Origin of the sequence: Citrobacter sp. Cpo109 (genome assembly GCF_030332565.1) — a bacterium.
GTDB lineage: Bacteria > Pseudomonadota > Gammaproteobacteria > Enterobacterales > Enterobacteriaceae > Citrobacter > Citrobacter portucalensis.
Map to the genome: position 1 here is coordinate 1 of NZ_JAOWHQ010000048.1, position 52025 is coordinate 52025.

Annotated in this window: 45 protein-coding genes, 2 rRNA genes and 1 pseudogene; 25 read left to right on the forward strand and 23 right to left on the reverse strand. The window is 52.7% G+C overall.

Annotated elements, in window-relative coordinates:
• Positions 1 to 32 precede the first annotated feature (32 nt).
• The 6 genes from OGY71_RS05940 to malK form a co-directional block, all read right to left on the reverse strand.
• A protein-coding gene (locus OGY71_RS05940) for an IS3 family transposase (RefSeq protein ID WP_286612912.1) occupies positions 33 to 1390 on the reverse strand; the annotation gives its coding sequence in 2 pieces (ribosomal slippage) (positions 33 to 928 and positions 928 to 1390; 1359 coding nt in all).
• 90 nt (positions 1391 to 1480) lie between these two features.
• The gene (gene ubiA / locus OGY71_RS05945) at positions 1481 to 2353 is read right to left on the reverse strand and encodes a 4-hydroxybenzoate octaprenyltransferase (RefSeq protein WP_003826589.1); all 873 of its coding nucleotides are present in this window, start codon (positions 2351 to 2353) and stop codon (positions 1481 to 1483) included.
• 13 nt (positions 2354 to 2366) lie between these two features.
• Complete coding sequence (gene ubiC, locus OGY71_RS05950; protein WP_003826587.1) at positions 2367 to 2864, reverse strand: chorismate lyase; 498 nt, start codon at positions 2862 to 2864, stop codon at positions 2367 to 2369.
• A gap of 180 nt (positions 2865 to 3044) precedes the next feature.
• On the reverse strand, positions 3045 to 3992 hold the full coding sequence (malM, locus tag OGY71_RS05955; RefSeq protein ID WP_286612981.1) for a maltose operon protein MalM: 948 nt from the start codon (positions 3990 to 3992) through the stop codon (positions 3045 to 3047).
• A 113-nt stretch (positions 3993 to 4105) separates the two neighbouring features.
• The gene (locus OGY71_RS05960) at positions 4106 to 5446 is read right to left on the reverse strand and encodes a maltoporin (protein WP_079938960.1); all 1341 of its coding nucleotides are present in this window, start codon (positions 5444 to 5446) and stop codon (positions 4106 to 4108) included.
• Between the two features lie 91 nt (positions 5447 to 5537).
• A complete protein-coding gene (gene malK / locus OGY71_RS05965) occupies positions 5538 to 6647 on the reverse strand; it encodes a maltose/maltodextrin ABC transporter ATP-binding protein MalK (RefSeq protein ID WP_003826581.1) in 1110 nt (369 codons plus the stop codon).
• A 360-nt stretch (positions 6648 to 7007) separates the two neighbouring features.
• Between malK and malE the strand changes: the two genes are divergently transcribed.
• On the forward strand, positions 7008 to 8198 hold the full coding sequence (malE, locus tag OGY71_RS05970; RefSeq protein WP_003031680.1) for a maltose/maltodextrin ABC transporter substrate-binding protein MalE: 1191 nt from the start codon (positions 7008 to 7010) through the stop codon (positions 8196 to 8198).
• 15 nt (positions 8199 to 8213) lie between these two features.
• Here malE and OGY71_RS23275 read toward each other — a convergent pair.
• Positions 8214 to 8288: pseudogene (locus OGY71_RS23275) on the reverse strand (hypothetical protein); the annotation flags it as partial.
• A gap of 40 nt (positions 8289 to 8328) precedes the next feature.
• Between OGY71_RS23275 and malF the strand changes: the two are divergent.
• The 3 genes from malF to xylE all read left to right on the forward strand — a co-directional run bounded on the left by malF (position 8329) and on the right by xylE (position 12578).
• The gene (gene malF, locus OGY71_RS05975) at positions 8329 to 9873 is read left to right on the forward strand and encodes a maltose ABC transporter permease MalF (protein ID WP_003826577.1); all 1545 of its coding nucleotides are present in this window, start codon (positions 8329 to 8331) and stop codon (positions 9871 to 9873) included.
• A 14-nt stretch (positions 9874 to 9887) separates the two neighbouring features.
• Positions 9888 to 10778 carry a maltose ABC transporter permease MalG gene (malG, locus tag OGY71_RS05980; protein ID WP_003826575.1) on the forward strand — a complete coding sequence of 297 codons (891 nt, stop codon included), beginning with the start codon at positions 9888 to 9890 and terminating at the stop codon, positions 10776 to 10778.
• 324 nt (positions 10779 to 11102) lie between these two features.
• Positions 11103 to 12578: a D-xylose transporter XylE gene (gene xylE, locus OGY71_RS05985; protein WP_003826574.1), complete on the forward strand. Its 1476-nt coding sequence runs from the start codon at positions 11103 to 11105 to the stop codon at positions 12576 to 12578.
• A 45-nt stretch (positions 12579 to 12623) separates the two neighbouring features.
• On the opposite strand, the gene psiE is transcribed toward xylE, so the two are convergent.
• The 6 genes from psiE to pgi form a co-directional block, all read right to left on the reverse strand.
• Positions 12624 to 13034 carry a phosphate-starvation-inducible protein PsiE gene (psiE, locus tag OGY71_RS05990; protein WP_063941223.1) on the reverse strand — a complete coding sequence of 137 codons (411 nt, stop codon included), beginning with the start codon at positions 13032 to 13034 and terminating at the stop codon, positions 12624 to 12626.
• A gap of 165 nt (positions 13035 to 13199) precedes the next feature.
• Entirely contained in the window at positions 13200 to 15296 is a 2097-nt protein-coding gene (locus OGY71_RS05995; protein WP_286612983.1) for a YjbH domain-containing protein, read from the reverse strand.
• A complete protein-coding gene (locus OGY71_RS06000) occupies positions 15296 to 16033 on the reverse strand; it encodes a capsule biosynthesis GfcC family protein (RefSeq protein ID WP_286612985.1) in 738 nt (245 codons plus the stop codon). Before OGY71_RS06000 ends, OGY71_RS05995 begins: the two co-directional genes overlap by 1 nt.
• Complete coding sequence (locus OGY71_RS06005; RefSeq protein WP_286612988.1) at positions 16030 to 16668, reverse strand: YjbF family lipoprotein; 639 nt, start codon at positions 16666 to 16668, stop codon at positions 16030 to 16032. The genes OGY71_RS06000 and OGY71_RS06005 overlap by 4 nt, the downstream gene beginning before the upstream one ends.
• 118 nt (positions 16669 to 16786) lie before the next feature.
• Positions 16787 to 17029: an exopolysaccharide production protein YjbE gene (yjbE, locus tag OGY71_RS06010; RefSeq protein ID WP_003826562.1), complete on the reverse strand. Its 243-nt coding sequence runs from the start codon at positions 17027 to 17029 to the stop codon at positions 16787 to 16789.
• Positions 17030 to 17419: 390 nt separating this feature from the next.
• Positions 17420 to 19069: a glucose-6-phosphate isomerase gene (pgi, locus tag OGY71_RS06015; RefSeq protein WP_003826559.1), complete on the reverse strand. Its 1650-nt coding sequence runs from the start codon at positions 19067 to 19069 to the stop codon at positions 17420 to 17422.
• A 314-nt stretch (positions 19070 to 19383) separates the two neighbouring features.
• On the opposite strand from pgi, the gene lysC reads away from it, so the two are divergent.
• The 7 genes from lysC to OGY71_RS06050 all read left to right on the forward strand — a co-directional run bounded on the left by lysC (position 19384) and on the right by OGY71_RS06050 (position 26428).
• The gene (lysC, locus tag OGY71_RS06020) at positions 19384 to 20733 is read left to right on the forward strand and encodes a lysine-sensitive aspartokinase 3 (RefSeq protein WP_043018060.1); all 1350 of its coding nucleotides are present in this window, start codon (positions 19384 to 19386) and stop codon (positions 20731 to 20733) included.
• Positions 20734 to 20820: 87 nt separating this feature from the next.
• Entirely contained in the window at positions 20821 to 21759 is a 939-nt protein-coding gene (gene panS / locus OGY71_RS06025; RefSeq protein WP_164563244.1) for a ketopantoate/pantoate/pantothenate transporter PanS, read from the forward strand.
• Positions 21760 to 22002: 243 nt separating this feature from the next.
• Positions 22003 to 23589: a PTS sugar transporter gene (locus OGY71_RS06030; protein ID WP_079225674.1), complete on the forward strand. Its 1587-nt coding sequence runs from the start codon at positions 22003 to 22005 to the stop codon at positions 23587 to 23589.
• Between the two features lie 27 nt (positions 23590 to 23616).
• Positions 23617 to 24456, forward strand: a complete 840-nt coding sequence (locus OGY71_RS06035; RefSeq protein WP_149335856.1) for a beta/alpha barrel domain-containing protein — start codon at positions 23617 to 23619, stop codon at positions 24454 to 24456.
• A 17-nt stretch (positions 24457 to 24473) separates the two neighbouring features.
• Complete coding sequence (locus OGY71_RS06040) at positions 24474 to 25337, forward strand: Cof-type HAD-IIB family hydrolase (protein WP_149335855.1); 864 nt, start codon at positions 24474 to 24476, stop codon at positions 25335 to 25337.
• Positions 25324 to 26082, forward strand: coding sequence for a DeoR/GlpR family DNA-binding transcription regulator (locus tag OGY71_RS06045; protein WP_032942078.1), 759 nt, complete (start codon positions 25324 to 25326; stop codon positions 26080 to 26082). The genes OGY71_RS06040 and OGY71_RS06045 overlap by 14 nt, the downstream gene beginning before the upstream one ends.
• A gap of 73 nt (positions 26083 to 26155) precedes the next feature.
• Positions 26156 to 26428, forward strand: coding sequence for a YjbD family protein (locus OGY71_RS06050; protein WP_003826541.1), 273 nt, complete (start codon positions 26156 to 26158; stop codon positions 26426 to 26428).
• Here OGY71_RS06050 and rluF read toward each other — a convergent pair.
• Entirely contained in the window at positions 26425 to 27300 is an 876-nt protein-coding gene (gene rluF / locus OGY71_RS06055) for a 23S rRNA pseudouridine(2604) synthase RluF (RefSeq protein ID WP_008786901.1), read from the reverse strand. The two genes, OGY71_RS06050 and rluF, sit on opposite strands and share 4 nt — an antisense overlap.
• Positions 27301 to 27769: 469 nt before the next feature.
• Here rluF and OGY71_RS06060 point away from each other — a divergent pair, with 469 nt between their 5' ends.
• The 8 genes from OGY71_RS06060 to OGY71_RS06095 all read left to right on the forward strand — a co-directional run bounded on the left by OGY71_RS06060 (position 27770) and on the right by OGY71_RS06095 (position 34316).
• Complete coding sequence (locus tag OGY71_RS06060) at positions 27770 to 28723, forward strand: sugar-binding transcriptional regulator (RefSeq protein ID WP_003826536.1); 954 nt, start codon at positions 27770 to 27772, stop codon at positions 28721 to 28723.
• A gap of 70 nt (positions 28724 to 28793) precedes the next feature.
• Positions 28794 to 29600: an SDR family oxidoreductase gene (locus OGY71_RS06065; RefSeq protein ID WP_008786899.1), complete on the forward strand. Its 807-nt coding sequence runs from the start codon at positions 28794 to 28796 to the stop codon at positions 29598 to 29600.
• 9 nt (positions 29601 to 29609) lie between these two features.
• Complete coding sequence (locus OGY71_RS06070) at positions 29610 to 30017, forward strand: mannose/fructose/sorbose PTS transporter subunit IIA (protein WP_063941214.1); 408 nt, start codon at positions 29610 to 29612, stop codon at positions 30015 to 30017.
• Positions 30017 to 30511 carry a PTS sugar transporter subunit IIB gene (locus OGY71_RS06075; RefSeq protein ID WP_003826529.1) on the forward strand — a complete coding sequence of 165 codons (495 nt, stop codon included), beginning with the start codon at positions 30017 to 30019 and terminating at the stop codon, positions 30509 to 30511. Before OGY71_RS06070 ends, OGY71_RS06075 begins: the two co-directional genes overlap by 1 nt.
• A 65-nt stretch (positions 30512 to 30576) precedes the next feature.
• Positions 30577 to 31374 (forward strand): PTS mannose/fructose/sorbose transporter subunit IIC, encoded by a 798-nt coding sequence (locus OGY71_RS06080; RefSeq protein ID WP_003826527.1) that lies wholly within the window; start codon positions 30577 to 30579, stop codon positions 31372 to 31374.
• A gap of 11 nt (positions 31375 to 31385) precedes the next feature.
• Entirely contained in the window at positions 31386 to 32210 is an 825-nt protein-coding gene (locus OGY71_RS06085; protein WP_003031641.1) for a PTS system mannose/fructose/sorbose family transporter subunit IID, read from the forward strand.
• A 68-nt stretch (positions 32211 to 32278) separates the two neighbouring features.
• Positions 32279 to 33502: an L-sorbose 1-phosphate reductase gene (gene sorE, locus OGY71_RS06090; RefSeq protein ID WP_286612993.1), complete on the forward strand. Its 1224-nt coding sequence runs from the start codon at positions 32279 to 32281 to the stop codon at positions 33500 to 33502.
• A gap of 1 nt (position 33503) precedes the next feature.
• Positions 33504 to 34316: a shikimate 5-dehydrogenase gene (locus tag OGY71_RS06095; RefSeq protein ID WP_063941212.1), complete on the forward strand. Its 813-nt coding sequence runs from the start codon at positions 33504 to 33506 to the stop codon at positions 34314 to 34316.
• A gap of 49 nt (positions 34317 to 34365) precedes the next feature.
• On the opposite strand, the gene OGY71_RS06100 is transcribed toward OGY71_RS06095, so the two are convergent.
• A complete protein-coding gene (locus OGY71_RS06100; protein ID WP_226804268.1) occupies positions 34366 to 34548 on the reverse strand; it encodes a hypothetical protein in 183 nt (60 codons plus the stop codon).
• 254 nt (positions 34549 to 34802) lie between these two features.
• On the opposite strand from OGY71_RS06100, the gene OGY71_RS06105 reads away from it, so the two are divergent.
• From OGY71_RS06105 to pepE, 4 genes are all read left to right on the forward strand, one after another.
• Positions 34803 to 35354 carry an AAA family ATPase gene (locus tag OGY71_RS06105; RefSeq protein WP_008786891.1) on the forward strand — a complete coding sequence of 184 codons (552 nt, stop codon included), beginning with the start codon at positions 34803 to 34805 and terminating at the stop codon, positions 35352 to 35354.
• 263 nt (positions 35355 to 35617) lie between these two features.
• A complete protein-coding gene (locus OGY71_RS06110) occupies positions 35618 to 35935 on the forward strand; it encodes a type II toxin-antitoxin system RelE/ParE family toxin (protein ID WP_063941209.1) in 318 nt (105 codons plus the stop codon).
• Complete coding sequence (locus OGY71_RS06115) at positions 35928 to 36206, forward strand: addiction module antidote protein (protein ID WP_032942057.1); 279 nt, start codon at positions 35928 to 35930, stop codon at positions 36204 to 36206. Before OGY71_RS06110 ends, OGY71_RS06115 begins: the two co-directional genes overlap by 8 nt.
• 110 nt (positions 36207 to 36316) lie before the next feature.
• On the forward strand, positions 36317 to 37006 hold the full coding sequence (gene pepE / locus OGY71_RS06120; protein WP_032942056.1) for a dipeptidase PepE: 690 nt from the start codon (positions 36317 to 36319) through the stop codon (positions 37004 to 37006).
• 61 nt (positions 37007 to 37067) lie between these two features.
• Here the strand turns inward: pepE and OGY71_RS06125 are convergent, their stop codons facing one another.
• Positions 37068 to 38699: a Na/Pi cotransporter family protein gene (locus OGY71_RS06125; protein WP_003826514.1), complete on the reverse strand. Its 1632-nt coding sequence runs from the start codon at positions 38697 to 38699 to the stop codon at positions 37068 to 37070.
• A 220-nt stretch (positions 38700 to 38919) separates the two neighbouring features.
• The gene (gene metH, locus OGY71_RS06130; protein WP_003826511.1) at positions 38920 to 42603 is read right to left on the reverse strand and encodes a methionine synthase; all 3684 of its coding nucleotides are present in this window, start codon (positions 42601 to 42603) and stop codon (positions 38920 to 38922) included.
• A gap of 195 nt (positions 42604 to 42798) precedes the next feature.
• Here metH and iclR point away from each other — a divergent pair, with 195 nt between their 5' ends.
• Positions 42799 to 43623 (forward strand): glyoxylate bypass operon transcriptional repressor IclR, encoded by an 825-nt coding sequence (gene iclR, locus OGY71_RS06135; protein WP_003826510.1) that lies wholly within the window; start codon positions 42799 to 42801, stop codon positions 43621 to 43623.
• Between the two features lie 86 nt (positions 43624 to 43709).
• Here iclR and aceK read toward each other — a convergent pair whose 3' ends face one another.
• The 4 genes from aceK to metA all read right to left on the reverse strand — a co-directional run bounded on the left by aceK (position 43710) and on the right by metA (position 49729).
• Positions 43710 to 45491: a bifunctional isocitrate dehydrogenase kinase/phosphatase gene (gene aceK / locus OGY71_RS06140; RefSeq protein ID WP_063941205.1), complete on the reverse strand. Its 1782-nt coding sequence runs from the start codon at positions 45489 to 45491 to the stop codon at positions 43710 to 43712.
• Positions 45492 to 45593: 102 nt separating this feature from the next.
• Positions 45594 to 46898 (reverse strand): isocitrate lyase, encoded by a 1305-nt coding sequence (gene aceA, locus OGY71_RS06145; protein WP_003826506.1) that lies wholly within the window; start codon positions 46896 to 46898, stop codon positions 45594 to 45596.
• Positions 46899 to 46929: 31 nt separating this feature from the next.
• Complete coding sequence (aceB, locus tag OGY71_RS06150; RefSeq protein ID WP_032942053.1) at positions 46930 to 48531, reverse strand: malate synthase A; 1602 nt, start codon at positions 48529 to 48531, stop codon at positions 46930 to 46932.
• 268 nt (positions 48532 to 48799) lie between these two features.
• On the reverse strand, positions 48800 to 49729 hold the full coding sequence (gene metA, locus OGY71_RS06155; RefSeq protein ID WP_003826503.1) for a homoserine O-acetyltransferase MetA: 930 nt from the start codon (positions 49727 to 49729) through the stop codon (positions 48800 to 48802).
• 157 nt (positions 49730 to 49886) lie between these two features.
• On the opposite strand from metA, the gene OGY71_RS06160 reads away from it, so the two are divergent.
• Positions 49887 to 50324: an acetyltransferase gene (locus tag OGY71_RS06160; RefSeq protein ID WP_003826501.1), complete on the forward strand. Its 438-nt coding sequence runs from the start codon at positions 49887 to 49889 to the stop codon at positions 50322 to 50324.
• A gap of 114 nt (positions 50325 to 50438) precedes the next feature.
• Here the strand turns inward: OGY71_RS06160 and rrf are convergent.
• Together rrf and OGY71_RS06170 are read right to left on the reverse strand one after the other, a co-directional pair.
• Positions 50439 to 50554: ribosomal RNA gene (rrf, locus tag OGY71_RS06165) — 5S ribosomal RNA — on the reverse strand.
• Between the two features lie 96 nt (positions 50555 to 50650).
• Positions 50651 to 52025, reverse strand: a 23S ribosomal RNA gene (locus OGY71_RS06170); the annotation flags it as partial.

A 52025-nucleotide genomic window follows, 5' to 3' on the forward strand; every position in this document is an offset into this window, starting at 1 on the left:
TGAACTGACCCCATAATGTTGGACAGTTTATTTTAAGCGGTTATCTGGGCCTGGGTTCGGTACTCTACCGGACTCAGGCCTTTCAGTTTCTGTTTTATTCTTTCATGGTTGTAATAGTGGATGTAGTCATCGATAGCCATGCGCAACTCGCTGATATTCTTGTGTTCCGTGAGGTAAAAACACTCAGATTTCAGTGTGCCGAAGAAGCTCTCCATCACTGCATTGTCATGACAGTTTCCCTTTCTTGACATGCTCTGTTTTAGACCCGCCTCCTTTAGCCGGTTCTGATAATGCGCCATCTGATATTGCCAGCCCTGATCTGAGTGGAGCAGCGGGTATTCGTTTTTGCCCAGTACAGATATAGCCTTCGACAGCATGTTATCCACCATCGACAGAAGAGGACGGGACTCCATCTGATACGCTACTATTTCTCCGTTATACAGATCCAGAACCGGGGACAGATACAGCTTTTCTCCGCTTATTTTAAATTCCGTGACATCTGTTACCCACTTCTGGTTGGGTTTATCCACACTGAACTGCCGGTTCAGTACATTACCCGCAACTTTCCCATGCCGGCCTTTGTAAGAGTTATATTTCTTCCTTCTGATACAACAGGTTAAATCTAACACCTTCATTAACCTCTGAACCGTTTTATGGTTCAGTAAGCTTCCTTCCCGGCGGCCAGCCAGCGTGATTCGCCTGTATCCATACCGTCCTTTATGTTTATGGAACAGCGTTAAAATATGCTGCTTATCATCGGCATATTTGTCTGGTTTTTTACCGTTGGCCAGTTGCCAGTAGAACGTGCTTCTTGCCAGCCCTGCAGCTTTTAATAAGCGTGCAAGAGGGAACTTCAGCCTTAACTCATTCACGACCTGCGCTTTATCCCGCGTCCTGACGTGCTTCTTTCCCTGAGTAAGGCCTGCAGCTTTTTTAGATATGCCACTTCAGCACGCAGTTGTTCAAGTTCCTCACGTTCATCCGGAGCAAGAGGGGTCTGCAAAGGAGGGACGGGGTGATTCTCAGGGCGTTCTGGCATCGTTTTTTTCCTGCGTCGACTGTCTGTAAGGGCTTCTAATCCCCCTTCATCATACAGTCGTTCCCACTGACTAACAGTGGAAAAGGCAGGGATAGTGAATTTTGCACAGACTTCGCGAACAGACAGCTGGTGTTCACGCATATGCAGGATAACGGACTCTTTAAAAGCAGGAGAATAGGTGAAATGCCGGGTTGTAAGCCCGGCTTCGCCATGGAGCTTCCAGGTAGCAGACCATTTACGAACGGCACTGTGATCGATACCAAAACGTTTTGCAGTCGCCTCCTGTCCTTCCAGCCCGGAAAGATAGTGCTGCACAACCTCAAGCTTGAAGCTGAGAGAATACTTGCTCATAAAAAACTGCACCTTACTTCGTTGGGTGTCCAACTTTTTGGGTGCAGTTCAGAAATGACCGGTTTTTTTATTTTGCAGGCTAAGCCAAAATCAAAAATGCCAGTAGCTCATTGCCAGGCCTAAGAACAGCACCAGACCGACGTAGTTATTGTTCATAAACGCTTTAAAGCAGGCATCACGTTCACGGTTGACGATCAGTTTCTGCTGATAGACAAACAGCGCGCCCGCCACCAGCAGAGACCAGTAATAGCCCAGTCCTAACCCGTTTAACCAGCCCACCAGCGCCATCAGCACCAGCACGCCTACCTGCAAAATACCAATAATCAGCTTGTCGTTCTGACCGAACAGGATCGCGGTCGATTTAATGCCGATCTTCAGGTCATCATCCCGGTCAACCATGGCGTACTGCGTATCATAAGCCACCGCCCAGAGAATATTCGCAAGGAACATCAGCCAGCAGCTCAGCGGTACGGACTCACTCACGGCGGCGAACGCCATCGGGATCGACCAGCCAAACGCCGCCCCCAGCACCACCTGCGGCAGATGCGTATAGCGCTTCATAAACGGGTAAACCCACGCTAATGCTAATGCCGCAACGGATAACAAAATGGTCATCGTGTTGAGGGTCAAAACCAGCAGGAAGGCCAGCAGCACCAGTACCACAAACAGCGTTCGGGCTTCTTTCTCGGTGACAGCCCCGCTCGGCAGCGGTCTATTCGCGGTGCGTTTGACGTGCCCGTCAAATTTCCTGTCGGCATAATCATTCACCACGCATCCGGCGGCGCGCATTAACCAAACGCCAGCGACAAAAACCGCCAGGATCCACAGTTGCGGCATGCCTGGGGTCGCCACCCACAGTGCCCACAGCGTAGGCCAGAGCAGCAGTAAGGCGCCGATTGGCTTATCCGTACGCATCAAGCGGTGAAACGCCAGCAGCTTATTCTGCGTCAGACTCCACTCCATCTTTATCTTCCTCTCAGTACAACGGCGACGCAGGCAGAAAAAGCTCGGTAAGCATCAGTGGCTTACCGCTCAGCCGCAGGCGGGAACGACGCCCCCACAGCGCTGCATCGCGGCCAATCTCAATAAAATCTCGGGTCAATGTCGATGACGTAAACAGGTAGCGTCCGAGCGGGGTTTTCCCAAGGTTCTGTAAGGCCAGTTCAGGGCCGCACAAGGTTGATTCAGGCACCACAGTCCGTCCGGCAAGCCAGGGTTCACCATCCGCGCATAACAGGATTTCACGTAACCAATAACGAGACTCTTTAGGCAGCAGCGTCAGTTCTTCAGCCACCTCATTTTGCCCAACGAATTCTTCGCGAATCAACGTTACGGTGACCTTTTTCCCCTGCTGCTCAAAACGTTTGGTCATGGAATCTTCCAGTAACAACCAGTCGAGCAGTTGGGCGTCCAGCGCTGGGATCGCATCAAAATAACGCAGCGCACGCAGTTGCGTTAACGCAGGGTGTGGCATGCCTTACTCTCCGATTTATAACCTGAAGGCATTGTATCGCAGAAAAGGCATTACGGGGTGAGCAAACACGATTAAGTGATCGGTAGGGCAACATAAGTGTAACAATTAGCACCGAAGGATAAAAAAAGGTGCGCCAGGAGACGCACCAGTTGTTGCAAAATCAACAATGTGGGGAGATGTTTACCCCTTGCCTTTTACACTGCTGATAAAGGTGGATCGGGCAGATTTGGATCCCAGACGTTCCGCTTCATCAAGCAGCTTCAGCGCTTTATCAACATCGCCTTTTGCAACTGCATCCTTAATCGCCTGATTAAAATAGCTTTCCGTGTCGTTCAACATTGGCTCGCTTTTCTTCACGGGTTGTGGTGCCGGAGCAGCAACGGCTGCCGCCGGAGCCGCGTAGGCCACCGCAGGTGCTGCGGTATTGCCAACCGTAACAGGACCTGGGCCGGAAGAACCAAACAGCGGCCCGACCAGCACGCTGGAGGAGGAGCTGGTTTTAACTTTCAGATGCAGCAGACCGTCGGTGGTGTGGCGGGCAATCGGGTCCGGAATATCCGGAACAGCGTTACCTACCCCCTTGGCATAGGCTTTTGCCGGGTCAAGCAGGGTTGTGGTCTGCTGGAGATCTTTATCAGTAGTAAAGACCAGAACATACAGTTTTTGCTGTCCCAGCGCTGGCGTCAGGCGCATCACCCCTTCCAGACGATCGGCACTCATCACACCCGGTGCCTGGTAGATAAAGTAACTGCTAGGGAAGAACGCAGATGGCGTCATGTTCTGATCAAGAATTAAGACGTTTGGCGCGAATACGCTGGTTTGTTTGTTAACTTCACTGCTCAGTGTCAGGGTCAGTTCACCAATGTTGGCCGGTACGCTGTAGGCGGCAACCGGGCCGCTAATACCGGCAATGTCCAGACGCTGTCCCGCTGTCGCCAACGAGGTTGATTGGGTTTTCGATTGATCAACTGGCGTCCAGGTTAACTGTTGCAACGCTGCAGTGGGAATAGCAGGCGCCGCGGTGGTGTTCTGCGGAACAATATTTACATCGGCCAGGCTGATGCCAGGCGCGCTGGCAAATAACCCTGCAGATAAACAAAGGGCAACGAGACTTTTCTTCATTTTCATTGTTATCACCTCAGATAGCATGGGTTCAGCGGTGGCCAGGCAATAGCGCGCTAAACCGTAATCAAGAGGGGCTCGCGCCCCTCTTTCGGTCTTTACGTCAGGTTAGTGCTGGATTACCACCAGATTTCCATCTGGGCACCGAAGGTCCATTCATCGCTGTCGCCACGGCCAAAGGAGCCGCCGTTAAAGCCGTCTTTAACTGCTTTACCGAAGTTCGCGTTATTAGATGGGTTACCGTTGTAGTCGTAGCCCCACTTCTCATCCCACTTAGCATAGGTTGCGAAGACGCGGATAGCCGGACGAGACCAGATGCTGTCGCCAGCCTGCCACTGTTGTGCCAGAGTAATTTTATACTGGTTGTTGGTATCGCCAGTTTCCTGGGATTTGACGTTGTCGTAGCCCACTTCCAACAAGGTGCTCATGATTGGCGTCCATTTGAACATTGGACGAACGCCCACGGTCCACCACTTAGTGCCGTTGTTGTTATCCCAGTCGATATCCTGGTACATACCGACGTACATCAGGTCCCAACGATCGCCCAGAGAGATTGCGCCGTGGTCGAGGATACGCAGCAGGCTGCCGTTGTTGTTAATGTCGTAAGCAAAGTTGGAGTTGCTATCAATGCCCACGCCAGAGCCCTGAGACAAACCTTTACCCTGAGAGGTCATGGAGTCGGTAGCGTACTGAACCACAAACTTGTTGTAGCCTTTCAGCATGCTTTGGGTGTGTTCAGCGGTGAACATCCAGCCATCTTTAGATGCGCCGTCAACCAGGCGATAATCATCGCGCGGGTTTGCACGACCGTAGTCAACGCCCAGTTCCAGCGTACCGCCTGGGTTAATTTCCATCTGCGCTAAACGAACGTCAAATACGTCGTTCGCGGTACGGGTGGTGTAATCATAAATGCTGTTGCTGGCGAAGGAGGAAGAACCGCCCGCTTCAGAAGAACGGGTTGCAGCCAGAGACAGTTTACCGAAGCCTACATCGATGTTTTCCAGACCCGCACCAGGACCTGAAATATCCCAGTAGTAGAAGTCGATCATGTGGACGTCATGACGCTGATAGAAACGTTTACCGGCCCAGATGGTGGAACCCGGCAGCCATTCAATCAGGTTTTTACCCTGCACGTTGGCTTCGCGGAAAGCAGGATCGGTCGCTTCCCAGTCATTCTGCTGTGCAACGGAGTAGGCAACGTTGGTGTCGAAGTAGAAGCTCTTATCGCCCTCTTTCCACACTTCCTGACCTAATTTGATTTCCGCATAGGTTTCACATTCGTTACCAAGACGGTATTTACTTTGGGCACCAGTTGCCTGGAAACACTGTTGTTCACCGCCGCTACCTGTCCAGCCAATGCCGGAACGAGCATAACCATGGAAATCCACAGCCATTGCCTGAACAGACATAATGCCTGCTGCTACAGCAACCGCCAGAGGGAGTTTGCGCAGAGTAATCATCGTTCTATCTCCTGAGATCATTGCTTTTCTTTAAACGCTGCCACCTTCTAAAACTGCGAATGGTTTTGCGTTTCGTTTTTTTATGGGGACCTTAAACGCCCGGCTCTTTGTGCAACCGACGACATGCAGTGCCATCCTCACGGAACAGATGGCAACGCTCTGGCGGCAGGCCGATAGCGAATGTGGCACCCTCTTCTACCAACACCACGTCGTTCTGGCGGTAAACCAGGTTTTGACGGATGGCGGGGATCTGGATATGAATTTGTGTTTCGTGACCAAGCTGCTCGACCACCTGCACTTCACCTTCGAGGGTGACATCGGCGATATCGCTGGGCAGCAGATGTTCCGGGCGGATACCTAAAGACATGTTGGCGCCAACCTGTACCGCATGGCTGTCTACCGGGAGCCATATTTGCTGGCGGTTGGGCAGTTCAACCTGCACCTGATCGATAGCCGTTGCCGTGACTTTCACCGGCAGGAAGTTCATCTTCGGTGAACCAATGAAGCCCGCCACAAAGCGGTCAGCCGGGTAGTGATACAGTTCCAGAGGCTTACCAACCTGCGCTACGCGACCGGCATCCAGCACCACAATTTTGTCGGCCAGCGTCATCGCTTCGACCTGATCGTGGGTAACGTAAATCATCGTGCGGCCAAGACGTTTATGCAGGCGGGAGATTTCAATACGCATCTGCACGCGCAGAGCGGCATCGAGGTTCGACAGTGGTTCGTCCAGCAGGAATACGCGCGGTTCGGCGACCAGCGTACGGCCAATCGCCACACGCTGACGTTGTCCGCCGGAAAGCGCTTTTGGTTTACGCTCCAGCAGGTGTGCCAGTTGCAGAACTTCCGCAACCTGGTTCACGCGCTGGTTCATCACCTCTTTTTTCGCTCCGGCCAGTTTGAGGCCGAACGACATGTTTTCCGCGACGGACAAATGGGGATACAACGCGTAGGACTGAAAGACCATGCCTACACCACGTTCGGCGGGCGGAATGTCGTTCATCCGGGTCTCCCCGATAAACAGGTCACCACTGGTGATGGTTTCAAGTCCGGCGATCATACGCAGCAAGGTCGACTTACCGCAGCCTGACGGTCCGACAAACACCACGAATTCCCCTTCGTGAATGTCGAGATTGATATCTTTCGATACCACCACGTCACCCCAGGCTTTCGTTACATTTCGTAGCTGTACGCTCGCCATGCCCTTCTCCCTTCGTTACAACCTGTCATCGACAGCAACATTCATGATGGGCTGACTATGCGCGATCCCTTGACTGCGTGAATCCTCCACCCCCCGGCTTTTTTATGGGGGAGGAGGCGGGAGGATGAGAGAGCAGCGTCTGAGACCCGGGCCACCAGCCTCAGAGGAATTTCGTGATGCAGCCTGCAAAAATCGGTGGGTTTTTATGTGCGCCAGTACGCAATACTCACATTTATGTAACACAGATCACATAAAGAGCGGGTGGGGCGTAGGGGTAAGGAGGATGGAAAGAGGTTGTCGTATAAAGAAACTAGTAACCGTTAAGCCACCTCTGCAAAATCACCAAACAGGATGGGAACTATGAAAATCAAAACTGGCGCACGCATCCTCGCATTGTCTGCATTAACGACGATGATGTTTTCCGCCTCGGCTCTCGCCAAGATTGAAGAAGGTAAGCTGGTTATCTGGATTAACGGCGACAAAGGCTATAACGGCCTCGCTGAAGTGGGCAAAAAATTCGAGAAAGACACCGGGATCAAAGTCACTATTGAGCACCCTGACAAACTGGAAGAGAAATTCCCGCAGGTTGCCGCGACCGGCGACGGTCCGGACATCATCTTCTGGGCACATGACCGTTTTGGCGGCTACGCTCAGTCTGGCCTGCTGGCTGAAATCACACCTGACAAAGCCTTCCAGGACAAGCTCTATCCGTTCACCTGGGATGCCGTACGCTATAACGGCAAACTGATTGCCTACCCGATCGCGGTTGAAGCGCTGTCGCTGATTTACAACAAAGACCTCGTTCCAAATCCACCGAAAACCTGGGAAGAAATTCCTGCACTGGATAAAGAGCTGAAGGCGAAAGGTAAATCCGCGCTGATGTTTAACCTGCAAGAACCGTACTTCACCTGGCCGCTGATTGCCGCCGACGGTGGTTACGCGTTCAAGTTTGAGAACGGTAAGTACGATGTGAAAGACGTGGGCGTGGATAACGCTGGCGCGAAAGCGGGTCTGACCTTCCTGGTTGATCTGATCAAGAACAAACACATGAACGCGGATACTGATTACTCCATCGCCGAAGCGGCCTTTAACAAAGGCGATACCGCGATGACCATCAACGGTCCGTGGGCGTGGTCCAACATCGATAAGAGTAAAATCAACTACGGCGTCACGCTGCTGCCAACCTTCAAAGGCAAAGCGTCTAAACCGTTTGTTGGCGTTCTGAGCGCCGGTATCAACGCCGCCAGCCCGAACAAAGAACTGGCGAAAGAGTTCCTCGAAAACTACCTGCTGACCGATCAGGGTCTGGATGAAGTGAACAAGGACAAACCGCTGGGCGCCGTTGCGCTGAAATCCTTCCAGGATCAGTTAGCGAAAGACCCACGTATCGCCGCCACTATGGATAACGCCCAGAAAGGCGAAATCATGCCGAACATCCCACAGATGTCCGCATTCTGGTATGCCGTTCGTACCGCAGTGATCAATGCAGCCAGCGGCCGTCAGACCGTCGATGCCGCACTGAAAGACGCGCAGGGTCGTATCACCAAGTAGTGCTGTAGCACACGTGCCGGATGGCGGCATAAATGCCTTATCCGGCCTACAACTCACCGTAGGCCTGATAAGCGCAGCGCCATCAGGCACTTTTGCCGACAGATGTTCAATGTTGTAGAGGAAGATCCCCATGGATGTCATTAAAAAGAAACACTGGTGGCAAAGCGACACGCTGAAATGGTCAGTGATGGGTCTGCTTGGGCTGCTGGTCGGTTACCTTGTTGTTTTGATGTACGCTCAGGGGGAGTACCTGTTTGCCATCATGACGCTGATTTTAAGCTCTGCTGGCCTGTATATTTTCGCTAACCGTAAAGCCTATGCCTGGCGCTATGTTTACCCGGGCGTTGCCGGTATGGGGCTGTTTGTCCTGTTTCCGCTGATTTGTACGATCGCCATTGCCTTTACCAACTACAGCAGTACCAACCAGCTGACCTTTGAACGCGCTCAGGAAGTCCTGATGGATCGTTCGTATCAGGCTGGGAAAACCTACAACTTTGGCCTGTATCCGGCGGGTGATGAGTGGCAACTGGCCCTCACCGACGGTGAAACCGGCAAGAATTACCTTTCTGACGCTTTTAAATTTGGCGGCGAGCAGAAACTGCAACTGAAAGAAGCCGAGGCGCTGCCGGCAGGCGAACGTGCAACACTGCGTATCATCACGCAGAATCGCCAGGCGCTTACCCAATTGACCGCCATCCTGCCGGATGAAAGCAAAGTTACCATGAGTTCGCTGCGCCAGTTTTCCGGCACGCAGCCACTTTATACGCTCGCTGAAGACGGCACACTCACCAACAGCCAGAGCGGCGTAAAATACCGCGCCAACAACGATATTGGTTATTATCAGGCGATTAACGCTGACGGTAGCTGGGGTAGCGAAAAACTCAGCCCGGGCTACACCGTTGCCATCGGCTGGGATAACTTCACCCGCGTGTTTACCGACGAAGGCATCCAGAAACCGTTCTTCGCCATCTTCGTCTGGACGGTGGTCTTCTCGGTACTGACCGTTATTTTGACCGTTGCCGTGGGCATGGTGCTGGCCTGTCTCGTACAGTGGGAGTCTCTCAAAGGCAAAGCGATTTACCGCGTCCTGCTGATTCTTCCGTATGCCGTACCGTCGTTTATCTCGATTCTGATTTTCAAGGGCTTATTCAACCAGAGCTTTGGTGAAATCAACATGATGCTGAGCGCGCTGTTTGGCATCAAACCGGCCTGGTTCAGCGATCCAACCACCGCGCGTTCGATGATTATTATCGTCAACACCTGGCTCGGTTATCCATACATGATGATCCTGTGCATGGGTCTGCTGAAAGCGATTCCTGACGACCTGTATGAAGCCTCAGCGATGGATGGCGCAGGTCCGTTCCAGAACTTCTTTAAGATAACGCTACCGCTGTTGATTAAGCCGCTGACGCCGCTGATGATCGCCAGCTTCGCCTTTAACTTTAACAACTTCGTGCTGATTCAGCTGTTGACCAACGGTGGTCCGGACCGTCTTGGTACCACCACACCAGCCGGTTATACCGACCTGCTGGTGAGCTACACCTACCGTATCGCCTTTGAAGGCGGCGGTGGTCAGGACTTCGGTCTGGCGGCGGCGATTGCCACGCTGATCTTCCTGCTGGTTGGTGCGCTGGCGATTGTGAACCTGAAAGCCACACGTATGAAGTTTGATTAGGGGAGATAACGACAATGGCTATGGTCCAACCGAAATCACAAAAGTTACGTTTATTCGCAACGCACTTAGGGCTGCTGATTTTTATCGCGGCGATCATGTTCCCGCTGCTGATGGTTATCGCTATCTCGCTGCGCGAAGGTAACTTTGCCACCGGCAGCCTGATCCCGGAAAACATCTCCTGGGAACACTGGAAACTGGCGCTGGGCTTTAGCGTTGAACACGCGGATGGCCGTGTGACGCCACCGCCGTTCCCGGTACTGTTATGGCTGTGGAACTCGGTGAAAGTGGCCAGCATTACCGCGATCGGTATCGTGACGCTTTCCACTACCTGTGCTTACGCCTTTGCTCGTATGCGTTTCCCGGGCAAAGCAACCCTGCTGAAAGGGATGCTGATTTTCCAGATGTTCCCGGCGGTGCTGTCTCTGGTCGCGTTGTATGCTTTGTTTGATCGCCTGGGCCAGTACATTCCGTTTATCGGCCTGAACACGCACGGCGGCGTGATCTTCGCCTACCTCGGCGGTATTGCGCTGCATGTTTGGACGATAAAGGGCTATTTCGAAACTATAGACGGTTCACTGGAAGAAGCGGCCGCGCTGGATGGCGCTACGCCGTGGCAGGCATTCCGCCTGGTGCTACTGCCGCTTTCCGTTCCGATTCTGGCGGTCGTGTTTATTCTGTCTTTCATTGCCGCTATTACCGAAGTACCGGTCGCGTCACTGCTGCTGCGTGATGTGAACAGCTATACCCTTGCGGTAGGTATGCAGCAGTACCTCAACCCACAGAACTATTTGTGGGGCGACTTTGCCGCCGCGGCTGTACTTTCAGCCATTCCGATCACTCTGGTGTTCTTGCTGGCGCAGCGCTGGCTAGTCAACGGTCTGACCGCGGGTGGTGTGAAAGGTTAAGTTTTACCGAAGTACCTGCCCGGCAACGGGCAATGCCACTGCAACCCTCAACTTATGTTATCCCAACCTGTGACTGTTATTCGGCGCTCTACGGAGCGCCCTTTTTTTATGTTATTTTGCATCACTGTTACGATTATTTCCTTTCGTGCTCTCCATCACTGCAATTCTATTTCCTGTCTGAATATAGATAAATCAAACAGAATTAAGATCACAGAAAAGACAAAACGTAATTGCAATGTAAAAAATGATAATTGTCTTCCCTGCCTGTTAAATTCAACATCACAGCACTGATCAAAAGAGCTGTATCCTCTAAGGCAGGTCTGAATGAACTCTCAATATAATTCCAGTTATATTTTTTCGATTACATTAGTGGCAACGTTAGGAGGGCTATTATTCGGCTACGACACTGCGGTCATATCCGGAACGGTAGAATCCCTGAATACCGTGTTTGTCGCCCCACAACATTTAAGTGAATCCGCCGCCAACTCGCTGTTGGGCTTTTGCGTCGCCAGTGCGTTGATAGGCTGCATCATCGGCGGTGCCCTGGGCGGCTATTGTAGTAACCGGTTTGGCCGCCGGGACTCGCTGAAAATCGCGGCTCTGCTGTTCTTTATTTCCGGTATTGGTTCCGCCTGGCCAGAATTAGGTTTTACGACTATTAACCCAGATAACGCCGTACCCGTTTATTTAGCCGGATACGTTCCCGAATTTGTTATTTATCGTATCATTGGGGGTATTGGCGTAGGTTTAGCTTCAATGCTCTCACCAATGTATATTGCAGAACTGGCGCCCGCACACATTCGCGGGAAACTGGTGTCATTTAACCAGTTCGCCATTATTTTTGGTCAACTGTTAGTGTATTGCGTTAACTATTTTATCGCACGTTCAGGCGACGCCAACTGGCTGAATACCGATGGCTGGCGCTATATGTTTGCGTCCGAAAGTATTCCCGCCCTGCTGTTTTTACTGCTGCTGTACACCGTACCAGAAAGCCCGCGCTGGCTGATGGCACGTGGCAGACACGAGCAGGCGGAAGGTATTCTGCGCAAAATTATGGGCAGCGCCCTCGCCACCCAGGCCATGCAGGAGATCAATCAGTCTCTGGAACATGGTCGTAAAACCGGCGGCCGCCTGCTGATGTTTGGCGCAGGCGTTATCGTCATCGGCGTAATGCTGTCCATCTTCCAGCAATTCGTCGGTATTAACGTCGTGCTCTACTACGCCCCGGAGGTGTTTAAAACGCTGGGAGCCAGCACCGATGTGGCGCTGTTACAGACCATCATTGTTGGCGTGATCAACCTGAGCTTCACCGTGCTGGCGATCATGACGGTGGATAAATTTGGTCGAAAACCGCTGCAGATTATTGGCGCTCTGGGCATGGCCATCGGTATGTTCAGCCTCGGTACCGCGTTTTATACCCAGGCTTCCGGGCTGGTTGCTCTGCTGTCGATGCTGTTTTACGTCGCCGCATTCGCCATGTCCTGGGGACCGGTTTGCTGGGTGTTGCTGGCAGAAATCTTCCCCAATGCGATTCGTGGCAAAGCGCTCGCCATTGCCGTTGCCGCTCAATGGCTGGCGAACTACTTCGTCTCCTGGACCTTCCCGATGATGGACAAAAATTCGTGGCTGGTTTCCCATTTCCACAACGGTTTCTCCTACTGGATTTACGGTTGTATGGGTATTCTGGCGGCGCTGTTTATGTGGAAGTTTGTACCGGAAACCAAAGGCAAAACGCTGGAAGAACTTGAAGAACTGTGGGAACCCGCCGCAGAGAAAACCCAGCCTGCCTCTGCGCAGTAATCCTGACCTGCAACACGCCGCGGTCCGATTGCGGCGTGTTGTCTTTTACTCTCGCTTCAGCCGTTTGGAATTACACAGCCACAGGGTGATCACCAGCAGCAGGATCGCCGCGGAATAGATCAGTACATCCATCGGTGCTTTATGATCGACGATGATCAACCGCACAATCGCGGTGATCCCAATATAGACAAAATAGCGCAACGGAAAGTGAAACCCTGACTGAAAGTACTTCACAATCAGCGCGATAAATTCAAAGTAGAGGAAGTAAACCACCAGCCCTTCCACCAGCTCATACTTGCTTGTTTGTTCCGGCGCGAACAGCACATCCGCCAGATGCAGCGTTTCTTTCCCGAGGAATACAACCAGGATCAGGCCCAGAGTCAGCAGCCCCAGATTCAACACGGTCTGTAAGATGGTGGAGATAAACTCCACGCGCGGACGAGATAGCGACGTCATAACAGCACCTCTTACTCAGTGGCGAGGTTCCTGTATAACGCAAAAATGTGACAGAGATCTACATTTTTTGTTTATTTTTTGTTCTCCAGAAGGTCCTTGCCGGATGGCGGCTTTGCCTTATCCGGCCTACGGCCCGGTAAGCTCTGCGCACCAGGCGATCGCGTATTACCGGAAGTTCTCACTTCTGTCGCTGGTCATGTCGTACAGACCAAACTTACGTCCAAGCTGCTGGCCGCCATCACGCGTTAACGGCGTCCAGCCAATCGCCGCACGGCTGCGGGTCGGGCCAGACGAGAACAGATCCAGCGGCACGGATACGTACACCCCTTTGGTAAAATCACCCTCTCCGTACTCATCCGGCGAGGCGTCGGTGATGGTCGCATAGCCGCCGACCACAACGCCGCTGTCAAAGCGCTTCGCCACTTCCAGCGTTCCGCCCTTATCTCCCGCCAGATACTGGCCCACGCTGGCTTTTACCAGTACATCCTGAGCGAATGACGGATTCCAGTACGCCGTCAAATGCCCGGTCTTCACGCTGTAGTCGGTGAATTTCATCATATCCTGCGCGCTACGCCAGTCACGCTGTTTCACGTAGTTGGCATCAACACCCAACGCCCAGTTGCTGTCCAGCGGACGATACAGCACTTCCGCCCCCGCTCCGCCGTACATGGTTTCCAGATAGCCACCGTAAACCTGTCCGTAGAACCCGTTTCCGAGTGACTGGAAGTAGTTGGCCTGCAGGTTATTCACGTAGACATCGTTTTGCACATACTCGCGCACATGGGTACGCACTCGTGGCAAATGCGAATCCTGCGGCGGGTTGGTGTAGTTAAATTTGTCATAGTTATTGGCGAGGTTGGCGAACAAACTTCCGGTGGTCAGCAGGTGATCGGTAACCCACCAATCCGCCGTTCCCATCACGCCCAACTGATACATATAGAAGTTTTCCGGGCCGCCCACTGACTGGTTAAGCACCGGATCGATGTGGAAATCGAAGCGTGACTTATCGATATACCAGCCCTGCTCGGTCGTTTTCGGCACCACAGGCTCAACGCGTTTTTGCGCCAGCTGGGTTTCATGGCCCAACGGTTCGCCTTCCAGATGACGCTTGAGGCTGGAAACCTCCGTTTCGGTCGTCACCTGCGGTAAGTTAAGACGTTTTTCCGTAATACGGATCGTGCGGATCCCGTCGGGAAGATCGTTCATCACGATCCGGTTGGCACGTTCGATCCCTTCGCGCGAATCACGATATTTCACCTGTTCACCGGTCACATACAGCGTATCGCCCTGCACCTGAATTTTAGGATCGGCCAGTCCGGCGTTATATTTCAGCAGCGTTAACTGATTCGCCACCACCGAGTGTTGCAGGATGGCATCCTGCGGCTGTGGCTGATATTTCGGGCGGGCGTTGTCGTTATAGTTTGGCCGCAGATCGTTGAAGTTAGTCCGCAGCGTGACCCCAAACATAAAGGTGTTCCCGCGCTCATAGCTGAGGTTAACGTCGGCCCAATCGGTGGCGCGATAAATAGCGCCGACGTTAAACTTGCTCTTCTGATCCAGCTTGCCCGCAAAATCCTGCTGGTAATTGTTTCCCTCATACTCCAGTTTCAGACGCAACGGCTGCCAGGGTGTCTGATACTCGACGCCGCCAAACAGCGATGCCGGGCCGTGGAACATCTGGCTGCCGTCAATAGAACCGGCCTGCTTGTAGCTGTTATCGCGATAGCAGAATTTATCGCTGTATGAGCAAAACGGATTGCTGACGTTGCCGCTGGTCCCGAGATATCCCCAACCCAGACCAAGCGAGAAATCAAACGGCCCCCAGGCTTTATTCGCCACAATATACTCCGCATCGAACAGGCCAGTTCCGCCAATATCTCGTGCGCCAACCGCCACCTGTGGCATCCAGTAACTCTCTTCCCACAGCCGCAGTTTGAGATCAAAAGCTTTATCCTTGTAAGTCTGATCGCCAGAAAACGACTCCACGCTACTGTATTTTTTGGTACGCACATCGGTATAGCGCAGCGTGGTTTCCAGCCACGGGAAGAGCTGCACCGACGCAGAGTAGTAGCGGTACTGATCGTTATCGCGGTAATTGAGGCTCATTTCGCCCTCGCGCGCCATGCGTGCGGTTGGGGTTTGCAGCAGCCCCACGCCGCCAAAATCGGACTGCGAAGGTCCAATGGGCGCGGGCCAGGTTTCACCATGGCAGGCAACGCTTACGCCCAGCGCCAATACGCTGAGCAGGTAAGTTTTTCTCATTATTCGGGTATCCGCTGGGTCAGGGTGCGAAGAATGTCGGCATTAATTTCATCCGGGGTGCTGCTCCAGACAGCATCAGAGAGTCCGACATAAATGATGCTGCCGGGCATCGGCTCAACGTGACGTTTGTTCCAGTAAGCGACCGGTACTTTTTGCGTGCGCCCGTCGGGATAGATAACCCAGGCGAAGCTACGATCCGCGCCGCTGAGCCGACTTTGCCCATCGAGATAACTGGCAACATCACGCCCGGGCATAAACGGTTGTTTACCCGGATGGCTTAGCAGGCCAAACAGCGTGATATGCGTTGGCTGCGCTCCGACCCACAGCGTGTAATTGCCCTGCAACGGCGGGTTGCCTCGCTCGCTGACGCGCACAACATCCGGGTCAAGATTAATCATCTGCCTGCCGGTCACCTTCAACGCCTGAATTTGCTGGCGTAATGCGTTGATAGCGGCAGCATCGTCACCGCTTTCTTCAGCGACCAGCGTCGCCAGGCGAGCCAGTAATGCCTGCTGCTGACGTCCCGCCTCCGTCGTTGCCCGCTCTTCGCTGATAACCGCACCTGGCCACCAGCTATTGCTCAACAGCGGCTGTCCGACCAGGTCGAGCAGATGTTCGGCCCCGGTCAGCGTTTTTGGCTCTTCGCTGGCGGAGGTAAAGACCTTAACGCTGCCCGCAGCAAAAACAGACGCTGCGCTCAGGCTCAACAGCAGCGCCATAACGGCTCGTTTGATCATGATTTTGCCGCCTTAATCAGCGTGGTTTTCACCGGGAAGTAATGCGCGCCAAGATACTGTTCCGACTGGCGAATCTGCCCTTCACTGTCGATCCAGTAGCGGTTATGCCAGCGCGTTTGATCGGTGGTTACCTCTTCATCGAGGATCCGTACCGGCGTGTCATCGCTGCCGACCTTGATGGTGTCTGCGCCATCCCATTTGAAAACCGAGCGCGCGGTGGCATAGCGTACCTGCTGATGTGCAGTCCAGCCCATTGTGCGGGTCCACGTTACGCCATCGACTATCTGATTGGGTTTGATGAGTGGGTCTGCCGCCAGATTATTCACCTCGATTAGGTTGTCCCCACCGAGATGCGTTTTCACAATGCGCCCATGCTGCGTGACGAGAATAGCCCGATCCTGAGTCACCCATTTCTGCTGTCCGTTTTCCGCAAACGCGAGTACCACAAACAGCTGGGGGCCGCCGTTTAGCTGCATATACTGGCTGGCGTAGGGCATATTTTGGATTTCATCGTCCGTCATCTGTACGCCGGGAGTACCAAACACGCTATCCCACAGCGAATGCCCCAACCCTTCGGTGGTGGCTGAGCACGCCTGCAGTAACAGGCAAACCATTATGAGCGCTGGTCGCTTCACGACGTTTCTCCGCATTATTGCCGGGTGGCGCAACGCTTACCCGGCCTACAAATCCCACAGACTTTTGGCAATTCAAAATAACCACACCGAAGTGTGGTTAGAATTAAACGTACCTTTATTACTGGGTACTGGTGGTTGTGGTGGTTGTGGTTCCGGTATTAGAACCATCGCCACCACCGGTCGCCGCCAGGGCGACCCCCACTGCAGAACTTACGGTGCTCACGCTGGTTGCGGAGGAACTTCCTGCCGAAACCGACGCGGCAGCCGACCCTGCCGCCTCACCCACCTGAACGGGGGCAGCATAGACAGAAGTCGCCGCAAGCGCAGATATAGCCCACAGGCCATACAGAACTTTTTTCATTAAAAATTCCCTTCATTGTATGAATGGAGATTTACCCAAAAGAATTTCGGGCGAGATCGAGTATACACAAACCAAAGTGTGCAAATTACGCCACGCGGGAATTTAGGATAATTAGATAACGAAAGGAAAAATGATTAAAAATACAATAAAGACAACTAAATCAATAAATTAAAATATAAAAATTAAAATGCAATATCCGGTAAATCCGAAAAAATAAGAAATTGAATAACATTAAGAAAATTATTTTAGGATTAAGCTCAATTAAGGTATGAAGTTAAAACGTAGATATCCTGGAGCATTCTTACAAAAAAGCCGATATTAATATCGGCTTTTTATTTCATTAATGCCGGATGCGGCTAAACGCCTTATCCGGCCTACAAGTGTGTGCTATCAGGCACGCCAGGACTTATAACGGTTAATCAAACCGTTGGTAGAACTGTCGTGGCTGCTCACTTCTGAACCATCTTTCAGCTCTGGCAGAATGCGGTTCGCCAGCTGTTTGCCCAGCTCAACGCCCCACTGGTCAAAGGTGAAGATATTCAGGATAGCGCCCTGAGTGAAGATTTTATGTTCGTACAGTGCAATCAGCGCACCCAGGCTGAACGGCGTGATTTCGCGCAGCAGGATGGAGTTCGTTGGGCGGTTACCTTCGAACACTTTGAACGGCACAACGTGGTCCAACGTTGCCGGATCTTTACCCTGGTCGCGGTATTCCTGCTCAACCACTTCACGAGATTTACCGAATGCCAGCGCTTCGGTTTGCGCGAAGAAGTTAGACAGCAGTTTCGGATGGTGATCCGACAGCGGGTTGTGGGTGATGGCCGGCGCGATGAAATCGCATGGAACCATTTTGGTGCCCTGGTGGATCAGCTGGTAGAACGCATGCTGGCCGTTAGTACCCGGCTCACCCCAGATGATTGGGCCAGTCTGGTAATCCACCGCATTGCCGTTACGGTCAACGTATTTACCGTTGGATTCCATGTTGCCCTGCTGGAAGTAAGCCGCGAAACGGTGCATATACTGGTCATACGGCAGAATCGCTTCGGTTTCGGCACCGAAGAAGTTGTTGTACCAGATACCGATCAGCGCCAGCAGCACCGGCAGGTTTTTCTCAGCCGGAGTGGTGGAGAAGTGTTTGTCCATCGCATGCGCGCCGGAGAGCAGCTCAACAAAGTTGTCGAAGCCTACGGACAGGATGATGGACAGACCGATTGCAGACCACAGGGAGTAACGACCGCCTACCCAGTCCCAGAACTCGAACATATTGGCAGTATCAATACCGAACTCGCCAACCGCTTTACCGTTAGTGGAGAGCGCAGCGAAGTGTTTGGCAACGTGCTTGTTGTCGCCTGCGGTCGCCAGGAACCAGTCGCGCGCGCTGTGGGCGTTGGTCATGGTTTCCTGGGTGGTGAAGGTTTTGGAAGCGACCAGGAACAGCGTGGTTTCCGGGTTCACTTTCTTCAGCACTTCGGCAATGTGCGTACCATCGACGTTAGACACAAAGTGCATGTTCAGGTGATTTTTGTACGGACGCAGCGCTTCGGTCACCATGAACGGGCCGAGGTCAGAACCGCCGATACCGATGTTTACTACATCAGTGATGGCTTTACCGGTATAGCCTTTCCAGCTTCCGGAGATGATCGCTTCAGAGAAGGATTTCATCTTCTCCAGCACAGCATTCACTTCCGGCATGACATCTTTGCCGTCAACGATGATAGGCGTATTGCTACGGTTGCGCAGCGCCACGTGCAGCACGGCACGGTCTTCAGTGCGGTTGATTTTCTCACCGGAGAACATGGACTTGATGGCGCCCGCCAAATCGGTTTCTTTCGCCAGATCCTGCAGTTTAGCCAGCGTCTCTTCAGTGATGCGGTTTTTGGAGAAATCCACCAGCATCAAATCGTCAAACGTCGCGGAAAACTTAGTGAAACGATCGCTATCTTTCGCGAAAAGATCCGCGATAGTAACGTCTTTCATTTCTTCAAAGTGTTTTTGTAGTGCCTGCCAGGCTGAGGTCTGCGTTGGATTGATGTTTTTCATTAGCAATACTCTTCTGATTTTGAGAATTGTGACTGAGATCGATTGTAACGCCAGTCACAGAAAAGTGTGATTGTTTTAATGCCATTGCCAGGGCATCCGCCAAACGTGGCTAAAAAGTATAGCGGTTATCAGCGTTGTTATTAGTACCGTTACTCAACGCAGTTGCAGCATGAAAAATCCGCATAATCCCAGCGTTGACAGTGCAAGCTACACATTTTATTTATAAATACGGTATTTGCATTTGCGCCTGCACCGGTTTCTGTTCTGCCTTATGTGCCATGGTCGCTCTATTCATTCCCTGACACGAGGTAGTTATGACTGATGTAGTTGTCTCCAAGTTTGGCGGTACCAGCGTGGCGGATTTTGATGCCATGAATCGCAGCGCTGATGTAGTGCTTTCTGATGCTAACGTCCGTGTAGTGGTACTTTCCGCTTCTGCGGGGATCACCAACCTGCTGGTCGCACTGGCTGAAGGGCTGGAGCCAACCGCGCGCTTCGAAAAACTCGATGCCATTCGTCAAATTCAGTTCAATATTCTGGAGCGCCTGCGTTATCCAAACGTGATCCGTGAAGAGATCGAACGTCTGCTGGAAAACATCACCACGCTGGCAGAAGCGGCGTCACTGGCGACCTCAACCGCGCTGACCGACGAACTGGTCAGCCACGGTGAACTGATGTCTACCCTGCTGTTCGTCGAGATTCTGCGTGAGCGCAACGTGCAGGCGCAGTGGTTTGACGTACGTAAAGTGATGCGCACCAACGATCGTTTTGGCCGCGCAGAGCCTGACGTCGCGGCGCTAGCCGAACTGGCAACGCTCCAGTTGGCCCCGCGTCTGAGCGAAGGTCTGGTGATTACTCAGGGCTTTATCGGCAGTGAAGGTAAAGGCCGCACCACCACGTTGGGGCGCGGCGGGAGCGATTATACGGCTGCCCTGCTGGCCGAAGCGCTGCACGCCACGCGCGTCGATATCTGGACCGATGTTCCTGGCATTTACACGACCGATCCACGCGTTGTTCCGGCGGCGCAGCGTATTGATGAAATCGCCTTTGAAGAGGCCGCGGAAATGGCGACCTTTGGCGCGAAAGTGCTGCACCCGGCAACCCTGTTGCCAGCCGTACGTAGCGATATCCCGGTGTTTGTGGGATCCAGTAAGGATCCAAAAGCAGGCGGTACGCTGGTCTGCAATAAAACCGCGAATCCACCTCTGTTCCGGGCGCTGGCGCTGCGCCGTAAGCAAACGCTGGTAACGCTGCATAGCCTGAATATGCTGCACTCTCGTGGCTTTTTAGCGGAAGTTTTCGGTATTCTGGCACGCCATAACATCTCAGTAGATTTAATTACCACATCCGAAGTCAGCGTGGCGCTGACGCTGGATACCACCGGTTCGACCTCCACCGGGGATACACTGTTAACACAGTCTCTGCTGATGGAACTGTCTGCCCTGTGTCGGGTTGAAGTGGAAGAAGGCCTGGCGCTGGTGGCGCTGATTGGCAACGACCTGTCCAAAGCCTGTGGCGTGGGTAAAGAGGTGTTCGGCGTACTGGAACCGTTCAACATCCGCATGATTTGCTACGGCGCATCCAGCCATAACCTGTGCTTCCTGGTGCCCGGTACTGAAGCCGAACAAGTGGTACAGAAGCTGCACCATAATTTGTTTGAATAAAATTTCATCACGCAATAAACAATAACTATAGCCGGGCTCGAACCCGGCTTTTTTATAACAACACATTTCAATCGCAAGGAATATAACATGCTCGCTACTCTCACGCGGCTGTTCCCGTTATGGGCACTGCTGCTCTCTGTTGTTGCATATTACACGCCCACCACCTTTACGCCTGTCGGGCCATTCGTGCCGTCGTTACTGATGCTGATCATGTTCGGTATGGGCGTTCACCTGAAGGTAGACGACTTTAAACGCGTACTCTCACGTCCTGCACCAGTCGCGGCGGGTATTTTCCTGCACTATCTGGTGATGCCGCTCGCCGCATGGATTTTAGCGCTGGCATTTAATATGCCGCCGGAATTGTCCGCAGGGATGGTGCTGGTCGGTAGCGTCGCCAGCGGAACGGCATCAAACGTCATGATCTATCTGGCAAAAGGCGATGTGGCACTCTCTGTGACTATTTCATCGGTTTCAACGCTGGTGGGCGTTGTCGCCACACCGCTGCTTACACGGCTGTATGTCGACGCGCATATCCAGGTAGATGTGATGGGTATGCTGCTGAGTATCCTGCAGATCGTGGTCATTCCGATTGCGTTGGGGTTGGTCATTCACCACCTGTTCCCACGCGTCGTAAAAACCGTGGAACCGTATCTGCCCGCATTTTCAATGGTGTGCATTCTGGCGATCATCAGCGCCGTCGTAGCGGGTTCTGCCTCGCACATTGCATCTGTCGGCTTTGTGGTGATTATCGCCGTAATCCTGCATAACACCATTGGCCTGCTCGGCGGCTACTGGGGCGGAAAACTGTTTGGTTTCGACGAGTCAACCTGCCGTACGTTGGCAATCGAAGTGGGCATGCAGAATTCAGGGCTTGCCGCTGCGCTGGGCAAGATCTACTTTGGCCCGCTTGCCGCCCTGCCTGGCGCGCTGTTCTCCGTCTGGCACAACCTTTCCGGTTCGCTGCTGGCAGGCTACTGGTCCGGTAAGCCGATTGAAGATAAACCACACGCAGTAAAACAACACTAATCTTCATAAATGGAGGAGGCATCCTCCATTTCCCCCTGCCCGCATTTGAACTTCATCACAAAACAACAAATATCAACACAAAACAAAATAATAATTTAATTATTAAATTTCAATACAATACATAAACAAGCCTGTTTTAATCTCAAATTTAATCATTTCTCAAATGTTGATTTAGTTTGTTTTAATTGGGAATATGATTTCACTACAACACAGATAAACCCTTACCCTATCTTCGAGGCCGCTATGAAAAAAATTGCGATTATTGGAAGCAGTGGAGGCAACCTCTACAACCTGGGTGGTGCTGAACCGGAAAAGCTACTCCAGGAAATTTACCAGCAGTGCGAAGCCGCAGGAGTTGAAGTTGCCGCTGTGCAGTTCATTGCGGCAGAAGCCTCAATGGACGTTGCCAAAGCTCACACGCCAGCGTCGGTATTTGCACTAACCACAGAAAACCAACAAAAACCACAAAGGATATTTCAGGGCAAACTTTCAGAAGTGAACGACTCGGTAGTTGAGAGCGATTTCAGGATTGCTGAGATGATCCGTAACGGTGAGATCGACGGGATCATCGTGATGAGTGCCGATCCGGTGAAGGCCAACCAGGCTGTCTTTGCCGCAGCTGTTGAAATGAAAACACCGATTGTTGGCACCGGCGGGACCTCAATGGCGCTAGTGGCGGCAAAGGGGGCAAATGTCGTCGCAACCTCGGGCACGACGGGTACCACCAGCCGAACCCGCGCAGTTTCCTTTATCGCATCACTGTGTAAGCACTGGGGCGTTAAATACAAACCACAGTTGGGCAGTGCTTCTCCTTCACAGGGCGGTTCTGGAAAAAGTCTGCTTAAGCGCTTCAATATTCGCAGCATAATGATCCCTGCGCTGCCGGGCTTTATCGCCATGGCAATCGTGCTCGCACTCAGTCACATTCCTGGCCTGGAAAAACTCAACGATATCTTTGAAATTCTACTGAAGGGCCTGCCGGTTTTAGTTGCGGTTCTCGCAGCAAAACAGATTTCGGAACTGGATGAAGTCTCAATTGTTGCCGGGGTGGTCGCCGGAGTACTTTCCGTCGAAGGCGGTCTGATTGGAGGGATCATCGGTGGTTTGATGGCCGGGATTTTCGTTCGTTGGCTGTTCGAATTATGCCTGAATTGGCGCTTTCCGATGACCACCGTCAACATTGTAGCGGGTGGGATCTCAGGCCTGGCCGCTGGGTTAATCATGCACTATCTGCTGAGCCCGCTGGCGCTGTCAGCAGGTAATTACATCAAACTGGCTATCGAAACCACGCTGGCCTTCAGCCCTATTCTTGCCGGCCTGCTGGCTGGTTTGGTTATCTGGCCAGCTATTCTGGGGGGCGTCTATCACGCGGTCATTCTGCCGCTGGTGCTCCTGGAAATGGAAAAATCCGGAGTCAGCTTCCTCGGCGCTGTCGATATGGTAGGCCTGGTAATGGTTGCTGCAGGAATCAACCTGGCTAACGTCATCGCACCACGAGAAAAAAGCGAAGCCGCCGTCGCGACACCCGGCCTGCTTATCAACCTCGGCTTTGGGACCTTCGTTGAATCGGCCTATCCGTTCATGTTTGCCAACAAAATTGTCTTTGGTTCAGCGATCGTTTGGGCCGGTCTGGGCGGCATGATGCTGGGTTTCTTTAACGTTAAAGGCGTGGCTTATGTCCCCGCATTTGCCTCTCCGTTCTTATCCAGCAATGCGCTGCAAATGGCGATTGTGATGGTTACCGTCATGGGCCTGACCTGTATTTCCACCATTATTGCCAACCGTTTTAAGGCTGTCGCACAGAAAGAATCTACCGCGTCAGCCCATTAATTAATGCACCAACACCAGAGGTACACCATGTTTAAAGGCGATATGAATAAAAAACGCGCTAAAGCGTTACAGAAAGTGAAAGATGCCATCACGCTGCACGGCGGGCAGACCATCCTCAGCACAGGGATAACCGGCGACGATGCGCGTCTGGCAAAAGCAGTATGTGAGGCGGGCGTTAAGCTGCTCGAACCGAACCATCCCGCACTGGCGCTGGCGCGTGGGCATAAGGGGGTGAGCAACATGCACGCGGCGGAACAAATCCGCCACGAAATCACCAACAGCCAGATGGCCGAAGCAGTACATGGCGTACGTAATGTGGTCCCTGACGATATCTTCATTACCGTCGGTATCGCAGGTGGCTTTACCGAAACGTTACCAGTCCCGCTCACGGAAACAGAGATACTGGAGATTGCCCGTGCTGGTGCCGATGGCTTACACACCCATAAATCCGACTGGGACGATCTACAGGGCATCGTTAATCTCGCCCATCAGTATGGCCTGACCGTTGATGCTTATATTGGTCACCCGGATGACCTGCATACCTTCGGTATTCCTGCGCGCACTCCGGAAGAGGTCGCCAGCGTAGCAAAACGGATGCAGGAGATTGGCGTCGACATGATTGGTTTAATGACCGGTATGAGCTACGAAGGCGTAGCCGCAGGTGATATTCCGCAAGCCATTAAAGATCGCCTGTGGGCGCTGGTCGGCGCGGTAAGCGTGCCGACGCTGGCGGAAGGCGGAATTAACCTCGCCAATGCCAAAGCGTTTAAGGATACCGGGGTCAATATTCTGGTCGTCGGTACGGCAATCGACCATATGGTCTGCAACGCCGCCAAAGAGGCTGTCACACCGTTTATTGCGCATTGATATTAAGGGAAAAAAGCATGTTACTGGTCACCGATCTGGATGGAACACTACTGACTTCGCAAAAGACAATCAGTCCACGCACGCGTCAGGCACTCGTAGAATTCCACCAGCGCGGTGGCCTGTTGGCCGCCTGTTCCGCCAGACCGGTCTCCTCTATGATGCGCCTGCTACAACAGCAGCAGGTTAATGCGCTGTTTGGCTGGTGCGCAGGCTTCAACGGAGGTCAGATCCTCGAGATGGCGCAGCAGCGCAATATTCATACTGCTGCGCTCTCTTGTATGAATCTTCGGGATATTGACCGACATATTGCGCTTTCCCTCTGTCCTCATCATTTTTTTAGCGCTGATGCTATTTATCATCGTTGCGACCAACAGGTAGCACCATGGACAACTTATGAAGCCCGTTTATTTGAATTACCACTTATTTCGGCAGCACCTGGAAATATTTTAAACCGGCAAGATATTTATAAAATCACACTCGTTACTGAGCAGTTAAAAATAAATGCGCTGTGTACAGAAGTGAATAATAAATTGCCTTATGGCTATACAGCGACTATCACTGGGGAGAATTACATTGATATCCAACGTAGCGAAATAAATAAAGGTTATGCTATTAGCATGTTAATGCACCAGCTAAATATAGCAGCAGAAAAGGTTGCGGCGATTGGTGACCAGCAAAACGATATCAGTATGTTTTCCACCGCCGGCGTTGGTATTGCAATGGGGAATGCGCCTGAGGCAGTAAAACGACAAGCCAGCTATGTGACGGCCTCTAATGATGATGAGGGTATTGTCTGTGCGCTGGAGTGGTTGCGTTGCTCTGCACATCCAGTTACCATGCGCCAAAGCACGACGTTGGCGGAAAATAATGAACCCGATTAAAAGAAGAAAACATATCCTCGATGAATTAAATAAATTCGGTGAAGTGACGGTTATCAAATTATCGGAAACGCTAAAAGTCACATCAGAGACCATTCGCCGCGATCTCTCCATTCTGGAGTCTGAAGGGCAAATTACCAAAATTCACGGCGGAGCCGTCAAAAAACAGGTTGTTCAGGAAGATGAATTTGGCGCGCGGATTGATATTCACCGCGAAGAAAAAATGGCAATTGGTAAACTTGCCGCCGGCATGGTCAGCGAGCACGACACTCTATTCATTGACTCCTGCACAACAAATCTTATTCTGGCCGAACAATTACCTCCTCTGGCCTACTCCGTTATTACTAACTCAGCCTTAATTGCCGATAAAATAAAAGAACATAATCTTAAAGCGCGCGTTTATGTATTAGGTGGTGAATATGACTACCATTTCCGTGCCAATCTCGGCGTCTCCGTTTGTCAGCAAATAAACACTATTCACGCAGATATCTGCTTCATCGGCGCGGGTGGTATTTCACCTCAACATGGTGTGCTGGTGAAAAGCTTCGATGAAGCCTATGTTGCCAAATCAATGATTGCTATGAGTAAAAAGTCGGTAATTCTTGCCGACCATACAAAATTTGGCCAGGACGGTGTGATGTGTATCGCCACATTAAAAGAGATCGATAACATCATCACAGACAAGCGATTCAGAACAACGGGCTATACACAGCAGGACTTCGCCGGAAAATTACGTATTGCTGAATAATACAATACATGACGCTATCAGCAGGTTCTGGATTACCGTACACTGAGGATATCGGCTAACAGAGGGCACCCTTATGGCACTCCCCCGCATTACCCAAAAAGAGATGACCGAGCGCGAACAGCGTGAACTGAAAACGCTGCTCGACCGCGCGCGCATTGCGCATGGTCGTCTGCTGACCAACGCAGAGACCAACAGCATCAAGAAAGAGTACATCGATAAACTGATGGCCTTGCGCGAAGCAGAAGCTAAAAAAGCCCGCCAGTTGAAGAAAAAGCAGGCCTATAAACCGGATGCGGAAGCATCGTTTTCCTGGTCAGCAAATACGCCGACGCGCGGCAGACGTTAGCGTCCCTTCTTCTTACGCCCCGGAGAGGTAAAACGCTTACCGTTTGCCGCCGGGCGCGATTTTTCTTTCTCCGCTGATTTTTCGATTTTCACCACCGGACGCTTAATGCCTGCGGTTTTTGGCTTCGCTTTCGCCTTCGGTTTGGCTTCTGAGGACGAGTTCTCAATCAGCTTGAACAGATCGATCAGTTCGTCATCTGTCAGGTCGCGCCATTCACCAAGCGGCAGACCAGACAAACCAACGTTCATGATTCGCGTACGCTCAAGCTTGGTAACTTCATAGCCAAAGTGTTCGCACATACGACGGATCTGACGGTTAAGTCCCTGAATCAGCGTAATGCGAAACACAAACGGCGCTTCTTTCTTCACCTTACATTTTTTGGTGACGGTACCGAGAATGGGCACACCGGCCCCCATCCCACGGATAAAGTCATCAGTGACCGGCTTATCGACCGTCACCAGATACTCTTTTTCGTGATCGTTACCGGCACGCAGGATTTTATTCACCAGGTCGCCGTGGTTAGTCAGAAAGATAAGTCCCTGGGAATCTTTGTCCAGACGGCCAATTGGAAACACGCGCTTGCTGTGATTCACGAAATCAACAATGTTGTCGCGTTCGCTGTCTTCGGTGGTGCTGACAATCCCTACCGGCTTGTTCAGCGCGATAAAAACCAGATCTTCCGCTTCACGCGGCTCAATCAACCGACCATTTACTTTTACGACGTCGCCAGGCATCACCTGATCGCCGATGGTGGCGCGTTTACCATTCAGGAAGACATTCCCTTGTTCGATAAAGCGATCCGCCTCGCGACGCGAGCAGATTCCGCTTTCACTGATGTATTTATTTAATCGGATAGATGAGTCGGGCAGCATAGTTTCTCCTGTATACACTTCACCCTTCAAGCTGTCTCTGCGTTGGCTACCCTCACTCACCCAGGTCACATAGCAATCTATGCTCCCGGGGGTTCGCTCCCTTGCCGCCTTGATACAACTTGAATGACTTTGTGTATTAAAAGCGAAATATACCCTACCTTGCGGACGATAAAAAATAATCGTGTTCGACTACCCACGCGCTATTTGTGATCCGTCACACCTTTTGACACAAAAGTGTCAGCGATCCATCCCTGCAATTTTGTTGAGTGAAAACAAGCAGAATCAATACATTAGAGAGGTATGCACATCTGTGCCGACAACGCGCCATCACCACATCAAATGTGCAACACAATCGGTCATTTCAGGACGATGAAATAAGTGAAAATAGCTTTGAGATGGAGAACAGATGGGGTTATATCAGATCAAGAAGGCAATTTCGTGATTTGCACAAATGTGCAGGAGTCCAAAAATGGCGACGGAAAACAGCGATGATATCCGCCTGATCGTAAAAATAGCGCAGCTGTATTACGAACAGGATATGACACAAGCGCAAATAGCTCGCGAGCTGGGTATTTATCGCACCACGATCAGCCGGTTACTAAAACGTGGACGCGAGCAGGGTATCGTCACCATCGCCATTAATTACGACTACAACGAAAATCTGTGGCTGGAACAGCAGCTAAAACAGAAATTTGGCCTGAAAGAGGCGGTCGTAGTCTCCTGCGATAGCGAGCAGGAAGATGAACAACTTAATATGATGGGCGCACATGGCGCACAGTTGCTGGAACGCTTACTGGAACCTGGGGACATTATCGGGTTCTCATGGGGCCGCGCGGTACGGGGACTGGTGGAAGGATTATCTCCTGCCAGCCAGTCGCGCCAGCTGATCTGTGTGCCGATTATCGGCGGACCATCCGGCAAGCTTGAAAGCCGCTACCACGTCAATACGCTGACCTACGGCGCTGCGGCAAAGCTCAAAGGGGAATCACACCTGGCAGATTTCCCGGCACTGCTGGAAAACCCGCTGATCCGTAACGGGATCATGCAGTCACGACATTTTAAATCGATTTCTGCGTACTGGGATAATCTGGACATCGCGCTGGTCGGGATTGGATCTCCGGCGATACGTGATGGCGCCAACTGGCACGCTTTTTACGGCAGTGAAGAGAGTGATGACCTGCATGCCCGCCAGGTCGCCGGAGACATTTGCTCGCGCTTTTACGATATCAACGGTGTAACCGTAGAGACCAATATGAGTGAAAAGACGCTCTCCATCGAAACCAATAAATTAAAACAGGCGCGTTACTCCATTGGCATTGCAATGGGTGAAGAAAAATACAGTGGGATATTAGGCGCATTACGTGGGAATTATATTAACTGTTTAGTCACCAACAGCAATACCGCTGAGTTATTGTTGAAGTAAATAAATTCTAATTGGTCCTACCATAATTAAATTTATGTGGGATCCCCTTATCTGAAATCGGGAGTTAATTATGCAAACGTGGTTAAACTTGCAGGGCAAAGTCATTATTGTTACCGGTGGTGCATCCGGAATTGGTCTGGCAATTGTCGAGGAGTTATTAGCGCAAGGCGCTAATGTGCAAATGGCAGATATTCATGGCGGAGAAGGTAAATACGATAGCCATGACGGGTATCATTTTTGGCCAACGGATATTTCCAGTGCCAAAGAGGTTAATCATACGGTCGCTGAAATTATCCAACGCTACGGACGTATTGATGGGCTGGTAAATAATGCTGGCGTTAATTTTCCGCGTCTGCTGGTCGATGAAAAAGCACCCGCCGGGCAATACGAACTCAACGAAGCTGCTTTTGAAAAAATGGTTAATATCAACCAGAAAGGTGTGTTCTTAATGTCGCAGGCAGCGGCACGCCAAATGGTAAAACAGCGTAACGGCGTGATTGTGAATGTCTCTTCTGAAAGCGGACTGGAAGGTTCTGAAGGTCAAAGCTGTTACGCCGCGACCAAAGCCGCATTGAATAGCTTTACCCGTTCCTGGTCGAAAGAGTTGGGCAAACACGGCATCCGTGTAGTTGGCATTGCACCTGGCATTCTGGAAAAAACCGGACTGCGGACCCCCGAGTATGAAGAAGCGCTGGCCTGGACCCGCAACATCACCGTCGAACAGCTGCGCGAGGGCTACACCAAGAACGCGATCCCGATTGGTCGTTCAGGACGCTTAAGCGAAGTCGCTGATTTTGTTTGTTATCTTTTATCTGAGCGTGCCAGTTACATCACCGGAGTAACCACTAACATTGCGGGCGGAAAAACGCGCGGCTAAGGAGATTTTATGGTCAATGCAATCTTCTGTGCTCACGGCAAACTGGCCTGCGCCATGCTGGAATCGGTACAGATGGTCTACGGTGATGCCAACGTTGAAGCCGTGGCATTTGTCCCCGGAGAGAACGCCAGCGATATTGTGGAAAAGCTAAAAAAGTTAGTAAGTATTCACACTGGCGATGAATGGCTGATTGCCGTCGATTTGCAGTGTGGCAGTCCCTGGAATGCCGCCGCGACGCTGGCGATGCACAATCCGGCGATACGGGTCATTAGCGGGTTATCACTGCCGTTGGCGCTGGAACTGGTAGACAACCAAAGCAATATGAATGTGGATGAACTGTGCGAACACCTGACGACCATTGCTCAACAAACCTGTGTCGTCTGGAAGCATCTGGAAACGGCCGAAGAGGATTTCTGATGAACATTACCCTTGCTCGTATTGATGACCGCCTGATCCACGGTCAGGTCACCACCGTCTGGTCGAAGGTGGCGAATGCCCAACGGATTATTATCTGTAATGACGACGTTTATAACGATGAAGTACGTCGCACATTATTACGTCAGGCCGCCCCACCGGGAATAAAAGTGAACGTCGTTAATATCGAAAAGGCGGTCGCGGTTTACCATAATCCGCAATACCAGAACGAAACCGTTTTTTATCTGTTTACCCGCCCACAGGATGCATTAGCAATGGTCAAGCAAGGCGTGAAAATCGCCACGTTAAATATTGGCGGCATGGCCTGGCGACCGGGTAAAAAACAATTAACTAAAGCCGTTTCTTTAGACAGTGACGACATTAATGCGTTTCGAGAATTAGCTAAACTGGGTGTCACGCTGGATTTACGCGTCGTCGCATCCGATCCATCTATTAATATTCTCGAAAAAATAGAAGAACAATCGTTCGCTGAATAAATAAAAATGCCTGTGTTCTTATGCTTTAACAGGCAGGGATGATCACATTCACAAGGTGACATATTATGGAAATAAGTACCCTACAAATTATCGCCATATTCCTATTTTCCTGTATTGCCGGAATGGGCAGCGTGCTGGATGAGTTCCAGACCCACCGTCCGCTAATTGCTTGTACCGTTATCGGCCTGATCCTTGGTGATTTAAAAACCGGGATTATGCTCGGCGGCACGCTGGAGTTAATCGCTCTTGGTTGGATGAACGTCGGCGCAGCGCAGTCTCCCGATTCGGCGCTCGCCAGTATTATCTCCGCCATTCTGGTTATCGTCGGTCAGCAAAGCATTGCTACCGGTATCGCCATCGCCCTGCCAGTCGCGGCGGCAGGTCAGGTACTAACTGTCTTTGCCCGTACCATCACCGTGGTGTTCCAGCACGCGGCGGATAAAGCAGCCGAAGACGCCCGCTTTCGCACCATCGACATGCTGCACGTTTCCGCTCTCGGCGTACAGGCGCTGCGCGTTGCCATTCCTGCATTAATCGTCTCGCTGTTTGTCAGCGCCGATATGGTCAGCAATATGCTCAACGCCATTCCGGAATTCGTCACCCGCGGATTGCAGATTGCCGGTGGCTTTATCGTGGTGGTCGGCTACGCCATGGTGCTGCGCATGATGGGCGTGAAGTACCTGATGCCCTTCTTCTTCCTCGGGTTTATCGCTGGGGGGTATCTCGATTTGAGCCTGCTGGCTTTCGGTGGGGTTGGCGTGATTATCGCGCTGGTCTACATCCAGTTGAACCCACAGTGGCGTAAAGCCGAACCGCAGGCGCAACCCGCCTCTTCTCAAGCTCTCGATCAGCTTGATGACTAATGGAGCCAGCCATGGAACAGAAAAAACTAACCAAATCCGACCTGTTTAGCATGTTTGTTCGCTCCAACCTGCAACAGGCGTCATTTAACTTTGAACGCATTCATGGGCTGGGCTTTTGCTACGACATGATCCCTGCCATCAAGCGCCTGTATCCGCTGAAAGAGGACCAGGTTGCAGCACTCAAACGCCACCTGGTGTTTTTCAACACCACGCCTGCCGTGTGCGGCCCGGTGATTGGCGTGACCGCCGCGATGGAAGAAGCTCGCGCCAATGGTGCGGAAATTGACGACGGCGCCATCAACGGCATCAAAGTTGGGCTGATGGGCCCGCTGGCCGGTGTTGGCGACCCGTTGGTCTGGGGAACATTGCGCCCGATTACCGCCGCGCTCGGCGCATCGCTGGCGCTGTCCGGAAACATTCTCGGTCCACTATTATTCTTCTTTATTTTCAATGCAGTACGTCTTGCCATGAAGTGGTACGGCTTACAGCTTGGCTTTCGTAAAGGGGTCAATATCGTCAGCGACATGGGCGGCAACCTGCTGCAGAAACTGACCGAAGGCGCATCGATTCTCGGCCTGTTTGTCATGGGGGTGTTGGTCACCAAATGGACCAGCATCAACGTGCCGCTGGTGGTATCGCAAACGCCTGGCGCAGACGGCACCACCGTCACCATGACCGTGCAGAACATTCTCGACCAACTCTGCCCCGGCCTGCTGGCGCTGGGTCTGACGCTGCTGATGGTGCGTCTGCTTAACAAGAAAATTAATCCGGTATGGCTGATCTTCGCCCTGTTTGCGCTGGGGATTATCGGTAACGCGCTGGGTTTCCTGTCCTGATTTTTTCGCTCCGGCAATGCCGGGGCAACTTCAACAAATAGTCCTCGAAAGAGGAAGAGGTGGTAACAATGCAAACAACAACAGCTTTACGCCTTTATGGTAAACGCGATCTGCGCCTGGAAACCTTCGATCTTCCTGAAATGCAGGACGATGAAATTCTGGCCTCAGTCGTAACCGACAGCCTGTGCCTTTCCTCCTGGAAAGAGGCTAACCAGGGCGAGAACCACAAAAAGGTGCCGGACGATGTGGCCACCAACCCGATCATCATCGGTCACGAGTTTTGCGGCGATATTATTGCCGTGGGGAAAAAATGGCAGCATAAGTTTCAGCCCGGCCAGCGCTATGTCATTCAGGCTAACCTGCAACTGCCGGATCGCCCGGACTGCCCCGGCTACTCCTTCCCGTGGGTAGGCGGTGAAGCCACGCACGTTATCATTCCTGATGAAGTCATGGAGCAGGACTGCCTGTTGACCTACGAAGGTGAAACCTATTTTGAAGGCTCGCTGGTTGAGCCGCTGTCCTGCGTGATTGGCGCATTCAACGCCAACTATCATCTACAGGAAGGTACTTATAACCACAAGATGGGCATTCGTCCGCAGGGGCGTACACTGATACTCGGCGGCACCGGGCCGATGGGACTACTGGCGATCGACTACGCGCTGCATGGTCCGGTTAACCCAGCGCTGCTGGTGGTGACCGACACCAATAACGACAAGCTGAGCTACGCCCGCAAGCACTATCCATCAGAACCACAAACGTTGATCCATTATCTCCACGCGCAGGATGCGAGTTATGACAGCTTGATGGCGCTGAGCGGCGGGCACGGGTTTGATGACATCTTTGTGTTTGTGCCCAATGAACAGCTGGTCACGCTGGCCTCTTCTTTGCTGGCTGCGGATGGTTGCATGAACTTCTTTGCCGGTCCGCAGGATAAGCAGTTTAGCGCGCCGATTAACTTCTACGACGTGCACTATGCCTTCACCCATTATGTTGGGACATCTGGCGGCAATACCGACGACATGCGCGCGGCGGTAAAACTGATCGAAGAGAAGAAAGTTCAGGCGGCAAAAGTGGTGACGCACATTCTGGGATTGAATGCGGCAGGTGAAACAACGCTGGAACTGCCGCAAGTCGGTGGGGGTAAAAAACTGGTTTACACCGGAAAAGCATTGCCGTTAACTGCGCTCACCCAGATTGACGATCCGGCCTTGCGCGATATCCTGGAGCGTCATCAGGGGATCTGGTCGCAGGAAGCCGAACAGTACATATTGTCTCACGCCGAGGAGATTTAACATGATTAACCGCGACACCCAGTTGTGCATGTCGCTTGCCGGTCGCCCCGGCAACTTTGGCACACGCTTTCATAACTATCTGTATGAAAAGTTAGGGTTAAATTTTATCTACAAAGCCTTTACTACGCAGGATATTGAGGCCGCAGTGAAAGGCGTTCGCGCACTCGGGATTCGCGGCTGTGCGGTCTCTATGCCGTTTAAAGAGAGTTGCATGCCGTTTCTGGATGCCATCGATCCTTCCGCAAAAGTCATTGATTCCGTCAACACCATTGTCAATGACAACGGTACGCTGACAGGATTTAACACCGACTACATTGCGGTAAAAAGCCTGATTACCAGCCACCAGCTTGATAACCACGCACGCGTCATGATCCGCGGCAGCGGTGGAATGGGTAAAGCTGTCATTGCTGCATTTCGCGATGCCGGTTTTCGCGATGTGATCGTCGCCGCCCGTAACCGGGAGAGCGGTCCGGCGCTGGCAAAACAGTACGGTTTCCAGTGGCAACCGCAGCCGGAAGGGATTACCTGCGATATTCTGGTCAACGTGACGCCCGTCGGCATGGCTGGCGGTAAAGAGAGCGATGAACTGGCCTACAGCGAAGCGATAGTCGCTGCCGCCAGCGTGGTGTTTGACGTCGTCGCCCTGCCGCCGGAAACACCGGTAATCAAACTGGCACAGCAATTAGGTAAAAAGACCATCAGCGGTGCAGAGGTGATTGCCTTACAGGCCGTAGAGCAGTTCGCCATGTACACCGGCGTACGCCCGGATGACGCGCTAATCGCCGAAGCGGCAGAATTTGCGCGGGCGGGGTAAAGAAGCAGGAACAGAGCGCCAGGGATGGGCGCTCTGTCTATTTTAGGTACTATGCAACAGCGAACAGTTGCTGGTCAGCTTTCGCTTCCAACTGCGCCAGCGCGGGAATCAATTGGCTGATGTTGACCAGACTGTGTCCTAACTGGCATATGCTCTCATACGCAAAATGTTCCTGACCTTCCCCCCCCATGGTCAGCAGGCTTTCGCCCATAAAATTCAGCGTCTGGTACAACCCTGCCAGCGCCTCTTCACAGCCAAACGATAGCGCCAGATTTTCTTCAGTAGTGAGATGGCTACAATCAAGATGGCGGAACGCCTCGGCGAGTGAGAAATAAAGTAGATCGGCCTGTGAAATGAGAGAATAGCGGACATTAAAATGGGGATAAAACGTAGTTAGTCATGCCATCAGCAGGTAATATGACGATACGCAAAAAGTACGCCATCAATTGCTAAATCATCGCGTCCAAGAAGGTTTGGGAGAGTTCAATGTCTTCAGCGTTTCAGCATCGATTCATTCTGACTGGTGGCCCAGGGTCAGGCAAAAGCACGATAATTGATACGATTATAAAACGAGGGTTTTGGTGTTCTAAAGAAGCTGGAAGAGGTGTGATCCAAGACCAGGTTAACATCGGCGGCGATGCATTACCGTGGGCCAACCAGACTGCATTTGCAGAGCTGATGCTATCCTGGGAAATGCGTTCGTGGCATGAAGCGGAAGGGCACACACAACCCTGCTTCTTTGATCGTGGTGTTCCTGATGTTGTAGGTTATTTACGTCTTTCTGAACTTACCATACCGAGGCATCTGGAAAACGCCATCGAGAAATTTCGCTATAACCGAATCGTATTTATTGCACCACCCTGGCGTGAAATATATGTACAGGACACAGAGCGCAAACAATCTTTCGATGTTGCCATCGCGACATATCACGCAATGGTAAAAACATACCGTATGTATGACTATCAGTTGATTGAATTACCATGTGTTTCTGTAGAAGAGCGAGTGGATTTTATTCTTTCCAGGATAAAACCCTGCTAAGACGGCAACTACGTGTAGTGGTGAATCACCATGCATGAATCTGTCATATTCTAGTGGACATATAGCTTCCGCGCCTGGCACAAAGCCCTCCCAATCCCCTATCATCGATTCTCGTATCAACCGCAGCATCCTGAAAAACTATCTATTATTGCGAGGCACTTTCCTGTTTCTTCCACCCAACATTTCCCCTTACTCCCCATTTTTTTACTCTCTGGTCTCAACTTGTCAATTCATAATGTAGTTTATAAAATACATGGAACGTCATCATGGAAATTCTTCAGACAATGGTTTTCCGGCGTTGGGAGCAAAACCTACGGGACAGGAGAGCTAAAACGCTCATTGCCACACGCCTTTTTCGTTTGGCTAATGGTTTATCTGGTGATGTAAAACCTGTTGGGGAAGGCGTCAGCGAAATGCGCATTTCTTACGGTCCTGGCTACAGGATTTACTTTAAACAGCAAGGCTGCCGCATCATCATTTTGTTATGTGGGGGCGATAAAAGCTCACAAGCCAACGATATTACTCTTGCAAAAATGCTTGCCCGTTCACTGGATTATCAGGAGGTCTTCCGCCATGAATAAACTTACTCACTACGATCCCGCGACTGCGCTGGTTGATGATGAAGAAATTGCCGTGTTTATGGCCGATGCCCTCGAAACAGGTGATGCAGCATACATTGCAAAAGCACTGGGCGTGGTGGCTCGTGCTAAGGGTATGGCGAACATCGCAGCAGAAACGGGATTATCCCGCGAGCAGCTTTATCGCTCTTTTAGTGAGAAAGGTAACCCGACGCTGAAAACCACACTTGCAGTGATGAAGGTGCTCGGTATTGAATTGACACTTAAAAAATAGCCTCAGCTTCTATCTCCCCCTTCCAACATCGTGAGCCATATCAGTAAGGCGTTAGCCTGATAGTGGTAGCATTAGCGCGGTTTGTAATTTTCTGATTACATGGAGAAATGATGGAACTGCTTTTATTGAGTAACTCGACGCTGCCGGGCAAAGGCTGGATGGAACATGCGCTGCCGCTGATTGCTGAACAACTGAATGGTCGCCGTACGGCGGTGTTTATTCCGTTCGCTGGCGTGACGCAAACCTGGGATGAGTACACGGCGAAAACGGCAGCCATCTTTGCGCCAATGGGCGTCAACGTTACGGGTATTCATACCGTTGCCGATCCGATTGCCGCTATTGAAAACGCAGAGCTGGTGATTGTCGGCGGGGGTAATACCTTCCAGTTACTGAAAGAAAGCCGCGAACGCGGACTGCTGGCGCCGATTGTGGATGTCGTCAAACGCGGTGCGCTGTACATTGGCTGGAGCGCAGGTTCCAACCTCGCCTGCCAGACCATCCGCACCACCAACGACATGCCGATTGTTGATCCAAAAGGCTTTGATGCGCTCGGTCTGTTCCCGCTGCAAATTAACCCACACTTCACCAACGCGCTGCCGGAAGGCCACAAAGGCGAAACGCGTGAACAGCGTATCCGCGAGCTGCTGGTTGTGGCACCAGAGCTGACGGTGATTGGCCTGCCGGAAGGGAACTGGATTAAGGTAAGTAACGGTCAATCCGTGCTCGGCGGCCCGAACACCACGTATATCTTTAAAGCGGGTGAAGAAGCGGTTGCTGTTGAAGCGGGCCACTGCTTTTAGTTGATTTGTTGCCTGATGCCGGATGCGGCTTCGCCTTATCCGGCCTACTGCTTCACCTCACTCAAAAATCATCCCGCCCATCGTCTTCATCCGGCTGTTCCAGCACGCTGTAAGCCACGGAGCAAAACAGCGAGTTCAGACGCTGCATATCGCCCAACAGCGCCAGGTGCAACGAGCTGGTCTCGATGCTCTGCACGTTCTGTTGATGCAGACGGTCAACGTGCGCATGCGAATAACGACGATTGAGAATACGGAAGCGGTGCTTGCTGCGGCGCAGACGACGGGCACTGGTCACATCTCCTGAGAAGAACACCGACATCGCCAGCTGCAGATTGCTGAGCAACTGATCGTAGAGCGCATCCAGTTCTTTCAGCCCTTCGACAGAGAATGCCCGGCGGGCGGCCAGCGACTTATCGGCTATCTCGCTGCCCATACGTTCGACAATATCGGAAGCCTGCTCAAGGTTGAGCGACATTTCGATAATCTCCGCCCAACGGCGCGATTCCTCTTCCGCCAGCTCATCCTTTGGCATCCGCGCCAGATAGAGCTTAATTGCCGTGTACAGCACGTTAATGTCGTCCGCCATCCTGCGCAGCTCTTTTTCTTCACGCGGCTCGCCGTGCATCACCTTCTTCAGCCCGTCCATCATCTGCTCCATCGCGTCGCCGATACGCAGGGCTTCACGGGCGGCATTGGCCAGAGCGAGCGTCGGCGTATCCAGCGCGCTGACGTCCAGATGTTTGGGTTTAAGATGTGCATCCAGTTCCGGCTCATCGCGGATGATGCGCTTACAAAAACGCGCCATCGGTTCGGCGAACGGCACCATCGCCACGCAGCGCACCAGGTTGTAGAAGACGTGGAAGTAGATAACCAGTTCAGATTTCGGCAGCGGCAGTTCATCCATCAGATTGGCCAGCGGATGAACAAACGGCAGGATAATCAGGCTCCCCACCAGCTTAAACAGCAAGCTACCGAGCGCCACACGACGTGCTGCGGCGTTAGCGGCGCTGTTATTCAACATCGCCAGCAGGCCGGACCCGAGGTTGGCACCAATCACCAGACACAACGCCACCGGGAACGAGATAATACCTGCCGCGGTCAGCGTGGCCGTCAGCAGCACCGCCGCCAGGCTGGAGTAACTGATAATCGCAAACATGGCGCCAATCAGCGCATCGAGCATAATATCGCCGGTGAGCGAGGCAAAAATAACCTGTACCCCATTCGCCTGGGTGATCGGCGTTACCGCCTGCACAATCAGCTCCAGCGCCAGCAAAATCAACCCCAGTCCAATACCAACCCGCCCCAGTTGCCCCACGCGGGACTGCTTACGACCGAGAAAGAAGATCACGCCGATAAAAATCAGCAGTGGCGACAGCCAGGAGAGATCGAAGGTCAGGATACGCGCCATCAGCGCGGTCCCCACGTCGGCGCCGAGCACTATGACCAGCGCAGGGGTGAGCGCCACGAGATCTTGTGCAACAAACGAGGTCACCAGCATGGTGGTGGCGTTGCTGCTTTGCACCAGCGCCGTTACGCCGATACCTGCACAAAAGGCGAGCGGCTTCTTTTCAACGCTACGGCTGAGCACGGTACGCAAGCGGGCGCCAAAGACGCGCATCACGCCGGTACGCACAATATGCGTACCCCAAACCAGCATCGCGACGGCAGAAAGCAGGTGTAACAGAGTTAACACGGAATCAGGTTCTCCTTATTTTTATGGTTTTTTGAGGCTCATTTGCCTGATGGCGCTGCGCTTATCAGGCCTACAAATCATCCCTATGCAGACCGGATAAGGCGTTTACGCCGCCATCCGGCAACGGCCCCCTTTCAGTATAAGGGTTTAAACGTAATAAAGAGACAGGGCACTCATTGAGCGCCCTGTTTGTTGTAAAGAAAGATGACAGTTTTGTGAATCAGTCGGCGTCATAGCCGAGGTTCGGCGCTAACCAGCGCTCCACTTCTGCCACGCTCATGCCTTTACGGAAGGCATAATCTTCAACCTGATCGCGCTGGATTTGCGCCACGGCGTAGTACTTGCTGTCCGGATGACTGAAATACCAGCCGGAGACCGACGCGCCTGGCCACATGGCGAAAGATTCGGTGAGTTTCATCCCGGTGTGCGCTTCCACATCCAGCAGCTCCCAGATGGTGGCTTTTTCGGTGTGTTCCGGACACGCCGGATAACCCGGTGCCGGGCGAATCCCCTGGTAGTTTTCGCGGATTAGCTCCTCGTTACTGAGATTCTCATTCGCCGCATAGCCCCAGTAGACTTTACGCACGCGCTCATGCAGATATTCTGCGAACGCTTCCGCCAGACGGTCAGCGATCGCTTTCACCATGATCTTGTTGTAGTCGTCATGCTGGGCTTCGAAGGCATCCGCCAGCGCATCTTCCTCCAGACCACCGGTCACCGCGAAAGCACCGATGTAATCCGCTTTGCCGCTCAGTTTCGGCGCAACAAAGTCAGACAGGCAGTAGTTGGCGAAACCGACTTTTTCCGTCTGCTGGCGTAGGTGATGACTCACGTTGATAACGTGCGTACGCGTCTCGTCACGGTAAATCTCGATGTCGTCACCCACGCGGTTGGCCGGGAATAACCCCACTACGCCGCGCGGATTCAGGGTCTTCTCAGCGCTGAGTTTATCCAGCATGTCGTTGGCGTCTTTGAACAGGCGCTTCGCCTCTTCTCCCACCACCTCATCTTCAAGAATGCGCGGGTATTTCCCGGCCAGCGACCAGGTCATAAAGAACGGCGTCCAGTCGATGTAATTGCGCAGAGTTTCGATGCTAGCTTCCACTTCCTGCACGCCCAGACGGTGCGCCACCGGCGGGGTATAGTTTTCCCAGTCGAAGGCCAGATCGTTGTCGCGGGCAGCCTGTAACGTTACTGGCGGGGTACGCGGTTTCTTACGCGCATGCTGGATACGCACGGTTTCGTACTCTTTACGCGTACGGGCGACAAAGTCATCGCGCTGGGTGTCAGAGAGCAGCGCAGCCACCACGCCAACGGTACGCGAGGCGTTCTGCACGTACACCGTCGGGCCGCTGTAGTTCTGCTCAATTTTCACCGCCGTGTGCGCTTTTGAGGTGGTCGCACCGCCAATCAGCAGCGGAATAGTGAATCCCTGACGCTCCATCTCTTTCGCCACGTTGACCATTTCATCCAGCGACGGGGTAATCAGCCCGGAAAGGCCTATCAAGTCGGCATTCACTTCACGCGCCGTTCTGAGGATTTTCTCCGCTGGCACCATCACGCCAAGATCGACGATTTCGTAGTTGTTACATTGCAGCACCACGCCAACAATGTTTTTGCCGATATCGTGCACATCACCCTTCACGGTCGCGATGACCATTTTACCGTTGCTGGAGCCTTTCTCTTTGCTGGCCTCAATGTACGGTTCGAGGTACGCCACCGCCTGCTTCATCACGCGGGCGGATTTCACCACCTGCGGCAGGAACATTTTGCCTTCGCCGAACAGATCGCCAACGACGTTCATGCCGTCCATCAGCGGTCCTTCAATAACTTCTATCGGACGCGCTGCCTGCTGGCGCGCTTCCTCGGTATCCAGCTCAATAAACTCGGTAATGCCTTTCACCAGCGAGTATTCGAGGCGTTTTTTCACGTCCCAGGTCCGCCATTCCGCCATCTGGGCATTCGCCGTGTCGTCAGTTTTGCTGCCGCGATATTTCTCTGCCAGCTCCAGCAGTCGTTCGGTGCCATCGTCACGACGGTTGAGGATCACATCTTCAACCGCATCGCGCAGCTCGGCGGGCAGGTCGTCATAAATTGCCAGCTGTCCGGCGTTGACGATCCCCATGTCCATGCCGTTGCGAATGGCGTAGTAGAGGAATACCGCGTGAATGGCTTCACGTACCGGGTCGTTGCCACGGAACGAGAATGAAACGTTAGAAACGCCGCCGGAGATCAGCGCGTGCGGCAGTTCGCGTTTGATGTCTTCACACGCGCCGATAAAGTCCTGCGCGTAGTTGTTGTGCTCATCAATACCGGTCGCGACAGCAAAGATGTTCGGGTCGAAGATGATGTCTTCCGGCGGGAAGCCCACCTCTTCGGTAAGAATTTTGTACGCCCGACGGCAGATTTCGATTTTACGTGCGCGGGTGTCGGCCTGCCCTTGCTCGTCAAAGGCCATCACCACCACCGCGGCACCGTAGCGACGCAGCAGCTTCGCATGATGGATAAAGGTCTCAACCCCCTCTTTCATCGAGATGGAGTTAACGATGCCTTTACCCTGAATGCACTTCAGGCCTTTCTCGATGACGTCCCATTTCGAGGAGTCGATCATAATCGGTACGCGGGCGATATCCGGCTCACCGGCGATCAGGTTGAGGAAACGCACCATTGCCGCTTCGGCATCGAGCATCCCCTCATCCATGTTGATATCGATGATCTGCGCGCCGCTTTCCACCTGCTGACGGGCGACGTCCAGCGCTTCGCTGTATTTCTCTTCTTTGATCAGGCGTTTAAACTTCGCCGAACCGGTGACGTTGGTACGCTCGCCGACGTTCACAAACAGGCTGTCGTCGCCGATGTTCAGCGGCTCAAGGCCGGAAAGGCGGCAGGCAACCGGGATTTCCGGCAAGCGGCGCGGCGGTAAGCCATCCACCGCGCGGCTCATGGCGGCGATATGTTCCGGCGTGGTGCCGCAGCAGCCGCCGACGATATTCAGGAAACCGGCCTCAGCCCACTCGCGAATCTGCGTCGCCATGGTATCGGCGTCGAGATCGTATTCACCAAAGGCGTTCGGCAGACCGGCATTCGGGTGCGCAGTCACATAGCATTCGGCAATGCGTGACAGTTCCTGCACGTACTGGCGCAGCTCGTCCGGACCTAACGCGCAGTTCAGACCGAAGGTCAGCGCATCGGCGTGGCGCAGGGAGTTGTAGAATGCTTCGGTAGTCTGGCCGGAAAGCGTACGGCCGGAAGCGTCGGTGATGGTGCCGGAGAGCATAATCGGCAGCTCAACGCCCAGCGCTTCGAATTCAGTTTTAACCGCGAAAATAGCGGCTTTGGCGTTCAGAGTATCGAAGACGGTTTCAATCAGGATCAGGTCACTGCCGCCTTCCACCAGCGCTTTGGTGGATTCACGGTAGGCGGCCACCAACTGATCAAAGGTAATGTTGCGGTAAGCCGGGTCGTTAACATCAGGCGAGATAGACGCCGTACGGTTCGTTGGGCCGAGCACGCCCGCGACGTAGCGCGGTTTTTCCGGCGTGCGCGCCGTCCATTCGTCAGCCGCCGCACGCGCCAGTTTGGCTGCCGCAAAGTTGATTTCCGCCGACAGGGATTCCATCTGGTAATCCGCCATGGCGATAGTCGTCGAGTTAAAGGTGTTGGTTTCGATGATATCCGCGCCCGCCTCAAAGTAGGCGTTATGGATGGCGGCAATCACCTCCGGTTTGCTGAGCACCAACAGGTCGTTGTTACCTTTCAGATCGCACGGCCAGTCGGCAAAGCGTTCGCCGCGGAAATCCTCTTCGCTCAGACGATATCCCTGGATCATGGTGCCCATACCGCCGTCCAGCACCAGAATACGTTCATTTAACTGCTGACGTAATTGTTCTACTTTGCTGCTCACACTCGCTCCCGACAACGCTCAACCAGACCGAAAAAAACTCAACAGGCCATACTGGCACAAACCTGAGAGGCGGAAAAGAGAACAACGGCCAACATGAGACATGTTCAGCTTCACTCATCCGATCAGTACAGGAATTCTTGCATTATAATTGAATAAAACGAAAATGATTTCCACGATACAGAAAAGGAGTCTGCCATGGTAGCCACTGTCCCCGCGAAACGCGGTAGAAAACCCGCCGCCGCTACTGCACCTGCAACCGGGCAGGTTCAGTCTCTGACCCGCGGCCTGAAGCTGCTGGAGTGGATTGCGGAATCGAACGGCAGCGTGGCGCTGACCGAGCTGGCGCAGCAGGCTGGCCTGCCAAACTCCACGACTCACCGTTTGCTGACCACCATGCAGCAGCAGGGTTTTGTCCGTCAGGTGGGTGAATTAGGCCACTGGGCCGTAGGTGCGCATGCGTTCATCGTCGGCAGCAGCTTTTTGCAAAGCCGTAATCTGCTGGCGATTGTCCATCCGATCCTGCGCAAGCTGATGGAAGATTCCGGTGAGACGGTAAACCTGGCCGTGCTGGATCAAAGCGATCATCAGGCCATTATTATCGACCAGGTGCAGTGCACCCAACTGATGCGCATGTCCGCGCCTATCGGCGGCAAGCTGCCGATGCACGCCTCCGGTGCGGGTAAGGCGTTTTTATCCCAACTGAGCGAAGAACAAGTGACTGGCCTGCTGCACCGTAAAGGCCTGCATGCTTATACACACGCCACGCTGGTGTCGCCAGTGCATCTGAAAGAGGATTTGGCCCAGACGCGCAAGCGCGGCTATTCCTTTGATGATGAGGAACATGCGCTGGGTCTGCGCTGCGTGGCGTCGTGCATTTATGACGAGCACCGCGAGCCATTCGCCGCGATTTCCATCTCCGGACCCATTTCGCGTATTACCGACGATCGCGTGACCGAGTTTGGCGCCATGGCGATCAAAGCGGCGAAAGAAGTGACGCTGGCGTACGGTGGATTTCGCTAAGATAGGGTTGCCGGGTGGCGGCTACGCCTAACCCAGCCTACTGTCCAGGGTTAGGGCAGATTTGTAGGCCTGATAAGCGTAGCGCATCAGGCACGGCGCACATTGCCGGATGGCGGCGCAAGCGCCTTATCCGGCCTACGGTCGGTTTCATAACGTACGCTGAACCGTTGCCGACGCCGGTAGGCGTAAACATCTTCCACGTGACCGTTTTTGATGCGCGTCTGTAGGCCGCGCCAGTAGTCAGCGCTGAACAGGTCAGCGTGCATCTCTTCAAATAGCGGCCCTATACGCGGGTCGGCACATAGCCAGTGACGAAACTCTTCCGGGAAGACATCTCCCGGCGATACGCTGTACCACGGCTCAGCGCTCATCTCATCTTCCGGGTAGCGTGGCGGCGGGATATGGCGGAAATTCACCTCAGTCATGTAGCAGATTTCATCGTAATCGTAGAACACCACACGCCCGTGACGGGTCACGCCGAAGTTCTTAAATAGCATATCGCCGGGGAAAATATTGGCGGCGGCCAGCTGACGAATGGCGTTGCCATACTCTTCAATGGCATCGCGCAGTTGCTGACCTTCGACCTGCTCCAGCCAGATATTCAGCGGCACCATCCGTCGTTCAATATACAGATGGCGAATGACGATCTGATCGCCGAGATCGGTAATTTTTTCCGGGGCTTCCTGCAATAACAGCGCCATCAGCGCCGGATCGATTTGCCGTTTCTCCAGCACAAAATTCTCGAATTCCTGGGTGTCAGCCATCCGCCCAACACGATCGTGTTCTTTGACCAGTTGATAGCAGGCGCGGACGTGGGCGGCAGACATCTCTTTTTGCGGGGCAAATTTGTCTTTGATGATTTTAAACACCCGGTCAAAACCCGGCAGCGTAAACACCAACATCACCATGCCGCGGATCCCAGGCGCTTCAATAAACTGCTCATCGCAATGGGCAAGATAGAGCAGATATTCGCGGTAACTTTCGGTCTTCGCGTGTTTCTGACAGCCAATCGCCATGTACAGTTCGGCGGTGGTTTTACCGGGCAGGATCTCGCGCAGCCACTCCACCAGCGCCGCGGGCAAAGGGGCGTAAACCATAAAATAGGAGCGGGCGAAGCCAAACACAATACTCGCCTCCGCCGTCGTGGTCAGACAGGTATCGACAAACAATTCGCCTTCATCAGTCCGGTGGATTGGCAGTAAAAATGGTAGCGTTCCCGAATGAGTAATCAACTTACCGACCAGCCAGGCGGCCTTGTTGCGATAAAACAGTTCGTTTGCCACCTGTAAATGGCAGCCCGACAACACATCCGCTCCCAGGGTTTCGGTCAGGTGTTCGATGATGTAGTGGATATCACGATGTTTGTTCTGCCACGGCAGACGCAGGGGCAGATCGCTAAGGACGCGCGTCAGCAGCCACTCCCAGCCGGTATCCGGAAAAAAGTCTTTCGCCAGCGGACGTGGGATCGTGCGAAAACGGCGCTCTGGCTGAGAACTGAAAATAAACAGCCGCTCGGGAGTCAGCGAGCGGTGGTCAAATAACCGACAGTAAACGGAGTTAAAGAAACTCTCCGCAATCTCGAAGCGCGGGTAATCCGGCAGTAGCCGGGTGTAATGCTCTTTCACGCGAAGTAAAAAATCCGCGTCGGTACTTTTGCCGTCAGTAATGCAGCGCAACTGCTCCACCACCAGACCCACGTGATGATCGTAAAGGTGAATACGGCTTTTCATCGCCTGCTGAACCGCATGCCAGTCGGCATGTTCAAAACGCTGCTGCGCGCCGGAGGTGACTTCCAGAAAACGCCCGTACTGGGCGTCGAAACCTTGCAAGATAGTCTGAGCAATCAGTAATTCCAGGCCACGCGTCATCAATGTCTCCCATCCGGCACAACGTCATGCCGGATGGCGCGTTCGCTTATCCGGCCTACATCCCTTCGTAGGCCCGGTAAGCGCAGCGCCACCGGGCATTAATCAAAACTGCGATTCTTCGGTCGAGCCGGTCAGCGCGGTCACCGAGGAAGCTCCGCCCTGAATGATGGTGGTGACTTTATCGAAGTAACCTGTGCCCACTTCCTGCTGATGGGAGACGAAGGTGTAACCGTCTTTAGCTGCCGCAAATTCTGGCTGCTGAACCTTCTCAACATAGTGGCGCATGCCTTCACCCTGCGCATAGGAGTGCGCGAGGTCGAACATGTTGAACCACATGCTGTGGATACCCGCCAGGGTAATGAACTGGTATTTGTAACCCATATCCGACAGCTGCTGCTGGAAGCTGGCGATGGTTTTGTCATCCAGGTTTTTCTGCCAGTTAAACGACGGCGAACAGTTGTAAGCCAGCAGTTTGCCAGGGTATTTCGCATGGATCGCATCGGCAAATCGCTTCGCCAGCTCAAGGTCCGGCGTGGAGGTTTCACACCACACCAGATCCGCATACGGTGCGTAGGCCAGGCCACGACTGATCGCCTGCTCAATACCCGCATGCGTACGGTAGAACCCTTCGCTGGTACGTTCGCCAGTGATGAACTCGCTGTCGTATGGGTCGCAATCAGACGTAATCAGATCGGCTGCGTCAGCATCGGTACGTGCAATCACCAGCGTCGGCACACCCATGACGTCGGCTGCCAGACGGGCGGCCACCAGTTTCTGGATAGCTTCCTGAGTCGGAACCAGCACTTTGCCGCCCATGTGACCACATTTTTTCACCGATGCGAGCTGATCTTCGAAGTGAACGGCCGCTGCACCAGCCTCAATCATCGATTTCATCAGTTCAAACGCGTTCAGTACGCCGCCAAACCCTGCTTCCGCATCGGCAACGATCGGCAGGAAGTAATCGACATAGCGAGGATCGTTCGGCTCAATACCGGTTGACCATTGGATCTGATCGGCGCGACGGAATGTGTTGTTGATCCGATCCACCACCGCCGGGACGGAGTTCGCCGGATACAGCGATTGGTCCGGGTACATGCTGGATGCCAGGTTGGCATCTGCCGCCACCTGCCAGCCTGAAAGGTAGACCGCTTCAATACCGGCCTTCGCCTGCTGCAGCGCCTGACCGCCGGTCAGCGCGCCGAGGCTGTTGATATAACCTTTCTTCGATTCGCCGTGCAGCAGACGCCACATTTTCGCCGCGCCAAGCTGCGCCAGCGTGCATTCCGGGTTGACCGAGCCACGTAATTTCACCACTTCCTCCGCGCTATATGGACGGGTGATGCCTTCCCAGCGCGGTTGAGTCCATTCTTTCTGTAATTCTTCGATTTGTTGAGTACGGGTTTTCATGTGCAGATGCTCCATATTGTTATGTGGTGAATTACGCCAGCAGGCGGTAGCCTGGCAGGGTCAAGAAATCGATCAGTTCATCAGAGGTAGTGATTTGCTCCATCAGGCGCGCAGCATCGTCAAAACGTCCGCTGCTGTAGCGGTGTTCGCCCAGCTCGTCCTGGATCACCAGCATCTCTTCGGCCAGCATCTGACGGAACAGCGGTTTGGTAACCGGCTTGCCGTTGCTGAGCGTCTTCTCGTGGTGGATCCACTGCCAGATGGAGGTACGGGAGATTTCGGCGGTGGCCGCGTCTTCCATCAGACCGTAAATCGGTACGCAGCCGTTACCGGAGATCCACGCTTCGATGTACTGCACCGCGACACGGATATTGGCGCGCATGCCTTCTTCAGTACGCTCACCTTCACAAGGTGCCAGCAGTTGCTCTGCGGTAATCGGGGCATCTTCTTCACGGGTCACGAACAGCTGATTTTTGTTTTCACCGAGTACGTCGTTGAACACCGCCATAGCGGTATCGGCCAGTCCCGGATGGGCAATCCATGTGCCGTCATGACCGTTATTCGCTTCCAGTGCTTTGTCCGCTTTTACCTTGGTCAAAACCTGGTTGTTACGTTCCGCATCTTTGCTGGGAATGAACGCTGCCATGCCGCCCATCGCGAATGCGCCACGTTTATGACAGGTTTTAATCAGCAGACGCGAATAGGCGCTGAGGAATGGTTTATCCATCGTCACCACCTGACGGTCCGGCAGCACGCGATCCGGGTGGTTCTTCAGTGTTTTGATATAGCTAAAAATGTAGTCCCAACGACCGCAGTTCAGACCCACAATGTGGTCACGCAGGGCGTGCAGAATTTCGTCCATCTGGAAGACGGCAGGCAGCGTTTCAATCAGCAGGGTCGCTTTAATGGTGCCGCGCGGCAGGTTAAAGCGGTCCTCTGCATAGCTGAACACTTCGCTCCACCATGCCGCTTCTTGCCAGGCCTGCGTTTTTGGCAGATAGAAATAAGGGCCGCTGCCTTTCGCCAGCAACGTTTTGTAGTTGTGGAAGAAATAGAGGGCAAAGTCGAACAGGCTGCCCGGGATAGATTCGCCACGCCAGGTGACGTGTTTTTCCGGCAGATGCAGACCACGAACGCGACATACCAACAGAGCCGGATTAGGCTTGAGCTGATAAATTTTACCCGCTTCGTTGGTGTAGCTAATGGTGCCATTGACCGCATCGCGCAGGTTGATCTGCCCGTCGATAACTTTGCTCCACTCAGGAGCCAGTGAATCTTCGAAGTCAGCCATAAAGACTTTGACGTTCGCGTTCAGCGCGTTGATGACCATCTTGCGCTCAACGGGTCCGGTGATCTCTACGCGGCGATCCAGTAAATCATCAGGAATTCCGCGAATTTTCCAGTTACCTTCACGAATGGAAGCTGTTTCCGAAATAAAATCAGGCAACTTACCGTCATCAATATCCTGCTGCTGCTGGATACGTGCAGCCAGAAGTTTATTCCGTTTTGGCGTAAATCTTGTCACCAGTTCAGTCAGAAACTCCACAGCTTCAGCGGTCAGAATTTGTTGTTCCTGTTCGCCACGCGGCCTGGTAAAGACCAGTTCATCGGTTGTCGTTGCCTGTTGATTCATTGCATAGTTCCTCGTCATTGATCCAAACATATCCCCAATGCGAACGAAGGATCGTTGTGCGCTTTTCGTTCAGCACAACTAAGACTACTCATTTAAATTTCAAAATCAAAAACAATTTCCATTTTTAATTTAATTATCAATTAACCTATTGATAACAATATAAATAAAATTTAATTACACATTGAGGTGCGTTTCGGAAATAAAAAAGGCACCCGAGGGTGCCTGATTCAATATGCTGAAACGCTTAAGGATCGTCTGCTACAGAAGATTAATCCAGCGTTGGATTCATGTGACGCAGATCATATGGCGTGATCTGGTAGACGTAATAGTTGAGCCAGTTGGTAAACAACAGATTACCGTGGCTACGCCAGGTTGCCCGCGGTTTGTTTTGCGGGTCATCTTTCGGGAAATAGTTATAGGGTACTTCCGGCGATAAACCCGCTTCGACGTCACGAAAATATTCGCTGCCGAGTGTATGGTCGTCATACTCAGGATGACCCGTCACGAAGGCGATACGTTTGTCTTTGCTGGCAAACAGGTAGGCATCTCCCTCTTCGGTTTCAGCAAAGATCTCGAGATCGGTGTAGTCGCGAATAAGCGCTGCAGGGAAATCAGCATAGCGGGAATGCGGGGCCAGGAACGCATCATCGAATCCACGCGTCAGAAGCGCATGAGGGTGCAGAATATGGTGCTCATAGACGCCTGAGAGTTTGTCCGTGCGGGTTTGCTTGGGAATTCCGTACAGGATATTCAACGCGGCCTGCACCGCCCAACAGACAAATAGCGTCGAGGTAACGTGATCTTTGGCCCATTCAAGCACTTGCTTAATCTGCGGCCAGTAAGCCACATCATTAAATTCAACCAGGCCCAACGGCGCGCCGGTCACGATCAATCCGTCAAAGTTCTGATCGCAGATATCCTCGAAATTACAGTAGAAGTTATTCAGATGCTCCGTTGGGGTGTTGCGTGACTCGCGGGCATCGATGCGCAATAGCTGAACATCAACCTGCAGCGGTGAGTTAGACAGTAAGCGCAGGAACTGGTTTTCCGTTTCAATCTTCTTGGGCATCAGGTTGAGGATGAGCACCTTCAGTGGACGAATTTCCTGACCGGAAGCGCGGGATGTCGTCATCACGAAGACGTTTTCCTCACGCAAAAAATTGACGGCGGGTAGCTCGTCCTGCACGCGAATTGGCATAACCTGATAACCTCACAACATACGTTTAAACGTTTAGACATCCAGATAGCTGAAGATACCCAGGAATCATGCGAATGTCGAGCCTGCATCCTCAAGTTGAGAAAGTTTCACGGCTCCTTGCTGTAGAATAGTGCAGTAAAGAAAAAAGGAGAATGCTATGAACCTTACCATTCGTCGTTCGCGTCAGGACGAAGGAGATAAGTTAGTTTCTATTTGGTGTCGCTCAGTAGATGCCACGCACCATTTCCTCTCTGCGGATTATCGGATTGAGCTGGAGGAGCTGGTACGTTCATTTTTACCAGAAGCCCCTCTGTGGGTTGCAGTGACAGAACAGGATGAGCCCGTCGCCTTTATGCTCCTGACCGACCAGCATATAGATGCTTTGTTTGTCGATCCGGATGTGCGTGGTAGTGGCGTTGGTAAACTGCTGATTGAACATGCTTTATCAATGAGTTCAACGCTAACAACCAATGTTAACGAGCAGAATGAGCAGGCGGTTGGATTCTATAAGAAGATGGGATTTAGCGTGACGGGACGTACAGAGGTGGACGATCTCGGACGACCGTACCCGTTACTCAACCTCGTACGAGGGTAGCAGGACTAGCTTTTGTAGGCCGGATAAGGCGGTTGCGCCGCATCCGGCAGTTTTCACTCCGTACAGACGCAAAAAAGCCCATCCGGCAGGATGGGCTTCTTCACTTTAATTAATGCCTGGCAGTTCCCTACTCTCGCATGGGGAGACCCCACACTACCATCGGCGCTACGGCGTTTCACTTCTGAGTTCGGCATGGGGTCAGGTGGGACCACCGCGCTACAGCCGCCAGGCAAATTCTGTTTATCAACACGCTTTTGCATGTCAATCTAATCTGTAATCAGGCTGAATATTGTCTCTGTCTTTCGCCAAAACATCTTCGGCGTTGTAAGGTTAAGCCTCACGGTTCATTAGTATCGGTTAGCTCAATGTATCGCTACACTTACACACCCGACCTATCAACGTCATCGTCTTTAACGTTCCTTCAGGACTCTCAAGGAGTCAGGGAGAACTCATCTCGGGGCAAGTTTCGTGCTTAGATGCTTTCAGCACTTATCTCTTCCGCATTTAGCTACCGGGCAATGCCATTGGCATGACAACCCGAACACCAGTGATGCGTCCACTCCGGTCCTCTCGTACTAGGAGCAGCCCCCCTCAATTCTCCAGCGCCCACGGCAGATAGGGACCGAACTGTCTCACGACGTTCTAAACCCAGCTCGCGTACCACTTTAAATGGCGAACAGCCATACCCTTGGGACCTACTTCAGCCCCAGGATGTGATGAGCCGACATCGAGGTGCCAAACACCGCCGTCGATATGAACTCTTGGGCGGTATCAGCCTGTTATCCCCGGAGTACCTTTTATCCGTTGAGCGATGGCCCTTCCATTCAGAACCACCGGATCACTAAGACCTGCTTTCGCACCTGCTCGAGCCGTCACTCTCGCAGTCAAGCTAGCTTATGCCTTTGCACTAACCTCCTGATGTCCGACCAGGATTAGCTAACCTTCGTGCTCCTCCGTTACTCTTTAGGAGGAGACCGCCCCAGTCAAACTACCCACCAGACACTGTCCGCAACCCGGATCACGGGTCTACGTTAGAACACCAGCCATTAAAGGGTGGTATTTCAAGGATGGCTCCATGCAGACTGGCGTCCACACTTCAAAGCCTCCCACCTATCCTACACATCAAGGACCAGTGTTCAGTGTCAAGCTATAGTAAAGGTTCACGGGGTCTTTCCGTCTTGCCGCGGGTACACTGCATCTTCACAGCGAGTTCAATTTCACTGAGTCTCGGGTGGAGACAGCCTGGCCATCATTACGCCATTCGTGCAGGTCGGAACTTACCCGACAAGGAATTTCGCTACCTTAGGACCGTTATAGTTACGGCCGCCGTTTACCGGGGCTTCGATCAAGAGCTTCTCCTTACGGATAACCCCATCAATTAACCTTCCGGCACCGGGCAGGCGTCACACCGTATACGTCCACTTTCGTGTTTGCACAGTGCTGTGTTTTTAATAAACAGTTGCAGCCAGCTGGTATCTTCGACTGATTTCAGCTCCATGGGTAAACCACTTCACCTACATATCAGCGTGCCTTCTCCCGAAGTTACGGCACCATTTTGCCTAGTTCCTTCACCCGAGTTCTCTCAAGCGCCTTGGTATTCTCTACCTGACCACCTGTGTCGGTTTGGGGTACGATTTCGTGTTACCTGATGCTTAGAGGCTTTTCCTGGAAGCAGGGCATTTGTTACTTCAGCACCGTAGT

Excerpts from the sequence above, each read along its gene's own strand:
- ubiA (WP_003826589.1), bottom strand. The coding sequence starts at position 2,353 with ATGGAGTGGAGTCTGACGCAGAATAAGCTGCTGGCGTTTCACCGCTTG.
- aceK (WP_063941205.1), bottom strand. The coding sequence starts at position 45,491 with ATGACGCGTGGCCTGGAATTACTGATTGCTCAGACTATCTTGCAAGGT.
- aceA (WP_003826506.1), bottom strand. The coding sequence starts at position 46,898 with ATGAAAACCCGTACTCAACAAATCGAAGAATTACAGAAAGAATGGACT.
- OGY71_RS06050 (WP_003826541.1), top strand. The coding sequence starts at position 26,156 with ATGGCACTCCCCCGCATTACCCAAAAAGAGATGACCGAGCGCGAACAG.
- OGY71_RS06080 (WP_003826527.1), top strand. The coding sequence starts at position 30,577 with ATGGAAATAAGTACCCTACAAATTATCGCCATATTCCTATTTTCCTGT.
- malE (WP_003031680.1), top strand. The coding sequence starts at position 7,008 with ATGAAAATCAAAACTGGCGCACGCATCCTCGCATTGTCTGCATTAACG.
- malF (WP_003826577.1), top strand. The coding sequence starts at position 8,329 with ATGGATGTCATTAAAAAGAAACACTGGTGGCAAAGCGACACGCTGAAA.
- iclR (WP_003826510.1), top strand. The coding sequence starts at position 42,799 with ATGGTAGCCACTGTCCCCGCGAAACGCGGTAGAAAACCCGCCGCCGCT.
- OGY71_RS06040 (WP_149335855.1), top strand. The coding sequence starts at position 24,474 with ATGTTACTGGTCACCGATCTGGATGGAACACTACTGACTTCGCAAAAG.
- OGY71_RS05960 (WP_079938960.1), bottom strand. The coding sequence starts at position 5,446 with ATGATTACTCTGCGCAAACTCCCTCTGGCGGTTGCTGTAGCAGCAGGC.
- psiE (WP_063941223.1), bottom strand. The coding sequence starts at position 13,034 with ATGACGTCGCTATCTCGTCCGCGCGTGGAGTTTATCTCCACCATCTTA.
- panS (WP_164563244.1), top strand. The coding sequence starts at position 20,821 with ATGCTCGCTACTCTCACGCGGCTGTTCCCGTTATGGGCACTGCTGCTC.
- metA (WP_003826503.1), bottom strand. The coding sequence starts at position 49,729 with ATGCCAATTCGCGTGCAGGACGAGCTACCCGCCGTCAATTTTTTGCGT.
- yjbE (WP_003826562.1), bottom strand. The coding sequence starts at position 17,029 with ATGAAAAAAGTTCTGTATGGCCTGTGGGCTATATCTGCGCTTGCGGCG.
- OGY71_RS05995 (WP_286612983.1), bottom strand. The coding sequence starts at position 15,296 with ATGAGAAAAACTTACCTGCTCAGCGTATTGGCGCTGGGCGTAAGCGTT.
- OGY71_RS06035 (WP_149335856.1), top strand. The coding sequence starts at position 23,617 with ATGTTTAAAGGCGATATGAATAAAAAACGCGCTAAAGCGTTACAGAAA.
- pepE (WP_032942056.1), top strand. The coding sequence starts at position 36,317 with ATGGAACTGCTTTTATTGAGTAACTCGACGCTGCCGGGCAAAGGCTGG.
- OGY71_RS06030 (WP_079225674.1), top strand. The coding sequence starts at position 22,003 with ATGAAAAAAATTGCGATTATTGGAAGCAGTGGAGGCAACCTCTACAAC.
- OGY71_RS06075 (WP_003826529.1), top strand. The coding sequence starts at position 30,017 with ATGAACATTACCCTTGCTCGTATTGATGACCGCCTGATCCACGGTCAG.
- OGY71_RS06065 (WP_008786899.1), top strand. The coding sequence starts at position 28,794 with ATGCAAACGTGGTTAAACTTGCAGGGCAAAGTCATTATTGTTACCGGT.
- malG (WP_003826575.1), top strand. The coding sequence starts at position 9,888 with ATGGCTATGGTCCAACCGAAATCACAAAAGTTACGTTTATTCGCAACG.
- OGY71_RS06115 (WP_032942057.1), top strand. The coding sequence starts at position 35,928 with ATGAATAAACTTACTCACTACGATCCCGCGACTGCGCTGGTTGATGAT.
- OGY71_RS06085 (WP_003031641.1), top strand. The coding sequence starts at position 31,386 with ATGGAACAGAAAAAACTAACCAAATCCGACCTGTTTAGCATGTTTGTT.
- ubiC (WP_003826587.1), bottom strand. The coding sequence starts at position 2,864 with ATGCCACACCCTGCGTTAACGCAACTGCGTGCGCTGCGTTATTTTGAT.
- OGY71_RS06060 (WP_003826536.1), top strand. The coding sequence starts at position 27,770 with ATGGCGACGGAAAACAGCGATGATATCCGCCTGATCGTAAAAATAGCG.
- pgi (WP_003826559.1), bottom strand. The coding sequence starts at position 19,069 with ATGAAAAACATCAATCCAACGCAGACCTCAGCCTGGCAGGCACTACAA.
- aceB (WP_032942053.1), bottom strand. The coding sequence starts at position 48,531 with ATGAATCAACAGGCAACGACAACCGATGAACTGGTCTTTACCAGGCCG.
- OGY71_RS06000 (WP_286612985.1), bottom strand. The coding sequence starts at position 16,033 with ATGATCAAACGAGCCGTTATGGCGCTGCTGTTGAGCCTGAGCGCAGCG.
- OGY71_RS06095 (WP_063941212.1), top strand. The coding sequence starts at position 33,504 with ATGATTAACCGCGACACCCAGTTGTGCATGTCGCTTGCCGGTCGCCCC.
- OGY71_RS06070 (WP_063941214.1), top strand. The coding sequence starts at position 29,610 with ATGGTCAATGCAATCTTCTGTGCTCACGGCAAACTGGCCTGCGCCATG.
- rluF (WP_008786901.1), bottom strand. The coding sequence starts at position 27,300 with ATGCTGCCCGACTCATCTATCCGATTAAATAAATACATCAGTGAAAGC.
- OGY71_RS06160 (WP_003826501.1), top strand. The coding sequence starts at position 49,887 with ATGAACCTTACCATTCGTCGTTCGCGTCAGGACGAAGGAGATAAGTTA.
- lysC (WP_043018060.1), top strand. The coding sequence starts at position 19,384 with ATGACTGATGTAGTTGTCTCCAAGTTTGGCGGTACCAGCGTGGCGGAT.
- xylE (WP_003826574.1), top strand. The coding sequence starts at position 11,103 with ATGAACTCTCAATATAATTCCAGTTATATTTTTTCGATTACATTAGTG.
- malK (WP_003826581.1), bottom strand. The coding sequence starts at position 6,647 with ATGGCGAGCGTACAGCTACGAAATGTAACGAAAGCCTGGGGTGACGTG.
- OGY71_RS06105 (WP_008786891.1), top strand. The coding sequence starts at position 34,803 with ATGTCTTCAGCGTTTCAGCATCGATTCATTCTGACTGGTGGCCCAGGG.
- OGY71_RS06045 (WP_032942078.1), top strand. The coding sequence starts at position 25,324 with ATGAACCCGATTAAAAGAAGAAAACATATCCTCGATGAATTAAATAAA.
- malM (WP_286612981.1), bottom strand. The coding sequence starts at position 3,992 with ATGAAAATGAAGAAAAGTCTCGTTGCCCTTTGTTTATCTGCAGGGTTA.
- sorE (WP_286612993.1), top strand. The coding sequence starts at position 32,279 with ATGCAAACAACAACAGCTTTACGCCTTTATGGTAAACGCGATCTGCGC.